This window comes from Flavobacteriales bacterium, from assembly GCA_029248105.1.
Lineage (GTDB): Bacteria > Bacteroidota > Bacteroidia > Flavobacteriales > UBA7312 > UBA8444.
The window spans coordinates 115,343-172,320 of sequence record JAQWJZ010000030.1 but is presented as its reverse complement, the minus strand read 5'-3'; the positions used below and the strand labels follow the sequence as shown (position 1 = coordinate 172,320).

The 56,978-nt window shown below is 34.1% G+C and carries 62 protein-coding genes and 1 riboswitch (2 of these 63 running past the window's edge); of the genes, 25 read left to right on the top strand and 37 right to left on the bottom strand.

Annotated features, from left to right (window positions below; genetic code table 11):
* The 3 genes in view from P8I29_05905 to P8I29_05895 are tightly spaced (each overlapping or abutting the next) and all read left to right on the top strand, a layout consistent with a single transcriptional unit that may run on beyond the window.
* Positions 1-38, top strand: partial view of a toxin-antitoxin system YwqK family antitoxin gene (locus P8I29_05905; protein MDG1917337.1) — the end only. Its footprint begins 637 nt before the window's first position; only the last 38 of its 675 coding nucleotides appear in the window; the start codon falls outside the window, past its left edge; the stop codon is at positions 36-38.
* Positions 7-1,122 carry a tRNA 2-thiouridine(34) synthase MnmA gene (gene mnmA / locus P8I29_05900; protein MDG1917336.1) on the top strand — a complete coding sequence of 372 codons (1,116 nt, stop codon included), beginning with the start codon at positions 7-9 and terminating at the stop codon, positions 1,120-1,122. The genes P8I29_05905 and mnmA overlap by 32 nt, the downstream gene beginning before the upstream one ends.
* Positions 1,119-2,726: a S8 family serine peptidase gene (locus P8I29_05895; GenBank protein MDG1917335.1), complete on the top strand. Its 1,608-nt coding sequence runs from the start codon at positions 1,119-1,121 to the stop codon at positions 2,724-2,726. The genes mnmA and P8I29_05895 overlap by 4 nt, the downstream gene beginning before the upstream one ends.
* Here the strand turns inward: P8I29_05895 and P8I29_05890 are convergent.
* Genes P8I29_05890 through P8I29_05865 form a run of 6 tightly spaced genes read right to left on the bottom strand, consistent with a single transcriptional unit; the run spans position 2,723 to position 7,273 of the window.
* Positions 2,723-3,283 (bottom strand): adenylosuccinate lyase, encoded by a 561-nt coding sequence (locus P8I29_05890; GenBank protein MDG1917334.1) that lies wholly within the window; start codon positions 3,281-3,283, stop codon positions 2,723-2,725. The genes P8I29_05895 and P8I29_05890 overlap by 4 nt on opposite strands.
* A complete protein-coding gene (locus P8I29_05885) occupies positions 3,280-3,891 on the bottom strand; it encodes a fumarylacetoacetate hydrolase family protein (protein MDG1917333.1) in 612 nt (203 codons plus the stop codon). The genes P8I29_05890 and P8I29_05885 overlap by 4 nt, the downstream gene beginning before the upstream one ends.
* Positions 3,888-4,256 (bottom strand): SdpI family protein, encoded by a 369-nt coding sequence (locus P8I29_05880; GenBank protein ID MDG1917332.1) that lies wholly within the window; start codon positions 4,254-4,256, stop codon positions 3,888-3,890. The genes P8I29_05885 and P8I29_05880 overlap by 4 nt, the downstream gene beginning before the upstream one ends.
* Before the next feature lies 1 nt (position 4,257).
* Positions 4,258-5,022: an exonuclease domain-containing protein gene (locus P8I29_05875; protein ID MDG1917331.1), complete on the bottom strand. Its 765-nt coding sequence runs from the start codon at positions 5,020-5,022 to the stop codon at positions 4,258-4,260.
* A gap of 8 nt (positions 5,023-5,030) precedes the next feature.
* On the bottom strand, positions 5,031-6,356 hold the full coding sequence (locus P8I29_05870) for a dihydrolipoamide acetyltransferase family protein (protein ID MDG1917330.1): 1,326 nt from the start codon (positions 6,354-6,356) through the stop codon (positions 5,031-5,033).
* A gap of 53 nt (positions 6,357-6,409) precedes the next feature.
* The gene (locus P8I29_05865; GenBank protein ID MDG1917329.1) at positions 6,410-7,273 is read right to left on the bottom strand and encodes a glycosyltransferase family 2 protein; all 864 of its coding nucleotides are present in this window, start codon (positions 7,271-7,273) and stop codon (positions 6,410-6,412) included.
* A 103-nt stretch (positions 7,274-7,376) separates the two neighbouring features.
* On the opposite strand from P8I29_05865, the gene recR reads away from it, so the two are divergent.
* Both recR and P8I29_05855 read left to right on the top strand, forming a co-directional pair.
* A complete protein-coding gene (gene recR, locus P8I29_05860) occupies positions 7,377-7,991 on the top strand; it encodes a recombination mediator RecR (GenBank protein ID MDG1917328.1) in 615 nt (204 codons plus the stop codon).
* 4 nt (positions 7,992-7,995) lie between these two features.
* Positions 7,996-9,408 (top strand): sodium:solute symporter, encoded by a 1,413-nt coding sequence (locus P8I29_05855; protein MDG1917327.1) that lies wholly within the window; start codon positions 7,996-7,998, stop codon positions 9,406-9,408.
* Here P8I29_05855 and P8I29_05850 read toward each other — a convergent pair.
* Genes P8I29_05850 through mtaB form a run of 5 tightly spaced genes read right to left on the bottom strand, consistent with a single transcriptional unit; the run spans position 9,405 to position 14,078 of the window.
* Entirely contained in the window at positions 9,405-9,953 is a 549-nt protein-coding gene (locus P8I29_05850) for a hypothetical protein (GenBank protein MDG1917326.1), read from the bottom strand. The genes P8I29_05855 and P8I29_05850 overlap by 4 nt on opposite strands.
* Positions 9,954-9,979: 26 nt before the next feature.
* The gene (locus P8I29_05845) at positions 9,980-10,552 is read right to left on the bottom strand and encodes a hypothetical protein (protein ID MDG1917325.1); all 573 of its coding nucleotides are present in this window, start codon (positions 10,550-10,552) and stop codon (positions 9,980-9,982) included.
* 34 nt (positions 10,553-10,586) lie between these two features.
* Positions 10,587-11,579: a patatin-like phospholipase family protein gene (locus P8I29_05840; protein ID MDG1917324.1), complete on the bottom strand. Its 993-nt coding sequence runs from the start codon at positions 11,577-11,579 to the stop codon at positions 10,587-10,589.
* Between the two features lie 14 nt (positions 11,580-11,593).
* Entirely contained in the window at positions 11,594-12,751 is a 1,158-nt protein-coding gene (locus P8I29_05835; protein MDG1917323.1) for a prolipoprotein diacylglyceryl transferase, read from the bottom strand.
* Between the two features lie 10 nt (positions 12,752-12,761).
* Complete coding sequence (gene mtaB, locus P8I29_05830; GenBank protein ID MDG1917322.1) at positions 12,762-14,078, bottom strand: tRNA (N(6)-L-threonylcarbamoyladenosine(37)-C(2))-methylthiotransferase MtaB; 1,317 nt, start codon at positions 14,076-14,078, stop codon at positions 12,762-12,764.
* Between the two features lie 327 nt (positions 14,079-14,405).
* Here mtaB and P8I29_05825 point away from each other — a divergent pair, with 327 nt between their 5' ends.
* A complete protein-coding gene (locus P8I29_05825; protein ID MDG1917321.1) occupies positions 14,406-15,992 on the top strand; it encodes an ABC transporter substrate-binding protein in 1,587 nt (528 codons plus the stop codon).
* On the opposite strand, the gene P8I29_05820 is transcribed toward P8I29_05825, so the two are convergent.
* The 5 genes from P8I29_05820 to P8I29_05800 are packed head-to-tail and all read right to left on the bottom strand — an operon-like array spanning position 15,989 to position 20,691.
* Positions 15,989-17,008 carry an endonuclease/exonuclease/phosphatase family protein gene (locus P8I29_05820; GenBank protein ID MDG1917320.1) on the bottom strand — a complete coding sequence of 340 codons (1,020 nt, stop codon included), beginning with the start codon at positions 17,006-17,008 and terminating at the stop codon, positions 15,989-15,991. The genes P8I29_05825 and P8I29_05820 overlap by 4 nt on opposite strands.
* A gap of 4 nt (positions 17,009-17,012) precedes the next feature.
* Positions 17,013-17,885 carry a rhomboid family intramembrane serine protease gene (locus tag P8I29_05815; GenBank protein MDG1917319.1) on the bottom strand — a complete coding sequence of 291 codons (873 nt, stop codon included), beginning with the start codon at positions 17,883-17,885 and terminating at the stop codon, positions 17,013-17,015.
* 2 nt (positions 17,886-17,887) lie between these two features.
* Positions 17,888-18,631 (bottom strand): rhomboid family intramembrane serine protease, encoded by a 744-nt coding sequence (locus P8I29_05810; GenBank protein ID MDG1917318.1) that lies wholly within the window; start codon positions 18,629-18,631, stop codon positions 17,888-17,890.
* 1 nt (position 18,632) lies between these two features.
* Positions 18,633-20,432, bottom strand: coding sequence for a DNA mismatch repair endonuclease MutL (gene mutL, locus P8I29_05805; GenBank protein MDG1917317.1), 1,800 nt, complete (start codon positions 20,430-20,432; stop codon positions 18,633-18,635).
* A gap of 1 nt (position 20,433) precedes the next feature.
* The gene (locus tag P8I29_05800) at positions 20,434-20,691 is read right to left on the bottom strand and encodes a hypothetical protein (GenBank protein MDG1917316.1); all 258 of its coding nucleotides are present in this window, start codon (positions 20,689-20,691) and stop codon (positions 20,434-20,436) included.
* Positions 20,692-21,031: 340 nt separating this feature from the next.
* On the opposite strand from P8I29_05800, the gene P8I29_05795 reads away from it, so the two are divergent.
* From P8I29_05795 to P8I29_05785, 3 genes are read left to right on the top strand one after another with little or no spacing between them, the layout of a single operon-like run.
* Entirely contained in the window at positions 21,032-21,364 is a 333-nt protein-coding gene (locus P8I29_05795) for a helix-turn-helix transcriptional regulator (GenBank protein MDG1917315.1), read from the top strand.
* 34 nt (positions 21,365-21,398) lie between these two features.
* Positions 21,399-22,451: a quinone-dependent dihydroorotate dehydrogenase gene (locus P8I29_05790; GenBank protein MDG1917314.1), complete on the top strand. Its 1,053-nt coding sequence runs from the start codon at positions 21,399-21,401 to the stop codon at positions 22,449-22,451.
* Complete coding sequence (locus P8I29_05785) at positions 22,429-23,265, top strand: hydroxymethylglutaryl-CoA lyase (GenBank protein ID MDG1917313.1); 837 nt, start codon at positions 22,429-22,431, stop codon at positions 23,263-23,265. The genes P8I29_05790 and P8I29_05785 overlap by 23 nt, the downstream gene beginning before the upstream one ends.
* Positions 23,266-23,478: 213 nt before the next feature.
* Here P8I29_05785 and P8I29_05780 read toward each other — a convergent pair whose 3' ends face one another.
* Entirely contained in the window at positions 23,479-23,667 is a 189-nt protein-coding gene (locus tag P8I29_05780) for a hypothetical protein (GenBank protein MDG1917312.1), read from the bottom strand.
* Positions 23,668-23,744: 77 nt separating this feature from the next.
* Positions 23,745-23,924, top strand: a riboswitch (cobalamin riboswitch).
* Positions 23,925-23,975: 51 nt separating this feature from the next.
* Between P8I29_05780 and P8I29_05775 the strand changes: the two genes are divergently transcribed.
* The 6 genes from P8I29_05775 to P8I29_05750 all read left to right on the top strand — a co-directional run bounded on the left by P8I29_05775 (position 23,976) and on the right by P8I29_05750 (position 29,768).
* Positions 23,976-25,163, top strand: coding sequence for a hypothetical protein (locus P8I29_05775; GenBank protein MDG1917311.1), 1,188 nt, complete (start codon positions 23,976-23,978; stop codon positions 25,161-25,163).
* 72 nt (positions 25,164-25,235) lie between these two features.
* A complete protein-coding gene (locus P8I29_05770) occupies positions 25,236-26,855 on the top strand; it encodes a sodium:proton antiporter (protein ID MDG1917310.1) in 1,620 nt (539 codons plus the stop codon).
* Positions 26,856-27,080: 225 nt separating this feature from the next.
* Positions 27,081-28,163: a glycine cleavage system aminomethyltransferase GcvT gene (gene gcvT / locus P8I29_05765; GenBank protein MDG1917309.1), complete on the top strand. Its 1,083-nt coding sequence runs from the start codon at positions 27,081-27,083 to the stop codon at positions 28,161-28,163.
* Positions 28,164-28,168: 5 nt separating this feature from the next.
* A complete protein-coding gene (locus P8I29_05760) occupies positions 28,169-28,885 on the top strand; it encodes a 2-phosphosulfolactate phosphatase (GenBank protein ID MDG1917308.1) in 717 nt (238 codons plus the stop codon).
* Entirely contained in the window at positions 28,882-29,367 is a 486-nt protein-coding gene (locus P8I29_05755; GenBank protein ID MDG1917307.1) for a hypothetical protein, read from the top strand. Before P8I29_05760 ends, P8I29_05755 begins: the two co-directional genes overlap by 4 nt.
* Positions 29,334-29,768, top strand: a complete 435-nt coding sequence (locus tag P8I29_05750; protein ID MDG1917306.1) for a hypothetical protein — start codon at positions 29,334-29,336, stop codon at positions 29,766-29,768. Before P8I29_05755 ends, P8I29_05750 begins: the two co-directional genes overlap by 34 nt.
* Before the next feature lie 61 nt (positions 29,769-29,829).
* Here P8I29_05750 and P8I29_05745 read toward each other — a convergent pair whose 3' ends face one another.
* The 7 genes from P8I29_05745 to P8I29_05715 form a co-directional block, all read right to left on the bottom strand.
* Entirely contained in the window at positions 29,830-30,714 is an 885-nt protein-coding gene (locus tag P8I29_05745) for a hypothetical protein (GenBank protein ID MDG1917305.1), read from the bottom strand.
* 50 nt (positions 30,715-30,764) lie between these two features.
* Positions 30,765-31,886 carry a DNA polymerase III subunit beta gene (gene dnaN / locus P8I29_05740; protein ID MDG1917304.1) on the bottom strand — a complete coding sequence of 374 codons (1,122 nt, stop codon included), beginning with the start codon at positions 31,884-31,886 and terminating at the stop codon, positions 30,765-30,767.
* A gap of 72 nt (positions 31,887-31,958) precedes the next feature.
* Complete coding sequence (locus P8I29_05735; protein ID MDG1917303.1) at positions 31,959-32,960, bottom strand: DUF4340 domain-containing protein; 1,002 nt, start codon at positions 32,958-32,960, stop codon at positions 31,959-31,961.
* Positions 32,957-34,684, bottom strand: coding sequence for a gliding motility-associated ABC transporter substrate-binding protein GldG (gldG, locus tag P8I29_05730; protein MDG1917302.1), 1,728 nt, complete (start codon positions 34,682-34,684; stop codon positions 32,957-32,959). The genes P8I29_05735 and gldG overlap by 4 nt, the downstream gene beginning before the upstream one ends.
* Entirely contained in the window at positions 34,681-35,409 is a 729-nt protein-coding gene (locus tag P8I29_05725) for an ABC transporter permease subunit (GenBank protein MDG1917301.1), read from the bottom strand. Before P8I29_05725 ends, gldG begins: the two co-directional genes overlap by 4 nt.
* Positions 35,410-35,424: 15 nt before the next feature.
* Complete coding sequence (locus P8I29_05720) at positions 35,425-35,709, bottom strand: antibiotic biosynthesis monooxygenase (protein MDG1917300.1); 285 nt, start codon at positions 35,707-35,709, stop codon at positions 35,425-35,427.
* Positions 35,706-36,491: an SAM-dependent chlorinase/fluorinase gene (locus tag P8I29_05715; GenBank protein MDG1917299.1), complete on the bottom strand. Its 786-nt coding sequence runs from the start codon at positions 36,489-36,491 to the stop codon at positions 35,706-35,708. The genes P8I29_05720 and P8I29_05715 overlap by 4 nt, the downstream gene beginning before the upstream one ends.
* A gap of 108 nt (positions 36,492-36,599) precedes the next feature.
* Between P8I29_05715 and P8I29_05710 the strand changes: the two genes are divergently transcribed.
* Together P8I29_05710 and P8I29_05705 are read left to right on the top strand one after the other, a co-directional pair.
* Positions 36,600-37,544, top strand: coding sequence for a PhoH family protein (locus P8I29_05710; GenBank protein MDG1917298.1), 945 nt, complete (start codon positions 36,600-36,602; stop codon positions 37,542-37,544).
* Positions 37,537-38,487 (top strand): phosphoribosylaminoimidazolesuccinocarboxamide synthase, encoded by a 951-nt coding sequence (locus tag P8I29_05705; protein ID MDG1917297.1) that lies wholly within the window; start codon positions 37,537-37,539, stop codon positions 38,485-38,487. Before P8I29_05710 ends, P8I29_05705 begins: the two co-directional genes overlap by 8 nt.
* A 30-nt stretch (positions 38,488-38,517) precedes the next feature.
* Here P8I29_05705 and P8I29_05700 read toward each other — a convergent pair whose 3' ends face one another.
* Positions 38,518-39,237, bottom strand: a complete 720-nt coding sequence (locus P8I29_05700) for a pirin family protein (GenBank protein MDG1917296.1) — start codon at positions 39,235-39,237, stop codon at positions 38,518-38,520.
* A gap of 60 nt (positions 39,238-39,297) precedes the next feature.
* Between P8I29_05700 and P8I29_05695 the strand changes: the two genes are divergently transcribed.
* Together P8I29_05695 and P8I29_05690 are read left to right on the top strand one after the other, a co-directional pair.
* Positions 39,298-39,765 carry a MarR family transcriptional regulator gene (locus tag P8I29_05695; protein ID MDG1917295.1) on the top strand — a complete coding sequence of 156 codons (468 nt, stop codon included), beginning with the start codon at positions 39,298-39,300 and terminating at the stop codon, positions 39,763-39,765.
* Between the two features lie 4 nt (positions 39,766-39,769).
* A complete protein-coding gene (locus P8I29_05690; protein ID MDG1917294.1) occupies positions 39,770-39,955 on the top strand; it encodes a hypothetical protein in 186 nt (61 codons plus the stop codon).
* A 1-nt stretch (position 39,956) separates the two neighbouring features.
* On the opposite strand, the gene P8I29_05685 is transcribed toward P8I29_05690, so the two are convergent.
* Genes P8I29_05685 through P8I29_05660 form a run of 6 tightly spaced genes read right to left on the bottom strand, consistent with a single transcriptional unit; the run spans position 39,957 to position 45,153 of the window.
* Entirely contained in the window at positions 39,957-40,595 is a 639-nt protein-coding gene (locus P8I29_05685; GenBank protein MDG1917293.1) for a YggS family pyridoxal phosphate-dependent enzyme, read from the bottom strand.
* On the bottom strand, positions 40,596-41,825 hold the full coding sequence (locus tag P8I29_05680; GenBank protein MDG1917292.1) for a DUF1015 domain-containing protein: 1,230 nt from the start codon (positions 41,823-41,825) through the stop codon (positions 40,596-40,598). It abuts the gene before it with no gap.
* Positions 41,826-41,862: 37 nt separating this feature from the next.
* Complete coding sequence (locus tag P8I29_05675) at positions 41,863-42,819, bottom strand: D-2-hydroxyacid dehydrogenase (protein ID MDG1917291.1); 957 nt, start codon at positions 42,817-42,819, stop codon at positions 41,863-41,865.
* A complete protein-coding gene (gene serC / locus P8I29_05670) occupies positions 42,819-43,886 on the bottom strand; it encodes a 3-phosphoserine/phosphohydroxythreonine transaminase (protein MDG1917290.1) in 1,068 nt (355 codons plus the stop codon). Before serC ends, P8I29_05675 begins: the two co-directional genes overlap by 1 nt.
* 38 nt (positions 43,887-43,924) lie before the next feature.
* Positions 43,925-44,806 carry a hypothetical protein gene (locus P8I29_05665; protein MDG1917289.1) on the bottom strand — a complete coding sequence of 294 codons (882 nt, stop codon included), beginning with the start codon at positions 44,804-44,806 and terminating at the stop codon, positions 43,925-43,927.
* Positions 44,806-45,153 carry a 4Fe-4S dicluster domain-containing protein gene (locus tag P8I29_05660; GenBank protein MDG1917288.1) on the bottom strand — a complete coding sequence of 116 codons (348 nt, stop codon included), beginning with the start codon at positions 45,151-45,153 and terminating at the stop codon, positions 44,806-44,808. The genes P8I29_05665 and P8I29_05660 overlap by 1 nt, the downstream gene beginning before the upstream one ends.
* A gap of 55 nt (positions 45,154-45,208) precedes the next feature.
* Here P8I29_05660 and P8I29_05655 point away from each other — a divergent pair, with 55 nt between their 5' ends.
* Positions 45,209-46,222 carry an acyl-CoA reductase gene (locus P8I29_05655; protein ID MDG1917287.1) on the top strand — a complete coding sequence of 338 codons (1,014 nt, stop codon included), beginning with the start codon at positions 45,209-45,211 and terminating at the stop codon, positions 46,220-46,222.
* Here P8I29_05655 and P8I29_05650 read toward each other — a convergent pair.
* Entirely contained in the window at positions 46,219-47,697 is a 1,479-nt protein-coding gene (locus tag P8I29_05650) for a hypothetical protein (GenBank protein MDG1917286.1), read from the bottom strand. The two genes, P8I29_05655 and P8I29_05650, sit on opposite strands and share 4 nt — an antisense overlap.
* Positions 47,698-47,814: 117 nt before the next feature.
* On the opposite strand from P8I29_05650, the gene P8I29_05645 reads away from it, so the two are divergent.
* Positions 47,815-48,069, top strand: a complete 255-nt coding sequence (locus P8I29_05645) for a type B 50S ribosomal protein L31 (protein MDG1917285.1) — start codon at positions 47,815-47,817, stop codon at positions 48,067-48,069.
* Positions 48,070-48,134: 65 nt separating this feature from the next.
* Here the strand turns inward: P8I29_05645 and pckA are convergent, their stop codons facing one another.
* Together pckA and P8I29_05635 are read right to left on the bottom strand one after the other, a co-directional pair.
* Positions 48,135-49,721: a phosphoenolpyruvate carboxykinase (ATP) gene (gene pckA, locus P8I29_05640; GenBank protein MDG1917284.1), complete on the bottom strand. Its 1,587-nt coding sequence runs from the start codon at positions 49,719-49,721 to the stop codon at positions 48,135-48,137.
* A gap of 328 nt (positions 49,722-50,049) precedes the next feature.
* Positions 50,050-50,427: a DUF423 domain-containing protein gene (locus P8I29_05635; protein ID MDG1917283.1), complete on the bottom strand. Its 378-nt coding sequence runs from the start codon at positions 50,425-50,427 to the stop codon at positions 50,050-50,052.
* Positions 50,428-50,478: 51 nt separating this feature from the next.
* On the opposite strand from P8I29_05635, the gene P8I29_05630 reads away from it, so the two are divergent.
* On the top strand, positions 50,479-51,807 hold the full coding sequence (locus tag P8I29_05630) for a saccharopine dehydrogenase NADP-binding domain-containing protein (GenBank protein MDG1917282.1): 1,329 nt from the start codon (positions 50,479-50,481) through the stop codon (positions 51,805-51,807).
* Here P8I29_05630 and P8I29_05625 read toward each other — a convergent pair.
* From P8I29_05625 to P8I29_05615, 3 genes are read right to left on the bottom strand one after another with little or no spacing between them, the layout of a single operon-like run.
* A complete protein-coding gene (locus tag P8I29_05625; GenBank protein ID MDG1917281.1) occupies positions 51,797-52,498 on the bottom strand; it encodes a methyltransferase in 702 nt (233 codons plus the stop codon). The two genes, P8I29_05630 and P8I29_05625, sit on opposite strands and share 11 nt — an antisense overlap.
* A complete protein-coding gene (locus tag P8I29_05620; protein ID MDG1917280.1) occupies positions 52,499-53,077 on the bottom strand; it encodes a hypothetical protein in 579 nt (192 codons plus the stop codon).
* Positions 53,078-53,080: 3 nt separating this feature from the next.
* Positions 53,081-54,523: a glyceraldehyde-3-phosphate dehydrogenase gene (locus P8I29_05615; protein ID MDG1917279.1), complete on the bottom strand. Its 1,443-nt coding sequence runs from the start codon at positions 54,521-54,523 to the stop codon at positions 53,081-53,083.
* 126 nt (positions 54,524-54,649) lie between these two features.
* Between P8I29_05615 and dapF the strand changes: the two genes are divergently transcribed.
* The 3 genes in view from dapF to P8I29_05600 are tightly spaced (at most 5 nt apart) and all read left to right on the top strand, a layout consistent with a single transcriptional unit that may run on beyond the window.
* The gene (gene dapF, locus P8I29_05610) at positions 54,650-55,423 is read left to right on the top strand and encodes a diaminopimelate epimerase (GenBank protein MDG1917278.1); all 774 of its coding nucleotides are present in this window, start codon (positions 54,650-54,652) and stop codon (positions 55,421-55,423) included.
* Entirely contained in the window at positions 55,417-55,932 is a 516-nt protein-coding gene (locus P8I29_05605; protein MDG1917277.1) for a GNAT family N-acetyltransferase, read from the top strand. The genes dapF and P8I29_05605 overlap by 7 nt, the downstream gene beginning before the upstream one ends.
* Positions 55,933-55,937: 5 nt before the next feature.
* Positions 55,938-56,978, top strand: the 5' portion of a protein-coding gene (locus P8I29_05600) for a tetratricopeptide repeat protein (protein ID MDG1917276.1). 792 nt of this gene lie beyond the right edge of the window; only the first 1,041 of its 1,833 coding nucleotides appear in the window; the start codon lies at positions 55,938-55,940; its stop codon lies beyond the right edge, outside the window.

Here is a 56,978-nt window from a genome sequence, read left to right as displayed (position 1 = left end):
ACATTGATGGAATCTCTCAAGGAAGGCAAGATGGATAAGAAAGAAAAAGTGTTAGTCGCCATGAGTGGTGGTATTGATAGTACCGTTACTGCTTTGATGCTACATGAGCAAGGTTATGAGGTGGTTGGTATAACAATGAAGACATGGGATTATGTCAATTCTGGTGGCTCGAACAAGGAAACAGGCTGTTGCAGTTTGGACTCCATAAACGATGCTCGTCAGTTGGCGGTAGATTGCGGTTTTCCCCATATAATACTCGATATTCGTAATGAATTTGGTGATTATATCATTGATAACTTCGTGGACGAATACATTGCAGGTAGAACACCTAACCCTTGCGTATTGTGCAATACACACATCAAGTGGGAAGCTCTTTTAAAACGTGCCGATCAATTGGGTTGTAAATACATTGCTACTGGACATTATGCACAGGTAAGGGAGGAAAATGGTCGTTATGTGGTATCTAAGGGTATTGACGAATGGAAAGACCAATCTTATGTCCTTTGGGGGCTTTCTCAAGAGTGTTTGAGCAGAACCATTTTTCCTATGGGGCAATACCATAAAGACGATATCAAGCAGATGGCTATTGATAGAGGTTATGAGGAATTGGCAAAGAAACCTGAGAGTTATGAAATTTGCTTTATTCCAGATAACGACTATAGAGGCTTTTTAAAGCGTAAAGTTGAGGGTTTAGAAGAGCAGGTTAAAGGAGGAAACTTCATCAATACCAAGGGAGAGGTGATAGGTACTCACGACGGTTATCCTTTTTACACCATTGGTCAGCGTAAACTGGGTGTTTCATTCGGATTAGAAGCCTCTTATGTTGTAGAAATAAAGCCAGAAACGAATGAAGTAGTGGTTGGTACAAAAGAAGATTTGAACAAGCAAGAAATGATTGTTAAAGGCTTAAACTTTATCAAGTACGACCGTATTCCTAATGACTTTGAAAGTTTAACCAAAGTACGCTACAAGCATAAAGGGGAGCAGTCCACCTTGACCAATCTTGATAACGAAATAAAAGTACTGTTTCATAAGAAAGTAGAAGGTATTGCACCGGGACAATCGGCAGTGTTTTACGAAGGTAATGATGTATTGGGAGGAGGTTTCATAGCTAAAAAATGAGACTTTTAACTTTCCTCATATTATTTCCAATACTAGCCTTTTCACAAGATAGTCTCTCTGTAAAACTATGGATTGCTTTCGAAGACAAAGGCAGTCACTTAGTAAGTGACTTTTCACCTTTAGATTTATTTTCTCAAAGAGCTATTGACCGCCGAGAAAAACAAAATATACCTTTACATTATTCCGATTTGCCCATACCTACGAGTTACCTTTTGACCTTACAAGATTTGGGATTTACAATCCTCAACAAAAGCAAATGGTTTAATGGTGTAACAGCCTTATATTCAGGTAATAATGCAGACGCTTTGCTTGCGTTAGATTTTGTGAAACAAGTGGATACATTACAAATTTTCTTTGATTTATTAGGCGGCAGACAATCGTCAAAATTCGATGATATCGTTTTTGAAAATGATTATGGTGATGCAAGAAATCAGATAGAAATGATTGAGGGTGTTAGCCTGCATGAGCAAGGCTATCAAGGTCAAGGGATGCATATAGCAGTTTTAGATGCTGGTTTTAGAAATACGGATTGGATAGATGCTTTTGAGCATTTGTTTGCTAATAATCAGATTCTTGGTACATGGGATTATGTAGATGGAGAAAGTTCTGTTTACGAGGATAATTATCACGGTATGTCTGTTCTTTCAGTTATGGGAGGCTATATACAAGATGAATTTAGGGGTACTGCTCCAAAAGCCAGTTATTGGCTTTTAAGAACTGAAGACGCTGGTAGTGAAACGCTTATTGAAGAATACAATTGGGCAGTAGCTGCCGAATTTGCCGACAGTGTAGGGGTAGATATCATCAATTCTTCCCTAGGTTATACGACCTTTGATATAGAATCTCAAAACCATACCTATGCTGATTTGGATGGAAAGACTACGGTCATTACTCGTGCTGCTACTATGGCGAGTAGAAAGGGAATGATTGTATGCAATTCGGCGGGTAATTCGGGCAATAACCCTTGGTATTATATTGGTGCCCCTGCCGATGCAGATAGTATTCTGAGTGTGGGTTCGGTCTATGGGGACAGACAAGTATCCTCTTTTTCTTCTTATGGTCCATCTTCAGACGGTAGAGTCAAGCCATCTGTTTCAGCTCAAGGGGGTAACACTACGGTTATTACATCTAGTAATGCTATATCTACTAGCAATGGCACTTCTTTCTCATCGCCTATTATTGCAGGAATGACGGCTTGTTTGTGGCAATCGCACTACGATAAGAGTAATATGCAAATTATAGATGCTATTATACAGAGTGCCCACCTTTATCAGAATCCTGACGAGCAATTGGGTTACGGTATTCCCAACTATGCTTTAGCGAATGCTTTATTACTAGCTCTTGAAGATGTAGAAGAAGTGGCTTTAGATATTTATCCTAATCCAGTACAATGCAATGCTGTCGCTTATCTTTATACAGCTAATAATACGGATATATCTTATCGTTTAATAGATATGCAAGGGCGAGTAATTATGGAAGATAATATCGCTTGGTCTTATACTATGATGCCTATTGAAATCCCTTCTTTACAATCAGGTATTTATTTGCTTGAGGCTACTGTAGGAAATGAGGTGCGTGTGGAAAGACTAAACATTGTGGATTAAGTCTTCATTAGCTTTAAAAGTTTCAAACCTCGTGCTCTATATCCAGCACTTTTATTAGCCATATTATTCTCTAAAATACTGCTTAATTCTTGATGAATCCAATCTATTTCTTTTCCAAAAATGTATAAAATCATCATAGCATAGGCGTCAACAGCTAGTTTTTCATTGCTTATCATCCAGTCAAAACAACAACTTATCAATTGTTCTTTATGTTTTGGTGTGAGCTTAGTTTTTATGATGCCGTCATTTTCGTAATCCAAAGCGATGAGTTCGCCTATTTTGGCGCACGGGCGTTTGGCACTATCAAATTTTACTTTATCCATATTTTGAATAAAGGTATCTAGGTAAGGAATGATGTGATTTAAGGATTCTTTACAGACGAGTTCTAAAATCCAAGCGGCTCGAATAGATAATTTGACCTTTATTTCAAAGGTAAGTTCAATAAGTAAAGGAATATTGGATTTGTCATTTAAGACATATTGACAAGCCTTATTTCTATGAACTAAAGCCGCATTTTGCATAACAGTTAATTCATGGATAAGAGCTTCTTTTTTCATCTCACCTTAACAACAAACATCTTTTGAGTGCTGATAAAACCTTCTAGCACATCGCCATTTGCTACTTGTCCAACACCAGCAGGTGTTCCTGTATAGATAAGGTCACCAATCTTAAGGGTGTAAAACTGCGAGATATAAGCAATGATTTTATCGAAATTAAAGAGCATATCTTTAGAATTGCCTTCTTGAACGTTATCCCCATTTTTACTTAATGAAAAACCGATGTTGTTTATATCCAATTCTTCTTTGTTTATGAATGTACGGCTGATAACTGCCGAGCCATCAAAACCTTTGGCTCTTTCCCATGGTAAACCCTTAGCTTTAACCTCTTCTTGAATGTCCCTTGCAGTAAAGTCTATTCCTAGACCAATCTCACTGTAGTACTTATGAGCAAATTGCTCTTCGATGTGTTTGCCTAGACGATTGATTTTAATTACTAATTCTACCTCGTAATGCACATTGTTTGTGAAATCAGGAATAAAAAAAGGGTGACCTTTGGGCGAAATAGCAGTATCTGGCTTGAGAAAGAATACGGGTTCACTAGGGATAGCATTGCCCAATTCTTTGGCGTGATTGACATAATTTCTTCCTATACAAATGATTTTCATACCTGCTTTTTTCTATTGCCGTCTTTATCAAAAATGGTTTTCAATTGTTGTTCTATCAATATTCCTCCAATAATTAATCCAGCGACTAAAAAAATAGTAGCGTAAAGAATTGTTTTATCAAATGCTATATTAAAAACAATTCCTATCAATTGAAAGATACAAGTAATAGCCGAAACTAAAAGCATCATATAAGGACTTCTTTTATTGGCTTCGTTCCAAGTATCTTGATTCTTCATAGATAATGTGGTCCTGTGTCCATAAATCAAATTAATTTTTTTAGGAGGGAAATAGAAGAAAATAAGACTTAATACTAACAGTAATGGACCTATTAAAAGATGTAGAAAAATATTAGAACTTTCTTCCATTTTAGAAATCTCTGAGTTTAATTTGAGTCAGTACTTTCTTGGTGTATAGGGGGAAATCGGCTTGTTGAATCCAAGAGAAATAGCCCGGATTGGTTTGCAATACACTAACAACGGTTTGTCCTTTGTATTTGCCAAATGAAAAACATTCTTCGTTGTCCTCATTAAAGACAATGAATCCTGCCATATCAGCAAAAGGTTTTCCTCGAGTAGAAAATTCAGATAGAAAATCAATATCGTTTTCTAATTCATCATATCTATCGAGTTGAGCCGTTAGAATTTCATAAGTCGCTTGTGTATCGGCTTCAGCGCTATGGGCGTTTTCTAGGTCTTTTTCACAATAGAATTTGTAGGCAGCCGAAAGGGTACGCTGTTCCATTTTGTGGAAAATGTTTTGCACATCTACTGCCTTGCGTTTTTTCATGTCAAAATCCAAGTCAGCTCTCAGGAATTCTTCAGCCAACAAGGGGATATCAAAACGGTTAGAATTGTAACCAGCTAGGTCGCATCCTTCCATCATGTTTTTAATGTCATGAGCTAATTCTTTAAAAGTAGGCTCGTTGGCAACTTTAGCATCGTCAATTCCATGAACGGCAGTAGTTTCTGCAGGAATGGGTATGGTAGGATTTACCAACCATGTTTTACTTTCTTTGTTGCCGTTAGGGTGTACTTTATAGATAGATATCTCTACAATTCTGTCTTTGGCAACAGCCACACCTGTTGTTTCTAAATCGAAAAATACAATTGGCTTTTTAAGTGTTAATTCCATAAGATATTTTAAATGCTAGTGTTATCGTCAAATTGTTCAAGGTAATCGGCTACTTTTCTAAGAAAACTGCCACCTAGTGCACCATCAACTACTCTATGGTCGTAAGATAGGGATAAGAACATCATATGACGTATTCCTATTAAATCGCCGTGAGGTGTTTCTATAACTGCTGGTTTCTTCTTTATTGCACCAACCGCCATAATGGCTACTTGAGGCTGATTAATAATTGGCGTACCCATAACATTACCAAAAGAACCGACATTAGTCAGGGTAAAAGTACCGCCTTGTATTTCATCAGGTTTCAGTTGGTTGTTACGTGCTCTGTTTGCCAAATCGTTAACCGTTTTGGTAATGCCCATTAAATTCATCTGGTCAGCACCTTTGACCACAGGGACAATCAAATTACCTGAGGGTAGGGCTGCCGCCATACCAATATTGATATCTTTATGAACTACGATATTTGTACCATCTACCGATACGTTTATCATAGGAAAATCTTTAATGGCTTTGGCTACTGCTTCTATAAAGATAGGTGTAAAGGTAATGTTCTGTCCTTCACGTTTTTTGAAGTCGTCTTTGATTCTGTTTCTCCAATTTACAAGAGTTGTAACGTCAGCTTCTACAAAGGAAGTAACGTGTGGAGAGGTTTGCTTGGACATAATCATATGGTCTGCAATGAGCTTTCTCATACGGTCCATTTCAACAATTTCTTTATCGCCACTCATACTCACTTTGGGTGGTGTGCTTGTTGCTGCTTTTGGTGTTGGAGTAGGGGATGGTGTTGGTACTTTTGGAGCTTCAACAGTAGGTGCTGACGTGCCTTTGTTTTGTAGGTAGTCCAACAAATCGGTTTTAGTAACTCTTCCATCTTTCCCGCTACCAGTAATTTGATCAAGATCAGCAATGCTTAACCCTTCCTCACTAGCAATAGAACGTACCAGTGGAGAATAAAAACGTTCACCTTTATTTTCTATTTTTTGTACACTTTCTTTGACTTGGGCAATCTCTTCTTCTATCTTCTGGGCTACTTCTGGAGTAGAAGCAGGGCTTTCTGGCATTTTTTCTTGAGTGGCTGGTTCATTACTTTCCTCAGCAGAAGTTTCAATAATAGCAAAAGGCTCACCAACTTTCACGACAGCATCGACATCAAAAAGTTTTTCTACCAACACACCTTCTAGAGAAGATGGCACTTCTGAATCGACTTTGTCGGTTGCAATCTCAACAATGGTTTCATCCATTTCAATGGTTTCGCCTACTTCTTTATGCCAACTGATGATAGTAGCTTCTGCTACACTTTCGCCCATTTTCGGCATTATTAACTCGATTTTTGCCATTTAAAAGTGTGTTAGTTTGTGTGGCTAAATTAGTAAAATATATCACTTAATCATCACCCTTTTTTAAGAAGTAATCTTCTAAAATAATTAAAAACACCGTGTAGAATTATTAAGGTATTGATTCCCAAATGATAAAGTGGATAAGAATAGGGGTAATGCTTTTTAGAGAAAATTTTCATAGCACCATAAAAGCGTTCGATATATTTAAAACTGTAAGTATCGGTGCTTTCTCCTTTGTAATGTAAAATAGAAATAGTCCCTAGATAATAATTGTCATATCCAGCTTGTTGTATGCGGTAAGAGAAGTCGATGTCTTCGCCGTACATAAAGAATTGCTCATCTAAGCCATTTACTTCATCAACTATGGATTTCTTAATCCAGATGAAAGCCCCAGCCAACACATCGACTTTATGATTTTCATCTTTATTCAAATGACCAAGATAATAACCATTGAAATAGGCTGATTTGGGAAATAAGCGATTGAGAAAGCTCAACCTTAACAAAGAATCTTTAGGGGTAGGAAAGCCTCGTTTGGATTCTTTGAGGAAATTAGAATTTGCATCTAGCATCTGAACACCAATACCGCCACAGTTGGTGTTTTCAGAGCAGAATTTCATGCAATCGTTAAAAGTCTGTTCGTAAACTAGGGTGTCAGGGTTGAGGATTAAAATATATTGTCCTTTAGCTTGAGCAATACCTTGATTGTTGGCAGTAGAAAAACCAACATTTTTAGAGTTAGCAATGAGTTTAACGCCTTTAAATTCTTCTTGAAGCATTTTTACAGACCCATCACTAGAAGCATTGTCTACCACAATTATTTCTGTGTCTAGCTTGAGTGCTGCCTTTTGCACACTTAACAAACAATCTCTGAGGAGATTTTTGACATTATAATTAACAATGATAACCGACAATTGCATAGTCGCAAAGATAGAATTTAAGTTGAATTACAAGGATTGCTCTTTGTCAATAACTCTAAATCAATATCATTATTTTTTACATTGTTTCTCTTATTTTTGTTTTATGAACTTTTCCTCTAAACTGATACAAGATGCAGTAGAACAGTTTGCCAAGTTACCAGGCATAGGCCGTAAATCGGCTATGCGTTTGGCTTTACATCTTTTGAAAATGGATAAAGATGAAGTACGTGATTTTGGTGAGGCTTTTATCGATCTGAGAAGTAAAATTTCTTATTGTAAATCTTGCCATAACATTTCAGATATAGAGTTGTGTGAGTTGTGTTCCAATCCCAATCGTGAAGATAGTATTTTGTGTGTTGTTGAAGATATACGTGACGTAATGGCTATTGAAAACACACATCAGTTTAAGGGTAAATACCATGTTTTGGGAGGAATCATTTCTCCTATGGACGGCATAGGACCAGCCGACCTCAATATAGAAACTTTGATTACTAAAGTGGCTAGTGGCAAGGTCAAAGAGGTTATAATGGCATTGAGTACAACTATGGAAGGGGATACTACTAATTTTTACCTCTTTAAACGATTGAAGGAATACGATGTCAAAATGAGTGTTATTGCTCGTGGTATTTCAGTAGGAGACGAGCTTGAATATGCCGATGAAGTGACTCTTGGTCGTTCCATAGTCAATAGAACACCTTACGAAAACTCTCTAGCTTAAAGATATGACACCTATTCTTATACTTTCTATCGTTGCAGCTTATTTTATTGTGCTTATTCTCATTTCCTATTTTACAGGTAAAAGCGATAGCAACGATGCTTTTTTCTTAGGCAACAAACAGTCGCCTTGGTACATTGTTTCTTTCGGAATGATAGGGGCAACACTCTCTGGGGTGACCTTTATTTCTGTTCCGGGCTGGGTGGCCGACAGTCAATTCAGTTATATGCAGATGATTTTGGGTATGACGGCAGGATATTTTGTCATAGCCAACGTTTTAATGCCCATTTATTACCGCATGAACTTAACCTCTATTTATGCTTATCTGGGCGATAGGTTTGGTGCAAGTACGCATAAGACAGGGGCTTTTTTCTTCTTACTTTCTAGAACTATAGGTGCATCTTTTCGTTTGTATTTGGTGGCTAACGTTATGCAAATAGCCATTTTTGATGCTTGGAATGTGCCTTTTTGGCTGACGGTATCATTAACTATTGTACTTATCTGGATTTACACTTTTAGAAGTGGTATCAAAACCATTATATGGACAGACACTCTACAGACTCTATTTATGCTTTTGGCAGTAGGGGTGAGTATATGGCTGATTTCTGATAAAATGGATTTAGGTTTGTTGGATTTGACTCAAACGATTAGACAGAGCGATTACTCTCAGATATTCTTTTGGGAGGGCAAACAGCACTTTTTAAAACAATTCCTTTCGGGTGCTTTTTTGGCTATTGTAATGACGGGCTTAGATCAAGATATGATGCAAAAGAACCTATCTTGTAGGAGTTTGTCGGACGCTAAAAAGAATATGTATTCCTTTAGTGTGGTGCTAATCGTTGCGAATATTTTTTTCTTGGCTTTAGGGGCTTTATTGTATCTCTATGCCGAACAAATAGGTATGGACATTAGCAAAGGCGATGATTTATTCCCTCTAGTCGCTTTAAAAGCCGATTTAGGTTTAGGGGTTGGTATCTTCTTTATACTGGGCTTAATAGCTGCCGCTTATTCTAGTGCCGACTCTGCGTTAACTTCTTTGACAACCTCCTTTTGTATTGATTTCTTAAATATTGAGCAGAAAGAAGACAGACAACAAGTGCAAACTAGGAAATGGGTACATGTGGGCTTTTCTTTATTGTTGGTAGTGGCTATACTCATTTTTAAAGCTATTAACGACGATAGTGTTATTTCGGCTCTCTTTAAGGTTGCAGGTTATACCTATGGACCTTTGTTGGGACTGTTTGCTTTTGGTATTTTCACAAAATGGAATATTAAAGATAGGGCAGTGCCTATTGTGGCTGTTTTATCTCCTGTAATAGCCTATGTCTTACAGTTGTATATTCCTTTTGGCTTCGAATTACTGATGGTCAATGGAGGGATTACGTTCTTAGGGTTGTGTCTATTAATTAAAAGAGCTTAAAAACGTTTGCCGATAGTAATACCTCCAATGAAGTCGATACTCATAGGATAGCCTAAATTACCTTGAAAATTTTCATAAACATCTTTATTGTTAAAGTCTTTTGATAGACCACTCATAATTTGGATAAAATAGTTTTTACTGTTTAGATATTTATAGCCAAAGGCTACGCCTAATCCTGTTTTACGAAATTTTTTACGAAATTGAAGAGGTAGATAAATTTCATCTTTGTATATATAAAAAAGGTCGAAATTTAGATGTGTTTCAATATAAAAAGTTGAATGGGTTTTTCCAAAATACACTCTATGATAAGGTCGAATAATTTGTTTATAATAGTATTGTGGACTTACAAGTGTATATTCATATTTTTCATTTCCAAAATAATTGCCAATATTTATACCAACAGAATGATTATTATTTAAAAGCCTTTCGTAGCTTATAACAGGTCTTTTATATAGTATGTTAAGTGGGTTTATTGAAATCTCATTTTTTTGAGAGTATGCCGAAATACTAGATAATATAAGGCTTATTAATAATATTTTTTTCATAATCAAATGGCTTTAATGTTATTGGTTTAGAAACGTTTTCCTATAGAAAGTAATGCTGTGAATCGATAGCTTAGGTTAACTGAATGAAATCCAGATGAATATTTATTTTTAAAATCTTTTGAAACTCCAGTTTTCAATTGAAAAACAAAGTTTTTAGTAGAAACTTTTTTGTATCCAATATTAAACCCTAATCCGATTTTATTGAATGCTGAATCTAATCTTATTGGATCATCATAAAAGTTGTAGTGATAAGGGTTGTGGTAGTAAAGCTTATCAAAACTGAGATGACTTTCAAAATAAATTTTGTTGTAATTCTCGCCAAAATACAAGCGGTAAAATGGTCTAATAATATTTTTTTCAAAAATATCATGATCCATAATTTTTATTCTATTCTTATCAGTATTTTCTCCAAAATGCATTCCTAAATCTATTCCAACAGAATGAACACCATCTTTAAAAAGCCTTTCATAAGTTATTGTCGGTTTCACAAAAAAAATAGACACCGGACTTATAGTAACTTCATTTTTAGCCTCTTTTTTCTGTTGAGCGAAGCATATAATAGCAGAAAATAATAGGACGATTAGGAATAGTTTTTTCATAGTAGTTTGCTTTAAGATGATTCAAATATAGAAACTAATGAAAACTATTCAAATAGTTTTGGCTATAATGTCTGCCGCTGTCTATTAGTTTTTGTTTTTCTTCCTTTTTAAGTTCTTTAATCTTGGGCGAAATGCCTTCAGAAGATATAAATACTGTACGATTCCAATCTTCTTGCTTGAGCCCTTTATTATTTAGGTTTTCAATAACATAGTTATTCAAAGCCGATACATAATCATCGAGTTGATGTATTGCCATTGGAGCAAGCACTTGGTGCTTGTTGTCGTATTGTATTTGTTCGGCTCTTTCTATTTTGAAACCCAAGGTATTTGGGTTAATAATTCGTTTACCCTCAGAGATGCTATCGAATATTGTAATGGGGTAGTTTAAGACTATTCCTCCATCGACCATAATATCTAGTTCTTGGTTTTCTTTTGGCTTCTCGTAAACATTTACTAGACTATCTATAAATACCGCTTCAAAATAAAGAGGTATAGACATAGAAATACGTACAGCATCTTTTATTTTCATAGCTGGGTAGGTTTCTTTACTAAGTAGTAGAGATTTTTGTTTGTTTAGGCAAGTTGCCGTTACGTATAAATCGATGTACCCTTGTTGGCTAAGTTCTGAAAAAGTAATGTTCGGATTGGCGGTTTTGTTCTCTATAATTGTTGTTAGCCATTTATCAAATCGTTTGGCTTTATACCAGCCAAATTGTTTTTTCATTCTATATATGCCTCCAAAAAATAAGTATTTACCATTATTAAATTTATTCAATTTAGTTTGTGATATAATTTCACCGATTTCATCTGAAGAATATCCTAGAGCTAACATCATAGCCGTAATAGCTTCTGCCGAAGTACCACCTACTTTTTCTATTTGACTAATTAGCTTGTTGTTTTCCAATTCCTTAATAGCTCCTGCATAAGCTATACCACGCACTCCTGCACCTTCAAAAACTAAATTTTTAATGGTGTTTTGTGCATACAGTTGTTGACAAAAAAGAAGAATTAATAAGATGTTTTTCATGGCAAAACTAATTTTTAAGTTGCCGTTTTTTTATGTTGTGTATATAGCCTGTACACTATTGCTAGACCACTTATCATCATAGCCAAGGAAATCAGTTCAGCTTGAGTAATTTCTTGTCCGAATAGTATGTAGTTGGTATTGACTCTTATCTTTTCAATAAAGAAACGTTCTAGACCATTTACTATCATATATATACCGAATAACATTCCCGGAATATTAATGCGTTTGCGTAAGTACCACAGCAGAGTAAATAAGCCCAATGCCATTATAATTTCATAGATAGGAGTAGGGAAGACTGGATAAAGCAGTTCGTTACAATAATTACCAACACAACCTTCGATAGGAACACCAGCATTAATCACATTATTAGGGTAGGTATATGCCCACGCCCAATCGGGTAAAAAGCTTAGCCAATCGGGTTTTGGTGCTAGGTTAGTAATGCCCCAATCACCATCGCCAGAAAAGTGACATCCCATACGTCCAATACCATAGGCCAACATCAGCCCTGGTGCTGCTGCATCACTAATAACTTTATAGTGGATGCCGTATTTTTTAACGTAATAGATAACAGCTATTGCTCCACAAATTAAGCCTCCATAAAAGGTTAAGCCACTAAAGGATAACAATTGACCAACAGGGTCAGCCATAAAATCTCCAAAATTCTCAAGGTTATGGAAAATTTTAGCACCTAAAATACCAGCAATAGCCGCTATCATCGTTATGTTTCCTACCAATTGATAGGGGTGTACTGTTTCACTGATGGTTTTTGGGGTGTCTAACTCTTGTTTTTTAACTTCTTTGTACTTAGAATATGCGTTGAGTACAGCCCCTAAAATACCCCCTAAAATATGTCCGTCAGTAGATAAGATGATGGCTTGAGGATTAGCTACAAAATCCGAGTAATTGAGTGCGGCATAAATCAATTTATATGCGATAATAAACCCTACTGTAGCAGCAGAAAGGAGTTGTGTATTGCTTATTTTTTTTCCGATGACTTTGGAGCGTTGAATAGCTTTTATCAAGCCTATTTTTTCTTTACGTTTCAGTTCTAAAGATAAAGTCCAGCTAGAGAAAATAAAAGCTAGGGCAACAAAAAATCCAAAGGTCTGAATAGGTAGTGGAATGTATATACCAAAAAGGTCGTTGAGTAAGTAGCTGATGTTTGGATACATAAGGGTTTATTTAATTAGATTCAAAGATAAAAATTCCATTTTCATCTATAGTGTTTAGTTTTGTAGGCATCAGTTGGTTTATCCATTTTTCATTAAAAGGGGCTTTTACTCGAATGTAATTTTCAGTAAAGCCATACATAAAACCATCTTTATTTTCACTTTCAAAAAGTACAGTTCGTACACTGCCTTGTTGTTGCTCATAAAAGTGTCTTTTCTTCTTTGCAGAAAGGACTCTTAACATTTTACTTCTCTTGTGTCGAACACCTTTATCTACTGAATTTTCCATCTCTGCTGCTTCGGTATTGGCTCGTTCAGAATAGCTAAAAACGTGTAAGTAAGAAACGTCCAGTTCGTTGAGAAAGTTATAGGTTTTTAAAAAATGCTCTTCCGTTTCACCGGGAAAACCTACAATAACATCTACTCCAATACAGCAATGAGGCATCAAGGACTTGATAGTATTCACTCTATCCACATACAAATCGGTGAGGTAACGTCTTTTCATCTTCTTTAATATATGGTCAGATCCTGACTGTAAAGGAATATGAAAGTGGGGGACAAAGGCCTTAGAATTGGCTACAAATTCAATGGTTTCATTCTTTAAAAGGTTAGGTTCAATAGAAGAAATTCGAAGTCTATTTATACCTTCTACCTCATCTAAGTCTTTAACTAAATCAAGAAAGGTATGTTCGTGCTTTTTATTGCCAAATTCTCCTTTGCCATAATCGCCAATATTAACACCAGTAAGTACTATTTCTTGAATACCTTTTTCAGAAATGGATTGGGCATTATTAAGCACATTTTCTAGTTTATCGCTTCGGCTAATTCCTCTAGCCAATGGAATAGTACAATAAGTGCATTTGTAGTCACAACCATCTTGCACCTTTAAAAAGGCTCGAGTTCTGTCACCAATAGAATAGGCATCAACAAAGAAATTGGCATCGTCAATTTCACAAGAATGAATTTCAGTCTGCTGTTTTTTAGTTAAATCATTAAGGTAATGATTGAGTTTGAATTTTTCCGTTGCACCAAGAACCAAATCTACACCATCGATTTCAGATATTTGTTCTGGCTTAAGTTGGGCATAGCAGCCAACGATTACAATAAAAGCCTCAGGAGAAGTCTTTAAAGCGGTACGAACTAGGCGTTTACATTCTTTATCGGCATTTTCAGTTACCGAGCATGTGTTAATAACATAGATGTCAGCAACTTCCTTGAAATCAACCTTGTGATAGCCTTCTTGGGCTAATTGCCTAGAAATGGTAGAGGTTTCTGAAAAGTTAAGTTTACAACCTTGGGTATAATATGCTACTGTAGACTGATTATCCATTTGCTGCAAAATTAACTTTTTCTATTGTTTATAGGGGATAAGTTTACTTAGAATGCAAAAAAAATACAAATAGTGTAACCTTTACAATATGTTAGCCGTAAAATAAAATGCTGACCAAAGCATAATGTTGTTTTTTTAAGTTTTTTGAAAATTCATTTTCCAGTCTTGTTAGAAAATTACATCTTAACAAATGCAGAAATAGCAAATCGTTTATCACGCAATGACGCTAACCAAAAGATGTAATTCAATAAATTCGATAGCCGACATTTCGATTTATATTCCAACAGACTGGATTTTGAATTTTTTATTTGTGTATTTTTATGGCCGATGACACGCCATATTATTCGATATTTTTTCCTCTTAACACTAGCTCTAGTATTCTTTTCTTGTAATGAACATACTTCTGACGAGAGCTTATCTATTTTTAGGTATAACGAATCGGCAGGTATTAGTAGTTTAGACCCTGCTTTTGCTAAAGATCAAGCCAGTATATGGGTGGCTAATCAAATATTTGACGGCTTAGTCCAATTGGATTCTTCCTTGAATGTTCAACCTTGTATTGCTCATTCTTGGCAAATATCCGAAGACGCTAAGGGTTATACTTTTTTGTTGAGAGATGATGTATATTTTCATTCTCACGAATATTTTAATGGATTGGGTGATAGAAAGGTAAAAGCCTCTGATTTCGTTTATAGCTTTGACCGTTTGACTGATAAAAACGTAGCCTCGCCCGGAGCTTGGGTAATGAACAATGTTGACTATTATGAAGCCCTTAATGATAGCACACTGTCAATTCATTTAAAAGAAGCTTTTCCACCATTTTTAGGTCTATTGACTATGCCTTATTGTTCGGTTGTACCAAGAAAAATAGTTGAGAACACCAATTTTAGAGATGCACCTGTTGGTACAGGTCCTTTTCATTTTCAATATTGGAAAGAAAACGTAAAGCTCGTTTTGAGAAAAAATAATGCCTATCATGAGAATGGGTTTCCTTTGTTGGATGCCGTAGCTATAACATTCATTAAAGACAAACAAACTGCCTTCCTAGAGTTTATAAAGGGTAATTTGGATTTTATATCTGGGTTAGATGCTTCTTACAAAGACGAAGTATTAACGCCACAAGGGGAGTTGCAAAATGACTATAAGTGTAAAATTCAATTACAGACCTTACCTTATTTAAATACCGAGTATTTAGGCTTTTTGATGGACGAAAACAATTTGTCTCCCACTCAACATTTAGCAGTTAGAAAGGCTATCAATTACGGTTTTGATAGACAAAAGATGATGACCTATTTGCGTAATAATATAGGTAGTCCAGCAACGGAAGGTTTTGTTCCTAAAGGATTGCCCTCGTTTACCGATAGTTTGAATGGTTTTGATTATAATCCTGATTTATCTAGAAAACTATTAGCCGGTGCAGCTATTAGCAGCCCTATATCTATTGAATTAAACACTACTAGCTCATATTTGGATTTGTGTGAGTTTATTCAAAATCAATTGTCTGATGTGGGTATTAGCGTAGAAATTAATATCAATCCGCCATCTACACACAGACAGATGGTAGCCACCTCAAAATTGGATTTCTTTAGAGGTTCGTGGATAGCAGACTATGCCGATGCAGAAAACTATCTGGCCTTGTTTTACTCTAAGAATTTTTGTCCGAATGGTCCAAATTACACCCATTTTTCTAACCCTGTATACGATGAGTATTACGAATTAGCCTTGAAGGAAGTGTCATTGGAAAAAAGACAATACTATTACCAACTAATGGATCAGATGATATTGGATAATGCGGCAATTGTACCCTTGTATTATGATCAAGTTATTCGATTCGTCCAGAACGACATTGTGGGTTTCGAATCCAATGCTATGAATTTGTTACAGTTAAAGAGAGTTGAAAAACAAAACGATTAGTTAAAAGCACTTATTATTGGATAATGATCAGAAAGACTTACTTCACTGGTTTTGAAATTTACAATCTCTAGCTCTGGACTATACAAAATGTAGTCTATTCGAAGTGCAGGAAATTTACCATTATAAGTTTGTCCTATACCTAGCCCAGCATTAGCAAAACTGTCGTTTAAACCTTCTGAGAGTTGCTTATATGTAAATGAAGTGGGGGTGTCGTTAAAATCACCGCAGAGAATAATTGGGTAGGGCGAGGTATTCATATGAGCTTTAATGGCTTTTACTTGTTTAGCTCTTTTGAAAAAAGATACTTTGAGTCTTTCAATAATACTTTCAGCACCTTCAACAGTTGGCCTGTCTAAAAATTCATAATCTTCTTTTTGAAACCAATTGGATGCCAAGTGAGCATTATACACTCTAATACTGTCTTCACCTATCACTATGTCGCTATAAATACAGACGTTATTGGTTCTTTCTCCAGAAATACTAACTGTTCCTTTGTTGAAAACAGGAAATTTGGAATAGGTTGCCATTCTCCAACTCTTACGTTCGTTTTGCAAACCGATATGACTAAAAGGGTAATTGAATTTTGGTAATTCTTTAGGGGCATAAAATTCTTGTAGGCAAAGGACACTAGGCGATTCGTTATTTACATATTCAATAATATCTTCCTTTACATTATCTTTATTAATCCAGTCGTAAGCATTAAATAATCTAACATTATAGCTCATGATAGTAAATTGACTATCGGTTGATGTTTGATTTTTTTGAATAATAATTAGGTTTTTGATATGTGCATAACCTAGCAATATAATGATGATGTTAGTCCAAACATATTTTTTAAAACGTATTATCCAATAAAGAGCAAACAAGCAATTTATGAGCAAAAGAAAAGGATATATTAATCCTAATAAGGCAATAGGCCACAAAAAGGTGTCCGGGCTAATGTAAGGCGAAGCATAGGAAAGGAAAAGCGCAAAAAGCAATAGCATATTAAGAATATATAGAATGCCGTTTAGCATAGCTTTATTTTTTACTGGCTTTAAATAAGGTTTCTTTTTCTTCTTTGTTTAAACTATCGTATCCTGATTTGGCGATTTTATCAAGAATCCTATTGATTTGCTGTTGTTCGTTGGATTTGTTTTCTCGCCATTGGTCATCGGTTTTTGGTCGTTTGTAGGCCGTTTTCAATGGTGTTGATGGCTTGAAAAGATTAACCAAATAATCCATTAAATGATTAAACCAACGACTAGTATCTTTACCTTTCAATAATTGTCGGCTATAATAAAATCCATAAAACGCACCGCCTAGATGGGCTATGTGTCCTCCAGCATTTCCATTAGGAATAAGAATTAAATCCAATACGATGGACACTATAGCTATATGCTTTAGTTTTACTCTACCAATAAAGGTGAGATTAACGATATAATTAGGGACGTATGTGGCAATAGCTACTAATACTGCTAATACTGATGCAGATGAGCCTACCGCCATAGATTGAGCAAGAACACTATCGAAAACAGGGAAATAATTAAAAGCTAAAATGTAAAATAAACCACCTGTTAAACCGCCTAAAACATAGGTGCTTACAATTTGTTTATTGCTAAGGTATTTTAAGAATATAGTGCCACCAAAATAAAGCCATAGTAGATTGAATATCAGATGGATAAATCCATCGTGAACAAACATATATGTTATGAGTGTCCAGGGTTTGGAAAGTAATTCGCTTCCATTGGCTGGAAGAGCTACTAGGTTAATAAGTTCATAACTGGGTTGATTGAATAGAAAGAAGAAGACACTAAGAACCTCAATAAATACAAAAACAGCAAGGTTGATGTAGATAATACGACTTAATAAGCTGCCTTTTTTAAAGCTATGTTTTAATTCGTTAAATATCATAATTAGTAAAAATGTTGGCTATTCTTACGCCAATATTTAATGAGTAAATATCCAAATAACATTCCGCCAAGATGAGCAAAGTGTGCTACATTATCACCAGGATTGTTTTGTAGCCCAAGCCACAATTCTAATAATCCATATCCAGCAACAAAGTATTTGGCTTTAATAGGTATTGCGAAATAAAGGTAAATAAGAGTGTTTGGAAATAACATGCCAAAAGCTAAAAGTAATCCAAATACTGCACCAGAAGCTCCAACAGTAGGAGTGTGGTAAAGTATGTTTAATTTTCCCATCAGAGGATTAACAAAATTCTGCCCATTCTGTAGAGCGTTATAGCCGTCAGCAAGAACGGTACTGATTTGCTCGGCAGACATTTGAGCTTCTACCATTGAAATTTGAAATTGACTTACGCCTAAATGTAAAAGTGCTGCACCAAAGCCGGTAATCATATAGTAAATCAGAAAGCGTTTAGAACCCCAAATGTTTTCTAGTTGATTACCAAACATCCATAAGGCAAACATATTGAAAAGTATATGCGAGAGGTTGCCATGCATGAATAAATGAGTAACGAACTGATGGGGTCTGAAATCTGGAGATTGCCAATTGTGAAGTCCAAAAATTTGATCTAGATTAATACCGAAATTACCGCCTAAAACAAATTTGGCCAAAAAGAATAAGGCATTTATAATCAAAAGATTTTTTACAACCTCAGGTAAATAACTGAATTTAGCTGGTCCGATGTTCATATTAAAACTTTTTAACTAATTCCTCTAGTGTTAATGTGATAAGTGTAGGTTTTCCTTTAGCTGTAGTGTTGGGTATCTGACAGGCGAATAGATTGTCAATAATAGAACGCATTTCTTCTTGATTTAGCTTGCGTCCGGATTGGATAGACATACTCTTTGCTAGTGATCGAGATAGGTTGTCATGTTTTTCTATTGAAGATTCATTCTTAAACTGTTCAACCAATTCCTCAATAACTTTATCTAGGTTATCCATTTCTACATCGGTTGGGGTTCCTAGTACCACAATACTGTTTTTGTTCAAATAATCAAATCTAAAGCCCATATTCAAAAGCTCATCGCTTATGGTTTTTACAATTTCAATATCAGAAGGTGCCAGTTCAATTGTCTTAGGGAATAAAAGCTGTTGAGAAGGCCCTTCGTTATGCTGCATTTTCAAATAATACTCATATAATATTCTTTCGTGAGCCCTTTGTTGGTGTATAATCATAAGGCCTGACTTTATGCTAGAAACTATATATTGCCTATTGAGTTGAAAAATAGTCTTATCTGTTTCTTCCGTGTTTTCGCTCCAACTTTTTCCCAGTACTTCGGTAGTATTATTGCTTGGGGTTGGAAGTTCTTCAAAAAGCTGTTCCCAATTTTCAGTTTTTACTTTTGGTGTTGGGGAGTAGGTATTGTCAGATTTTGTTTTTTGTTCAAATGGATTATAGCTCGAATCTACTTTTATACTAGGTTCTTTAAGATTTACTTTCTTCGAAGTAGGGATATTATCAAAAGCGGGGTCTTTTTCAAAATCCAATGAGGGTACGATATTATGTACGCCTAGAGCTCTTTTTACACAGGAACGTACAATAGCGTAAATGGATTTTTCATCTTCAAATTTTATCTCTGTTTTAGTAGGGTGAATATTGACGTCAATAAATTTTGGGTCAATGTCAAAAAACAAAAAATAAGAGGGGTGGTGTTTTTCTGGAATAAGTTCTTGAAAAGCATTGGCAACAGCATGGTGTAAATAACCGCTTTTTATAAAGCGTTGATTAACAAAGAAAAACTGTTCTCCTCTAGTTTTTCTTGAAAATTCTGGCTTACCAACAAATCCGTTGACCGCAACTAAAGATGTTTCTTCTTTGACAGGTACGAGTTTCTCGTTGTACTTATTTCCAAATATCCCTACAATACGTTGTTTTAAAGATGATGAAGGTAGATTGAAAACTTCCTTATCGTTTTGAAAAAAGCTCATTGCACAATCGGGGTGAGCTAAAGCCATACGCTGAAATTCATCGATAATATGTTTCAGCTCAACGTTGTCTGACTTTAAGAAATTTCTTCTAGCAGGGACATTAAAAAATAAATTTTTGATGGATATAGATGTGCCGTTATTAGTGGCGCAACTTTCTTGCGATTTTAACTCACTTCCTTCAACTAATATCTTAGTGCCTAAATCGTTAGAATGTAATTTGGTTTTTATCTCTAGGTGAGATATAGCCGCCATAGATGCCATTGCCTCACCTCTAAACCCCATTGTTCTGATTGAGAATAAATCATCTGCCTTTTTGATTTTTGAAGTGGCGTGCCTTTCTAGTGACATTCTAGCATCAGTATCGCTCATTCCAGAGCCATTATCCACAACTTGAATGAGGGTTCTGCCAGCATCTTTTATGATGAGTTTAATATTTGAAGCACCTGCATCTATTGCGTTCTCTATTAATTCCTTTACGGCAGATGAAGGTCTTTGTATAACTTCTCCAGCAGCTATTTGGTTGGCAACATGATCGGGTAAAAGTTGAATAAGGTCTGACATATTAGATTTTCAATAAAGCAAAGCTAATTAATAGTAATATGATAACGATAAGAATAATGCGTTTATTTGATACTGCCACTTCTTTTGAGCGTTTTGATTGTTGCCAGTCTTTATTAAACCTTAAAGACGATTTGCCGCTTTCAGCATTTTTGATTCTTTTTTCTAAATCTTCTTTTTGGGCATCGTAGTATCTCGTCTTCAAATCGAACTGACGATGTCTCGATGTTTTAAAAAAGCTTGGAAGTTTGGGTGCTTGCATACAGCAAAAATACATAAATCTGTAGCAATAGAGTAGGGCAGTAGAATTGAATTTTTGAGTCCATTTTATGTTATTTGATGAGGACTATTTTTTAAAGCTAAAGCTGTTTGTTTTGTACTGATGTAAACATAAATTAGTTGTTTTTTGATCTATTTTTGTTATAAAATCAAACACTTTGGATTAAAAATACATAACTATTGTAATTTCAGTATATTACAATATTTATATGAATTAAAATATTAATAAAAATAGACGATTATAGCTATTTAATGTGAATATATAGTGGTGTTTTTATGTTGATTCAAATAAATAATGTTTACATTTGTAACAGGATAAAATAATGGAAAATCGTATTCAAAATATCATCGAAAATTATGAGTTAAGCTCTAACGCATTTGCTAAAGAAATTGATGTAAATCGTTCAACAGTGTCGCACATTTTGTCAGGACGTAATAAGCCAAGTATTGAAGTTTTGCAAAAGATTCTTAAACGCTTTCCAGATGTTTCGGCTAATTGGCTTTTATTGGGTCAAGGTGGTATGTTTGAGCTTCAAACTAAAACATCTGAACAAGGTAATGAATCTAAATCACCGGAAAGTGATAGCAAAACGATTGATAAAATTGTTGTTTTTTATAATGATAATAGTTTTGAAGAATACCATCCGAACAAATAAACTTATTATTTTTGCCTAACCAACACTTCTAAAGATGTATAAACTGTTAGTCAAGCCCATCCTATTTTTATTTCAAGCCGAATTTATACACCATCTTATCTTTAAATTAATCAAATTAGCCTCATATATTCCTTTCAAATTAAAAGCTTGGGATAGTATTTTCAGAGTTAAAGACGATAGACTCAAAATAGAGGTCTTTGGTTTAACATTTGATAACCCTGTAGGGCTTGCTGCAGGATTTGATAAAGATGCTAAGCTTTTTAACGAACTTGCTTCTTTCGGATTTGGATTTATTGAGATAGGAACTCTTACTCCTGTAGCTCAAGCTGGAAACCCAAAGCCTCGATTGTTTAGGCTACCTCAAGACAACTCATTGATTAATAGAATGGGATTTAATAATGGTGGAGTAGAAGATGCTGTTAAACGTCTAAAAAACAGAAAAACGAATATTATTATTGGCGGAAACATTGGGAAAAATAAAGTGACTTCTAATGACGATGCGGTTAAAGATTATGAGATTTCTTTTGAGTCACTTTTTGATTATGTAGATTATTTTGTAGTTAATGTAAGCTCACCTAACACACCAGGATTAAGGGAGTTACAAGAAAAAGAACCTCTTACTAAGTTGCTTCTTCGATTACAAGAATTAAACGATTTAAAGATTAAAAGGAAACCTATACTTTTAAAGATTGCTCCAGATTTAACCAATGAACAATTGGATGATATCGTTCAGATAGTCACAGATACACGCTTAGATGGTTTAATAGCCACAAACACTACGATTGATAGAAATGGTCTTAAAACCTCTAAAAACAACCTTGATTTGATAGGAAATGGCGGTGTAAGTGGTCAGGCTGTTAAGAATCGTTCAACCGATGTTATTCGCTATATCTCTGAAAAGTCTAAAAAGAGTTTTCCAATTATTGGTGTTGGGGGTATTCACTCTGCTGAAGATGCTATTGAAAAATTAAATGCAGGGGCGACCTTAGTTCAGATATATACAGGTTTTGTTTATGAAGGGCCTGGTATTGTGAGAATGATTAACAAAGGAATAATAGATGCTTATGAAGATCATAGAATGTCCTAGAGATGCGATGCAGGGAATAAGCGATTTTATTCCTACAGAGAAAAAAGTAGCTTATCTTAATGCATTATTGAAGGTAGGGTTTGATACCTTGGATTTTGGAAGTTTTGTTTCTCCTAAGGCCATACCTCAAATGAAAGATACAGCCGATGTGCTTTCGCAACTAAATGATTCTAAAACAAAATTATTAGCAATTGTTGCTAATCAAAGAGGTGCTGATGATGCTTGTGCCTTTGAGCGTATTGATTATTTAGGCTATCCTTTTTCTGTTTCTGAAACCTTTCAACAGCGCAATACAAACAAAAGTATTGGACAGTCTTTGTCCTTAGTTGAAGATTTGCAAAGTAGTTGTCAAAAACACGGTAAACAGCTTGTAGTTTACTTATCTATGGCCTTTGGCAATCCTTACGGAGAGCATTGGCACGAAGATATTGTAGCCAAATGGGGAGAGAAATTGTCCGAATTAGATGTTAAAACGTTAGCCTTATCCGATACTATTGGAGTTTCAAACCCTTCTAATATCGAACGTTTATTTTCTTTGTTGATCTCAGAATATCCAAAAGTAGAGTGGGGCGCACACCTTCATACTCATCCTGAAAGTTGGAGAGAAAAGGTAGAAACGGCCTACAATAGTGGTTGTCGTCGTTTTGATGGTGCAATAAAAGGCTTTGGGGGTTGTCCTATGGCAAAAGACGATTTGGTAGGTAATATGCCGACTGAAAAATTAGTGTCTTTTACTCAAGAAAAGAAAATAGAAACGGGAGTAAATACCTTGGCTTTTGAAAGCGCATACAATAAAGCGATTGATACCTTTTAAACCTGTTAGTTTTTGATAATTCTATGTATTTCTTGAGAATAATCCTTATTCAATACTTTTAAAATGTAATTCCCCTTGGAAATAGCTTTTAAATTAATTCTTTCAATATAATCGCTTTCCATTACTTTTTTCGCATCTATTGAATAAAGACTTAGCTGTATTATTTCTTGTCGCTACTAACATTAAGGAAGTCATAAGTAGGGTTAGGGTAAACTAAGGTGTACCAACAACAGGGCAGTTATAGCCATTGTTCATGGAGGACAAAGAAGTACTGAATTCCCAACCATCTTGTCCAGTAATATCTCCTAGGGATAAATTTTCAAAATCATAGACGGCAATCTGTTGAGAAAAGGACGAGAAAAAGAAAAAAGTAAAAAGGATGAAAAATAAGCGTTTTGTCATCTTAGAAGGGCTTTAAGAGTTGTTGATAATACCTATCAAATATAAGTTATTTTTTAAAAAGTGTAAAGAAAATAGGACTAACTTTGTACCGTTACGGTTTCTTAAAAGAATTAATAGGGAAGGAGGTGTAAGTCCTCAACTGTTCCCGCAGCTGTAAGCTCAACAATAACCTAAGATCTACAGTCCACTGTTTTAACGAATGGGAAGGCCACTTAGGAGAGTAAGTCAGAAGACCTGCCGTCACAAGCGAACGGAAAACCTCGGGATAAGGTAATCTTAGTATTTATCTTTTTTAAACCTAAATTAAAATGAAAAAAACAATTTTGCTAATGTGCATTGCATTTCAATGTGTATTTGCCCAAAACGATGTTGTAAACCAAGTATTGGTTCTCAACGAAGGACGTTATGATTACGAAACTGGTGAAATAACCACTCCAGTAACAATCGGAAGTTATGATCCGATTACAACGGATTATTCAGTAGTAGATACCATTGATGGTGCTCGTTTTGCATCCGATATGCTAATCGATGGCGATTATCTTTACGTAGCTGCTGACACTCAATTGTTAAAGTACGATTTGAATACGTATGAATTATTAGCAACTCAAGCTGTAAGTGGAGTTAGGAATTTGGCAATATTTGATGGTAAGATTTTTGCTTCTAGAGGTGATTATGATAGTCAAACATATTTGCCAATATTATTCAACTCCTACCTTCAAATATTCAACACCTCGGATTTAAGTTTTTATATGGAGTTAGATACAATTACTGGTCCAAAATGGTCTACTCAGAATATGGTAATTAATGACAACAATCTTTTTGTTGCTATCAATAATGGGTTTGAATGGGGTAATGAAAAATCTCTAATAGGTGTTATTGATTTATCTACACTTAACTATCAGGAAGAAATTGACCTTGGTGCAGATGGTACAAATCCTGATAATATGATGATTGATGACGATTATATTTACACCGTTAACAACAAGAATTGGTCGGGTGCATCCTTTTCTAAAATTGATCTTAGCACATTAACAGCTTCAACTATTAATGTTTCTAACATGAGTACCGGCTGCGGTACATCTTGCTTGAGAGGGGATAAAATTAACTTTCAGATTTCAATGGATTCTGTTTTATTAGAGTGGGATCCTATAACTTTCACATCTGAAGGCAATGCATTGGGAGTTAATCAGAATTTTTATGAGTTAGCACATGATGAAGTCAATGACCTTTTATATACTAGCTCAACAGATTATGTTTCATATGGTAAAGTACATATTTACGATGCTGATAATAATCTTGTTTCTGAATTCGATTGTGGTGTTTCGCCAGGCACAATAGTGTTTGATGTCAGAAGCACAACTTCAATTCACGATTATGAAATGGGGCAAAACACAGATAATATGCTGTTTGATATATTTGGTAGAAAATTAATAACACTAGATAGTCAGCCTAAAGGAATTTATATCGATTCAGGTAAAAAAGTATTTAGGCAATAATTTTTTAAAATAATTTTAAAAGGAGCTTCGGCTCCTTTTTTTATTTTTTATATTTATCAAAATTGAAAGAATATGTTAGAACTCGCTGCAATTATTGTTTTTGGTTTACTTGCTCAGTGGATAGCTTGGAGAATGAAAATACCCGCTATATTTCCTCTTATACTATTGGGTTTAGCTATGGGGCCATTATCTACTTTAGTTTTAGACTATCAATGGATTAATCCTGAAAATATTTTTGCGGGTAAAACCATGTATTATTTTGTTTCCCTTTCGGTTGGTGTAATACTATTTGAAGGAGGATTAACCTTAAAATTCAAAGAAGTAAGACAGTTAGCTGGTGTGGTTAGAAATTTGCTCATTTTTGGACCTATTGTGATGGGTATAGGAGGAGCCTTAGCGGCTCATTATTTCTTAGGAATGGATTATAGAGTAGGTCTTCTCTTTGGTTCTTTAATCATAGTAACAGGGCCTACTGTAATTGCACCTATTCTTAGAAGTGTCCGCCCAAAGAAAAACATAAGTACTATTTTGAAATGGGAAGGTATAGCAATTGACCCAATTGGTGCTTTAGTAGCTGTATTGGTTTATGAATTGCTATTTGTATCGACAATGGGAGTAGGAGGCGATCACTCTATGGGATTAACTCAAGTGGCTTTAAAAACCTTTTTCCTAACTCTTTGTGTAGGAACATTTTTCGGACTTCTTTCAGGATGGACTTTACATTCACTATTGAAAAGAAATTTAATTCCTCATTTTTTGATTAATGTACTTTCCCTAGGGTTTGTCATTTTTGCTTTTGCTGGTGCAGATACATTACAGGCTGAGTCAGGTTTATTATCAGTTACTGTAATGGGAATACTATTGGCAAATATCAAAACACCAAACCTTGATAAAATCCTCGATTTCAAAGAAAGTCTAACTGTTATTTTGATTTCAGTTTTGTTCATCATTTTATCGGCCAAAATATCAATGGAAGATTTGAGGCTATTAGAGATAAACTCATTGTATATCTTCTTAATTGTTGTTTTTGTTTTACGACCTATTGTGGTATGGATTAGTTCATGGAGGTCTGATTTGAATTGGCGTGAAAAGGCTTTTATTGCTTGGGTAGGGCCAAAAGGTATTGTGGCTGCTGCTGTAGCATCATTGTTTTCATTATATCTGATGTCTGATAAAATTAGTTTACCAGCTTCACTTAGAGCAGACGTAGAGTTATTAGTACCATTAACATTCATGATAATTTTAGGGACAGTAACTTTAAATGGACTTACTGCCAAAGCTGTTGCTCGTGTTTTAGGTCTAATTCAAGATGTTAAAAATGGGGTGGTTATTGTTGGTGCAAATGAAGGATCAATTAGCATAGCGAAGTATTTAGAAAAACACAATATTTCTAACACTCTTGTTGATCTTTCAAGGGAAAATATCCGTCAAGCAAGAGCAGCAAAGTTAAATGTTCTTGAGAAAAACATCTTATCTGATGATGACGATTTAGAGTTAGATAATGTAGGTCATTTATTGGCATTAACATCCAGTAATGATGTAAATATATTTGCGTGTAGGAAGCTTAAAACTACATTTGGAGAATCTAATGTACATAGACTGATTACTGTAAATGAAATAAAATTTGATGCTTTATCACGTCCAAATAATATTTTATTCTCTGATGATACGGATTATATTAAACTTATATAATTAGTAAGAAAGCATCCTCAAGTCAAAGAATTAGATATAACATCGGAGGAGGAATTAAAATCTCTACTATCAAGTGATAAAAACACATATATACCTATGCTTGTTCGTAGAGGAGATAAGATCGAATTCATTACTGTTGATTATGAATATCAGTATTTAGAGGGAGATAAACTAGCATATATCGGGGAGTTAAATTAGTTATATTTGCCCCCAAAATATCTTCTAATGAAAAACACTGCACTCACACAAAAGCATACGGATTTAGGTGCTAAAATGGTTCCCTTTGCTGGATATAATATGCCTGTTCAATATGAAGGTGTAACTGCTGAACACTTGAATGTAAGAGATAATGTAGGAGTTTTTGATGTATCTCACATGGGAGAATTTTTTGTTGAAGGTCCTAATGCATTAGATTTAATACAAAAAGTTACTTCTAATGATGTATCCGTTTTGGTTGATGGTCAAGTCCAATATTCTTGTATGCCTAACTTGAGTGGAGGTATAGTTGATGATTTACTAGTTTACAGATTTAATGCTCAAAAATATATGTTGGTGGTTAACGCTTCAAATATTGAAAAAGATTGGAACTGGATTCATCAATTTAACACAAATAATGTTAAAATAAGTAATCTATCAGATGATTACTCTCTATTAGCTGTTCAAGGGCCTAAGGCTGCTCAGGCTCTTCAATCTCTTACCCCTGTGGATTTGTCTTCAATGAAATACTATTCTTTTGAAGAAGGTGATTTTTGTGGACTTAAAGATGTAATTGTTTCTGCTACGGGTTATACTGGTGCTGGTGGTTTTGAAATATACTTTCCTAATGAACACGCTGAAATTATTTGGGATTCGATTTTTGATTCTGGTCAAGCCTATGGCATTCAGCCTATAGGTTTAGCCGCTAGAGATACTCTAAGGTTAGAAATGGGTTTTTGTCTTTACGGGAATGATATTAATGATGAAACTTCTCCATTAGAAGCTGGCTTGGGATGGATTACGAAGTTTACTAATGATTTTAATTATTCCAGAGAATTATTGGCTGAAAAAGAGAACGGTATTCAGCGTAAAAGAATTGGATTTGAAATGTTAGAGAGAGGTATTGCTAGAAATGGTTATGCAATTTTAAATGAAAACGATGAACAAATAGGTTTTGTAACCTCTGGAACTATGTCGCCTTCATTACAAAAATCTATTGGTATGGGATATGTAAATACAGCTTACGCAAAACTGGATAATGATTTGTTTATTCAAATAAGAAATAAAAAGCTAAAAGCTAAAGTCGTTAAGTTACCTTTCTTCAAAGATTAGTTTATATGAATAATATAAAAGTTTGTTTAACACCATCACTTTTCCCTATTTATTGCGATAGAAAAAGTATAGTAGTTGTGGTAGATGTTTTACGTGCTACATCAGCAATATGTACGGCTTTAGATTTAGGGGTTCAATCCATTAGACCTGTATCTACTTTAGAAGATGCTTTGGATTTTAAAGATAAAGAGGATTATGTTTTGGCAGCAGAGCGTAACGGAAAAATTGTTAGAGGTTTTGATTTAGGTAATTCCCCAACAGAATACAGCAGACAATGTTTAGAGGGTAAAAAGATGGTATTAACGACTACCAATGGTACCAGAGCCATCAATATTGCCAAACGTGACCATCCTGTTGTTGTGGGTTCTTTTTTAAATTTAGCCGTACTCACTAACTACCTTATTGAACAAGATAAAAACATTATTATTTTGTGTGCTGGATGGAAAGGTGACTTTTGTTTAGAAGACACCTTATTTGCTGGAGCTTTGACCGAAAAACTTGTTAAAAATGAACGTTTTTTCTTTGAAAATGACTCAACTGCTAATAGCCTAATGCTTTATCAAAAAGCTAAAGGCAATATGTTTGATTTCTTAAAAGACTCTCAACACAGAAAACGTCTAGAGCATCTGGGCATAGAAAATGATATACGTTATTGTTTAGAGCAGAATAAAATAAATGTTGTACCTATCTTAAAAGATAATGTATTGACTCCATACTCATGAAAAAAGTATTATTAAGCTTTATTGTTTTCTTCTTAGTTAATGATACAGTTTATACATGGGGCTTTTTTGCTCATCATAAAATCAATAAAATGGCTGTTTATACTTTGCCTGAGAGTATGAACACCTTTTTTTTAAATCACATAAAACATCTGGAAGACAAGGCTGTAAACGCTGATAAGCGAAAATTCACTATAAAGGGTGAAGCTCCAAGACATTTTATCGATATAGATGCTTATAGTGTAGATTCACCTTTTGCAGTAATGCCGCAAAAGTGGGACGATGCCGTTATAAAATTTTCTGAAGATACTTTAATAAAATACGGCATTTTACCTTGGCATATCAATAAACAATATTATGTGTTGGTTAAATCTTTGAGAGATCATAATATAGAGCGTTCTATTAACCTGTTGTCAGATTTGGGACATTATATTGCCGATGCTCATGTTCCTTGCATACTACTCTTAATTACGATGGTCAGTTAACTAATCAGAAAGGTATACACGCTTTTTGGGAATCACGATTACCAGAATTGTTTGCCGATAATTACGATTTTTTTCTTCCTAAAGTTAGTTATCAAGAAAATATGCTTTCTTATGTATGGTCTATTATAGAAAATAGTTACGCAGCCAAAGATTCTGTGTTACTTTTTGAGGCTAAATTAAACCAACAGTTTGCATCCGATTCTAAATATAGCATAGAAGAAAAAGGGCAGGGGGACAAGAAAGCATATTCAGTAGAGTATTCAGAAGCGTATCATAAGATGTTAGATAATATGGTAGAAAGACAGATGCGTTCTTCAATTTTAGCTATTGGTTGCGTATGGTATTCTGCTTGGATTGATGCCGGTCAGCCTAATATGGATGAGTGGTCGCACAAAGATTAATAACAAAAAAAAGACTTAGTATCCGATACTAAGTCTTTTTATGTTTTGGAATAAATTTCTATTAGAAGTAATAAGATAAACCAACCGAGAAATTAATACCCGATCCTTTAACGGTTCTCTCTGTAGCTTTCTCTCCCATATCTACAACACTTAGAATAGGGTGTATAGCATCTTCTTTCATAGAAGAAGTAGAGTTGTACATGTAATAGTTAAATTGTGGTTCAACACTAAATTTGTTAGATAAAAATGCACTAAAACCTAAACCTAAATTTATTGTAGATGATGATAAGTCAGTTGTTGTACTTAAAGAGCTTATAGCATCTTTAACTTCTTCCTTTCCAGAAGTAATACGGTATGAACCATCTATGAAAAAAGAATTGCCTTTTCTTAATTGAAAGTTATATCTAACGAAAGGAGCTATGTTCATCATAGTTTTAGAATAAGTTATGTCATTATTTACGGATGCAGCAACTAGGCTGTACAGTTCAAAATAGTGGTCAGCATACGTTGTGCCATTTGTAATGACGTCTGGTAAGCCAGTAAACCAAACATTTGTTAGACTGTCAGAAAGACTAGCACTTGCAATTTTAGAATCCGCATTAGTTTTGAAGATACTGGTTTCAGTATCATAGCCAAAGCCCACACCTATCATTAATTTGTTAGCTATGAAGTGACCAACTTTAAAGTTTACATTGAATTCACTTTGCTTATCTTGATCTAATAGGTAGGTGTAAGGAAATAGAAATCCTAGATTTAAACTATCCGTTTCATTTACTAGAGTATCCCTAAAGCCTGTAAATGTTACGTCAATGGTGTTTTCAGAGTTTGTGGATGAGCTAAAATTGATATTGCTACTTGATGCGCCTAGAAACCAATTTCCCTTTTCAAATTGAGCATTTACATGAGAAGAAATGATTACTAATATGACTAGAAGAATATTTTTCATAATAGTGTTTTAAAGTTGAATTAATTGTTTGCTAATATAAGCTATTTGAATTATTGATTTAACATTACCGGCATTACTAACATCAAAACTTCTTCATTTTCAGAAACACCATCCTGTGGAATGATAATCCCTGCTCGATTAGGAGCACTCATTTCTAAGTTAATTTGTTCTGAAGTAAGATTATTTATCATTTCCAAAAGGTAACGAGAATTGAAGCCAATTTCTAGGTCTTCTCCTGTATATTGACAGCTTAATCTTTCGAATGCCTCATTAGAGAAGTCCAAGTCTTCTGACGATATATTGAGCTCAGAACCAGCGATTTTAAGTCTTATCTGATGAGTAGATTTACTTGCAAATATGGCAACTCGACGAATAGAATTGTAAAATTCTAATCGATCAATAGTAAGAACGTTAGGATTCTCTTTAGGAATTACAGCTTCATAATTCGGATATTTTCCATCTATCAATCGGCATATTAACTCTACATCATCAAAAACAAAAAAGGCATTTGTTTCGTTATATTCTATAGTGACTTCACTATCATTTACCAAGGAATTTTTGAGTAGAGTAAGTGGCTTTTTAGGAAGGATATATGAAACTGTATTTTCTGCAGTAGTGTCAGTCCTTCTGTATTTCACAAGTTTATGTGCGTCAGTAGCTACAAAAGTACAGCCATCAGAAGATAATTCGCAAAACACACCAGACATTATTGGTCTGAGTTCATCATTGCCGGTAGCAAATAATGTTTTGTTTATTGCTGACGCTAATACCGAAGCTGGCATGCTTGTTTTAGATGCAGACTCCATTGATGGGGTTTTGGGAAATTCATCACCATTTTGTCCTGCCAATTTAAATTTTCCATTTTCAGAGCCAATTTCTATTCCAAAAGTAGATTCATCTATCAAGAATGTTAATGGTTGATCTGAAAACGTTTTTAAGGTATCTATCAAAAGTTTTGCTGGAATAGCAATATTACCGTCTTCATCGGCTTCTGCATTTTTCACTTTAGTTTTCATGGTAGTTTCTAAATCAGAGGCTGAAATAGAAAGTGTATTTGCAGATATTTCAAATAAAAAGTTATCTAAAATGGGTAGGGTATTACTCGAGTTTAATACACCACTAATCGTTTGGAGTTGCTTTAATAATTGCGCACTAGAAACTATAAATTTCATATTCGTTTTTTCTGAATGTGTTAACAAACAAATATATAAGATTTACCCTTCTTAGAGTAAGATATTTTTCAACTATTTTTCAACACTAAATTGAGGCGATCTTAAAAGTATTTTATCAAACACATAAAATTGGATAAGTATTAAGTCAGAATTAAGTTTTGCATACATTCTATCGACATCATACTCTAGTTTTTCGCCATTATCTTGCATGTATTCTTCTCTTTTTGGTTCTTTGTGGTAGGCGACAAGAGAATCTGTTTTTCCATTTTGATCAGTTATACTAATGGTGTAAAAAGGTTTACTTTTGAAAATAGAGTCTTTTTTCGAATAGTCATTCATAAAACCTTCACTATTAACAGATTTGAATAAATCCATATAAGTATCGCCTTGACTCTCAGGAATAACCTTTGTAATTTTATTCTTTGTAAAGCTGTAATACTCCTTTTGACGATGCATTTTAAAGGACTGAGTAGAATCATCATGATTGGTAACGCTAACAGTTTTTATATCTTTAGGATTATACCTAAAGATGTTTCTATCCCTCCAAAGGTCACTGCCCACAGTGGTTCCATCAATTGTGTATCTAGGGCTAAGAAAGCCGTTAAAACCAGGTATATATACAACAAAAGCACGACTTGAATTTTCTAAAAGCATAAAACTACCAATGAGGTCTTTCGCTTCACCACCAATAAAATAAGTTTTGTGTGATTCGTCCGGGTTTTCTGTGAATATTTCAACTTTTACGGCTGAACTAGCAAGATTCTTAATAATTCTATCATGCATGCTATTACTCACTGGGTGTTTTACTTCTATGTCTTTAATGGTTTTTAGTAAAAAATCTACCGCTTCGGAACGTGCTATAAATTCGTTATTGACTAACCAAATGTTTTTTTCTTTTTTGGATAGTGTAACGGTATTACCATGCTTATCAGCAAAAAATACCTTTTGAATTCTTGAAGTATCTTCAACCGCAAAATCACTCAATTCTTCACTTATGGTATTGTTTTCTTTGTTCAAGAAAAATAAAACTAGAGAAGATATTATAAGAGCAGCAAGTAAAATTATTTTTTTCATTTGTATTTCTTTTTTCTATAATAACCAAAAGTTAAGATGATAAGAACTATAAATTGCAGAGGCAACACCGTGTTTATGATTTGCCATTTTAGTCTATTGTTTTTTGTTTCGGACTTATTTAGAAGTCTTAGGTTTACCTCTTTAGCTCTAATATTAATTAGTTTTTCATTACCTAATAGATAGTTCAGAGCATTAACTATCAATTGCTTATTGCCATTAAATTGAGATTTACTAAATTGATTATAACCTAGAGGGAAGGCGTTTCCTGATGAAGAAACATGATTTTTTATGATATCACCATCACCAAACACCATCATACTATTATCAGGGCTTTCTAGCTTAGGGGCTAAACTTTCGTTATTAGGTGCAAGACGGTTTTTGAATGCCGATTGAAATTCTCCTTCTAGAAGGTATGCTAGCACTGTTTCACCAGATTTAAATTGTTCAATAGCAGGTTCTTGCTCTAATATTTGTAAACTAACTCTGTGTGGTGCTTTTACAATTTTTGAATAGGGCGATGAAAACAGAAGTGGAGTTTTCTTGATGTTGGGCACTTTGATAGTGTCTAAAGTACTTACGAAAGCACTTTTTATTCCATCTAAATTTTTGACAATAGACTGTTTATTTTTTGGAATGATAATAGGGTGGTATAGCCAAGGTAATAATTGCTGTTGTGGTACATTACCTTGATAGCCAACTATTATAGGGATTTGATCGGCTTGAAAATCCATAATCAAATCATAATTTATTCTTATACCATATTTAAACAGTAAATCTGTTAAATTCAAATCAAGAGGTGTAGCCATCGAGAAAGGTACATTTCCTTTTAAACTATCCATATCCATAGCCACTCCATCTAAAAACCAAAGTGTCTTTCCACCGTTCATAATATATTGATCTATCAGAAACTTATCTACTTCTGAGAAGGCTAATGATGGTTTTGCAATGATCAATGCTTTATATTGACTTAGGCGATTAATCTGATTACTTAAGCTTGGCAAATTGTTGCTATCTACTTCAAATTCTTTTATGTTGATTCTTTCAACCTTAAAATATTCTGATAACGACCCTTTAATATTTCCTAGCGAGTGGCTGATGTCGGCAGTTTCTAATTCGTTCAACTCATTGTGACCTTCTAGAAAAGCAATTTTAGGTTTGTAATTGGTTAGGAGTTTGTGAATAGCATTGGTGAGTTCATACTCTATGTTCTCTACAGAATTATTGAGAACATTTTCAGGATTAGTACCGATTTGATTTTGCAATAGGTTCAATGATTCACTTCTTCCTTTGTAGTAGATAATAGCACCAGGAAATATAATTTGCTCACTGTTGCCATTACTTTCCTGTACTTGAAGATTAGTTGGCTCTAAGCCGTTTTCAGATAACTCTTTGTAGATTTTATTTCTTTCATCGACGCTTTCAGTTTCATTCGGATCAATAAATTGATACTCTATCAATGAATTGTGGTATCTAAACTCATCCAATGTTTCTTTACAAGAGTTTTTTAACCTTATGAAGCCAGCAGGTAGGTTGCCGTTTAGATAAACTTTTACAAAAACAATATCATCAATTGAGTTTAGTGTTTCCTTTGTAGCCTCGTTTAAAGAATATTTCTTTTCTTCGGTTAAATCTAGCCTAAAGTAAAGGTTGCTAGCAAAAACATTTACTACCAGAAGAAGTAGTATATTTATTATTAAAGATTTGTCTTTTAAAAACGCTTTCATCTTCTTTTGCTAATTGAGTGGCTAGTAAGTTGAATAAAAATAATATTAAGACTTAAAAAGTAGATTATATCTCTACTATCAATAACTCCTCTGCTTAGACTATTATAGTGTGAATCAATACCTATGTAGCTGATTGCTAATTGTATTTTACCATTAGACAACTCATTTGCTATTAAATCCCAACCAAGGTAAAAGAATGCACTAATAAAAATGGCTGTTACAAAAGATGTAATTTGATTTTTGCTAGTAGAAGATGCATACACGCCTATTGACACAAATACACTAGACAATAAAAATAGACCTATATACGATCCAATTATTCCAGCGGTATCAATATTGCCAATGGTTTCAGAAAGATTATATAAACTGTAGTAGTATACTAGTGTTGGAATGATAGCAAGCCAGACAATTATTAAACCCGAAAAATATTTAGATAATACAAGTTTGGTATTCGAAATAGGGGAGGTTTGTAAAATTTCAATAGTCCCCTCCTTGTATTCATCAGAGAATAAGCGCATTGTTAAAGCAGGAATAAAGAGTAGGAATAAAAACGGAGAAAGTGAAAACAAACCATTCATTTGAGTGAACCCAGAATCTAGTATGTTAAAATCACTAGAGAATACCCAAAGAAAAGCACCATTAGTTAATAAATAGCTTATGACTATAATTATACCAGAAGTGTGGCTAAAGAAGGTATTTATTTCTTTTTTAAAAAGTGCATACATAAGATTGCAAAAATATTAAATCTCTTCAACGCTCCAAGCTTTTGCTTTATTGCAAAATAGCGGTTTTGTTTTAGACCAAATTTCTTTAAATGTTACTGATTTTCTGTATTGGTTGAGATGAGCTTCAGAATCCCAAATGCTATAGGTGAAAAAGACATTTTGAGCATTCACATCTCTTAATAGTTCAACGGAATGACAGCCTTTAAAAGTGAGAATCATCTTTTTACTGCTGTTGAATATTGTGATAAAGCTTTCCACTTTATCGTCTATAAACTCCATTTTAACAATGCGTTTTATCATTTAAATTCTATTCTAACCGTGTCGTTAATATGTAATCCCATTAATGCTGCAGCTGAACCATTGTTTAGAGATATTGTTAATAAACCAGTAGAAATAAAAAGCGCTATTGCATCGCCCGCTGCTACTTCGTTGTATTTTCTTTTAATGCTATTTATTGAATAGTGTTCTTTACTTCCTAGATTAATAGAATATGCTCTTTCTTTAGCTACATCTTTAAACAGTCGTTGGCTAATATTAGTGATAGCATTTCCGTAATGATCTATATGTATAATTGAGCCTCGAATATTGTTCTTATCATGTAATGCTTCAAGTTTAGCACTTTCTTTAGAGAATTGACTTATTGGAGTTCCAATGACTTCTAATTTGCCACCTCTAGCTATGTGACATGCAGTTTTAGCAAAAACATCTTTAATTGGAAAGTTTTCATTGTCAGAATCTCTTGTTGCTGTTATTTCTACAATTTTGTCTGGTTTAACATCTAATAGTAATGAGAAAATACCATTGTCTGTTCCAATAAAATAGTGTCCATTGGCATAAACAGCAATATGGTTTGTATCCTCATTGGATTCAGCATTAACCCCTATTATATGAATACTTCCTTGAGGAAATTCCTGATAAACATTTTTAAGAACAAAGGCAGCGTGAATGATGTTAAATGGAGGTATGTCGTGGCTGATGTCTACAATATTAGCGTTATCCAACTGTCTTAAAATAGTTGCTTTAACTGCACTCACATAATGATCTACTGTTCCTAAGTCTGTGGTTAGTGTAATTAGTGGCATAATATTGAGCAATTAATCCAATTAATTGTCTTAAAAAGTTGTTATTTTGTTCCCTCAAAAGTAAGTATAATTTTTACTGATTCGTCAATTAATAGTATAGCTTAGTATATGGGTGAAAAAATAATAGATTTAGGAGGCATCAATCCTCTTGATATTTATGGAACTAACAATAAGACTTTAACCTTTATTCTTGATTTTTTTCCTAAAGTCAAATGTGTTGCTAGAGGTAATACCTTAAAGCTCATTGGAGATGACGAATCCATAGAAGAGTTTGAAAAAAAATTCAGCTTGATGTTGGAGCATTTCATCAAGTATCAAAGATTAACCCATAGTAACATAGAACGAATAATACTAGAAGATAGTGCCGTTCTTCTTGGTGATAACGATACTTTAGTTCATGGACCACATGGTAAAATTATTAAAGCAAGGACTGCTAATCAACGTAAGATGGTTAAAGAGTCGCAAAAAAACGATATGGTTTTTGCGGTTGGTCCAGCAGGAACAGGAAAAACATATACAGCTGTTGCTATTGCAGTAAGAGCATTGAAGAATAAGGAAGTAAAACGCATAGTACTTTCAAGACCTGCTGTTGAAGCAGGAGAGAACCTTGGATTTTTGCCAGGTGACTTAAAAGAAAAACTAGATCCATATTTGCAACCGCTTTATGATGCTCTTAGAGATATGATTCCGTCAGAAAAGTTAAATGAGTATATAGAATATAGAATTATTGAAATAGCACCTCTAGCCTTTATGAGGGGTAGAACATTGGATAATGCTTTTGTAATTTTGGACGAAGCCCAAAATTCAACACATCAACAAATGAAAATGTTCTTAACAAGAATGGGCAAATCGGCAAAGTTTATAATAACAGGTGATGAAACACAAATAGACTTGCCCGCAAAACAGCCTTCGGGCCTTTTAGAAGCTCTAAAAGTCATAAAAAACATAAAAGGCATTAGTGTCATTAAACTCGATGATAAAGATGTCATTCGCCATGAATTAGTGAAAAAAATTATTAAAGCGTATAAATCAAATCAAGACAAAAATGAGTAAGAATGTAATTATTAAAACGGATTTTAATTTTCCAAATCAAAAGAACCTATACAAGGGTAAAGTAAGAGATGTTTATAGTATTGGGAGCGAGCAGTTGGTAATGATCGCATCTGATAGGATATCAGCATTTGACCATGTTCTTCCTGAAGGAATTCCTTACAAAGGTCAGGTATTGAATCAAATAGCGTCTAAGTTTTTAGATGCAACATCTGATATTGTTCAGAATTGGAAAGAATCTACACCTGATCCATCTGTAACTATTGGTAAACGATGTGAGCCATTTATGGTAGAAATGGTAATTATAGGATACCTTACTGGTCATGCTTGGAGAGAATATCGTGATGGAAAACGTATGTTATGTGGCGTTCCAATGCCTGACGGAATGGTAGAAAATCAAAAATTTGACCAACCTTTAATTACTCCTACAACCAAAGCAGAAGTAGGGCATGATGAAGATATTTCTAGAGAAGATATTCTATCACAAGGATTAGTTTCTGAAGCAGATTATGTTATGCTAGAGAAATATACTAGAGAGCTTTTTCAGCGAGGAACAGAATTAGCTCACGATAAAGGGCTTATCCTTGTCGATACCAAATATGAATTTGGTAAGGATTCTAATGGAGAAATAACTCTTATTGATGAAATTCATACCCCAGACTCTTCTCGGTACTTTTATATTGATGGCTATGAAGAGAATCTAGCGGCAGGAAAACCACAAAAACAACTCTCTAAAGAGTTTGTTAGACAGTGGCTTATCGAAAATGGTTTTCAAGGTAAAGATGGACAGAGTATTCCTCATATGAGTGCTGAATTTTGTCAATCAGTTTCTGAAAGATATATCGAACTATTCGAACATATTACAGGAGAAAAATTTGTCAGAGAAGATGTTTCAAATGTACTCAGTAGAGTAGAACAAAACATATCCCAATATTTAGATAAATAATTAAAAATGCCCCAGAACGGGGCTTTTTTTTTAATAAACTGGATAGGACACAGTTACAGGTGATTTGATGCATAGCATTCTTCCCTTGGCTAAAACTTCATAACTCAATGATTCTTCATCTTCTACAATAAAGAAATCATCTTTCTGAACACGGACTTGTTGTATTTTTAATCCCCCTTCAATAAGATAAAAGGAGTAATAATATTCTTTTTCTATGGGCAATTGAAAATTCCCAACTTCAAATGCAATTTCTGTTATTTCAATATTTTCACTATCTAGTTTAATAGTAGAATTTTCTCCAACTATGGTTGTGATATTATTCTCTTTAGGTAAATCTTTAGCTTTAACATCTAAATATTTTGCAGGAGCACTAAGTGTTTTTCTTAAATCTGGATTGAACCAAATTTGAAAAATCTTGGAGTCAGCTTGCATTGCTTCTGCATGTGAAATACCTGAACCGGATTGAATGAGTTGAACATCTCCTTTTTCTAATGGTATCCATTGCCTGAGTAGGGTGTCATAATGCTGAATATTTCCTTCCAAAACAATAGACATTATTTCAAAACCTCTATGAGGATGAAGCCCAATGACACTGTCTTTTTTAGCTACAGCGTGTGCCCAATAGAATAAATTGGAATAGGGTTTCAAATTTCCACCATCTTGTGGAAAGCCTAGAGGCTTGTTTTCAGTGATGTCTCCACCGTTGAATTCACCATATGCCTGATTAGAAGTTGGATAATGTTTAATCATACAATAAATATACAAAATTAAATGTATATACATATAATGTTTATACATATATTTGTGTTTATGAATTTAGAACAATCCATTTCACAAGCTAAATTTGATTCTGAACAAGAGAAGCTAATGATTAATGTTATTTATTCTGCAAATCTGTTGAATTTGATAACCACTCGATTATTCAAACCTTTTGACTTGTCACCACAGCAGTACAACGTTTTAAGTATCCTAAGAGGTCAGAAGGGTAGCTCTATAGCTTTGATGGAGATAGAAAATAGAATGTTAGATAAATCTTCTAATGTATCTCGATTAGTTGATAAATTAATTTCTAAGGACTTAGTGAACAGGAGTGTTTGTTCTGATGATAGAAGAAGAATAGAAATCCTTATTACTTCAAACGGGATATCTATTTTAAAAGAAATTGATGCAATTCTTAGTGAAATGAATTCAAAATTAAAAGAGCTCATTTCTGATGATGATGCTAATCAGACAAATCGTATTTTAGACCATTTAAGAGAAATACAACAATATTATTAGAATTATGAAAAAGACTAGATTAATAAACAATGTTGAGATTCAAGAGCTTGACCAAGCGGTAGAGTTAAAAGTGATTACTAAGTGTCCAACAAAATGGATTTTGATAGACGAAGAAACTGGACAAGTTTACAGGGGTTCTGAAAATAAAGAAATAGGTAAAATGTGGGAATTAATCACTAAACAAAAGTAATTCATCGACTACCAAATATTGACGAGCCAACCCTTATCATATTACTTCCTTCCTCAATAGCAATTTTATAGTCACCACTCATTCCCATCGATAATATAGAAAGGTTTTGATGATTGCTTCTAGCTTTATCAAAAACAGTTTTTAGGTATTTAAATTCCTTTCTTATTTGAAGAGTATCATCACTAAATGTAGCCATTCCCATTAATCCATCAATGGAAACGTGAGTTAATTCCATAGCTAATAATTCCATAGCTTCTTCTTGGTTTAAGCCAAACTTATTGGATTCTTGGGCAATGTGAATTTGTAAAAGGCAATGTATTACTCTATCGTTTTGTTTAGCTCTTTTATTAATTTCCTTCAAAAGTTTTTTAGAATCTACTGCGTGAATAAGTGAAACGAATGGAGCAATATATTTCACTTTATTGCTTTGCAAATGCCCAATCATATGCCATTGAATATCATCAGGAAGGGTGGCAGATTTTTCTACTAATTCTTGAACTTTATTTTCTCCAAAAATTCGTTGTCCAGATTCATATGCTTGGAGGATGAACTCATTAGGTTTAGTTTTAGAAACAGCTACTAACTGAATGTTTTTCTCTATTGAATTCTGTATAGATTCTATGTTTGCTTTGATGTTCATTTAATCTATAAGGTCATAAATAAGCATGCCGCTTCTTAGCTTAGGTTGAATGTATGTGCTTTTAGGTGGCATTGATTCTCCTTTGTTGGCTACTTCTTTAATCTGACCAACGCTAATGGGTTTTAGAATAAAAGCCGTTTTAAATTCTTTTGAATCTACTTTGCTTTCAATTTCTTCTAAACTGTGAGTGCCATCTATAAAAGCTAATCGTTTATCGTTTCTGGGGTCTACTATATCTAGTATAGGAGCTAATATATTCTTTGATAAAATTGCAGGATCTAATTTTTCAACACAATGTTTTCTATTGACGTATTGTTCTTTAGCAATTAGTGAATACCATTTTTGAGATATGTATAGCGCTATTTCATCTTTTTGACTGGGCTGAAAAGATGTGCTGACTTCTTTTAAATCGTATTTCTCACTGATGCGCTTTAAAAATTCATTATCAGAAAGACCATTTAAGTTTTTAATCAACCTATTGAAACTGATGATTTTAAGTTGGTCTTCAGCAATGAGATAACTCATACAATAGTCTGTTTTTGAGCTTTTTATATTCTTCACTTCTGTGTTTAAGAGGCTAGAGGATGCAAAACGATGATGGCCATCAGCGATATATAAATTCTCAATTTCAGAAAATGATTTTTTAATTAATTCTATATCATTCTCATTATCTACAAGCCATAACTTGTGTTGAGATTTGTTAGTTGTTGTAAATTCGTATTCGGCTCTTTCTTCAGTGTATTTTGCTATAATTGAGTCAATAGACTGATGATTAGGATAGGTCAAAAGAACTGGTTCGGCATTAAAACCTGTTGTTTCTAGATAAGTTTTAAATAGCTTCTCTCTTTTTTCTATGGTTTGTTCGTGAATTTTGATATTTCCTTTAATATAATCTAGTACCGATGCAGCGCCAATTAATCCGATGAATGAATTGTTATCAGCATTAATTTTTTGGTAAATGTAGAATAGATTTTTTTGATCTTTTTTAAAAATACCATCTTTAGTGAAGCGGTAAAACTTTTCTTTAACGAGTTTGAATTTTTCGTTATGATCTTTGACTTCTTTTCCAACAGAAAAATCGGGATTAATGATATGCAGAAAAGTGTATGGGTTGTTTTTTAATTTTTCAGTAAGAGTTTCTTTTGAATAACTAAGATAGGAACAGCTAGCCACAAGAGAAACTTTATCTCTAGTAGGGCGTATTGCAGAGAAAGGAACTATTTTAGCCATAGTGAAACCATTTTAAGACTTTTAAGGGAGCGTTAAGTTAGTTAAAATAAGAGATAATCTTATCAGCTAACTCTTGGCCTATTCTATCTTGAGCTTCATTTGTAGCAGCTCCAATATGCGGTGTCAAAGAAACTTTAGACTGCATTAATAATTTAATTTGAGGTTGTGGTTCATTGTCGAAAACATCAAGACCAGCTGAAGATACTTTACCGCTATCTAATGCATTCATCAACGATTCTTCATCTATCACGCCACCTCTGGCTGCGTTAACTATGCCCACACCGTTTTTCATCATTTCGAATTCCGCTTCACCAATAACAGCCTTATCTGAAATTTTAGGTATATGAAGGGTTATATAATCACTTTCTTTAAGAACTTCTTCAAATGTTATGGTTTTAATCTCGAAAGTTGCTTTCTGACCATCAAAAAATGATAATTCAACAGATGCATTTCTAATGAATTTGTCGTTTGCAATAACTTTCATACCTAGTCCAATAGCTCGTTTAGCTACTTCTTGACCAATTCTACCAAAGCCAATAATCCCTAGTGTTTTACCTTTCAATTCAGACCCTTTAGCATATGCCTTTTTCAATTCTTTAAATTTAGAATCGCCTTCAAGCGGCATTTGTCGGTTTGAGTCGTAAACAAAACGCACCATATTAAAAAGGTGAGAGAAGACTAATTCAGCTACTGATTCTGATGATGCTGCTGGAGTATTAACAACCTCTAATCCTTTGCTTTTAGCGTATTCAACGTCTATATTATCCATGCCAACGCCTCCACGTCCAATCATTTTTAAATTTGGACAGGCGTCTATGAGTTCTTTTCTAGCTGTAGTAGCAGAACGCACTAATAAAACACTAATATTTTTTTCATTGATAACATTAGCTAATTGTTCTTGCGCTACTTTTTGGGTTATTACTTCAAAACCAGCAGATTCTAAGGCGTCAATTCCTAATTGAGAGATGCCATCATTGGCGAGTACTTTTGTCATTATGCTTTTCTTTCTAATTCGTTCATTATTTCCACTAATACTTGTACGCTATCTAGTGGCATAGCGTTATACATTGATGCTCTGTAGCCTCCTACAGAACGGTGACCTTTTAATCCGTTTATACCACCATCGGCACACATCTTACTAAACTCATCTTTCAATGCATCATTGGTAAGAAGAAATGTAGCGTTCATGGTTGATCGGTCTTCAATACTAGCGCTTCCTTTAAATATGGAACTTTTGTCTATGGTGTTGTATAAAAGCTCGGCTTTTTGTTTGTTTATATTTTCTATCCATTCAATACCACCATTTTCTTTTAGCCAACGCATAGTTAACATACTTACATAAATTGGAAATACTGGGGGAGTGTTGAACATACTGTCTTTAGCGATATGCGTATTGTAATCCAACATTGTTGGAATTTCTCTACCTGTATGACCTAATATTTCATCTTTAACTATTACTAGTGTAGTTCCAGCTGGACCTAAGTTCTTTTGAGCTCCAGCATAAATCAGTCCAAATTTTGACACATCAATTTTTCTACTAAAAATATCCGATGACATATCGCATACTGTAATAACATCAGTATTTGGGAAATCTTTCATTTGTGTTCCAAATATGGTATTGTTGGAAGTACAATGAAAATAATCTAAATCACTAGGGATTTCATAGCCTTTGGGTATGTAACTGTAATTTTTATCTTTTGAACTAGCTAATACTTGGGTGTCGCCAAATAATTTAGCCTCTTTAATAGCTTTTGAAGACCAAGCACCTGTATCTAGATAGCCAGCCTTGCCATTGATCTTCATTAAATTGTTGGCTACCATCAAAAATTCCATACTAGCACCACCTTGCAAAAACAATACAGAGTAACCTGAAGGCACATCCAGTAACTCTTTTACACTTTGTATAGCTTCGTCCATAACAGCCACAAAATCTGCGCTCCTATGGGATATTTCTATTAAAGAAAGGTCAAGGTTATTGAAGTTTAAAATCGAAGAAGAGGCTTCTTTAAAAACTTGTTGAGGAAGGATACAGGGTCCAGCGCTAAAATTATGCTTTTTCATTATTTATTTATTATATCTGCAAAAATGCGGTATTATTTTTATTTAGGAAACAAACCACCATCAATTTTTTTGATTTTGGGAACATTAACTTTGTTAGGGTTTGTAATATTTTCTTTGAATTTAAAAGTGCCATTTTTTAACTCAAAGGCATCGACACTGCCATCGGGTATATAGAAATCATATAAACCAGTCAAATCATCGCTTATTGGTATAAGATGTGGAAATACTATACTTTGAATTTTTTCATTAAACCTTACCGATACAGCAGCATCTTCTTTGTATTCAAGGATAAAACGATGGTATCGCTTTTTTTGATGTCTAAAGATGGGGGCACCGAAAGTTAAGGATTTAGAAATGGACAGAACGTCTATGATTTTTTTGTTGCTTCTTTCATCATTTCCATCCCAGCCCAAAAGCAGGTAGTAATCTTTTTTACCTCTTTTAAAGTGTGTTAGGTTATAATAAAGAGCACCAATCCATTGGCTATTATTTAGTTTTAGAGTGTTGGCTAATTTAACTTCACCTTCTAGAGGTTTAAGGTATTCTACTCTATATTCTTTTTTACTGTTATAGTATTGTACAATTGCAAAATATTTATTGGTATTGTTAGAAAGGGGAATATACCAATTGATGATTCTTAGTTTTTTATCTTTTGATGTAAGTATGGGGAATGAAGTGAGTTGTTCAAAATCATATTTTAATGACTTGGGGTCGTCAAGAACATAATCCCATAATTCAATAAAATCGGCATTTGCTTTGAGCTTTTCTTGGTCAGAACTACCATTACGAAGTAGGGGAGCAACCTTTGATAATTCTGTTTCGTAATAGGTGAAATCAGTCTTTTGTGCTAAAGCAGAAAAAGTAAACAAGAGTAAAATCGATTGTGATAAAATGGCTTTATGTAGCAATCGATAAATCATCAAGAATGTAAAAAGTCTTTTTTAGAAAGAAGTTCTGTTTCTGTTTCAACGTTATCCTCGTCAGGAATACAACAATCAACAGGGCAAACTGCAGCGCACTGAGGCTCATCGTGAAAACCTTTACACTCTGTACATTTGTCGGTGACTATATAATAAACGTCATAATCTACAGGTTCTTGTGAAGCATCGGCATCATAGTCGCCACCACTTTTAGGTGTAATAGTACCAGATAAAGAAGTTCCGTCAGAAAAATGCCATTCCATACCGCCTTCATAAATAGCGTTATTAGGGCATTCAGGCTCACAAGCTCCGCAGTTGATACATTCGTCAGAAATTTTAATTGCCATTTGTTTAACTAAAAAGGTTAATAGTTTTAATTTTGTGGTACAAATATACTAAGAAATGATAATAGAAGATAGAATTAAAGCTTTCAAAAAATTAGGTGATTTTTTGATTGGTTTTAGTGATGGCAAATTGAACAAAGATCATCATTTAGATCATATAATTCAAGCTTCATCATCTTATAATGGTTGGTTTACTTCAGGCAACATAAGGTCTTCTATATCAGCGATATGTGAAAATTTAAGTACTGATAAATTAACGAACTGGGTGTCATCTTATTCTTTGCCCGTAAAGCAAAAAAAGAATGTATCTATCATTATGGCTGGAAATATTCCTTTGGTGGGTTTTAATGATTTTTTATGTGTTTTGATTAGTGGTCATAGAGCTATTATTAAACTATCCTCTAAAGATAATCGCTTATTTATTCCTATTGTTGATGAACTTATTAAGATAGAGCCTCGCTTCAAGAACGACATAAAATTAGTAGAAAAGGTTGAAGGTTTTGATGCAGTGATCGCTACTGGTAGCAATGAGTCTTTTAAGCATTTTGAATATTATTTTAAAGACTATCCTACTTTACTTCGTAAAAGCCGTACTTCAATAGCAATACTAACAGGAGAGGAGAGTTTAGAGGAAAGAAAAGCTTTAGCAAGTGATATATTTCTATATTTTGGTTTAGGGTGTAGAAATGTCACTAAATTATATATCCCTAAAGATTACGATTTAAATCTATTGTTTGAGGTATTTTATGATTATCAGGATGTTGTTTTGAATAATAAATACGCTAACAATTACGATTATTTTAGGGCTATTTACATGATGGGAAATCACAATATATTGGAAAATGGTTTCCTTATCCTTAAGGAGGACAAATCTTTACATTCTCCTGTGGCGGTATTAAATTATGAATATTATGATGAAAAGGATTCTTTAATGCTTCAATTAGAGGAATTAAAAGACGATATACAGTGTGTTGTGGGGAAGGGTTTCATTCCATTTGGTAAAGCACAACACCCACAATTAGAAGATTATGCTGATGGCGTCGATACTTTAGGTTTTCTTGAAAATATTTAATCTAATTTTTCATAAGCTCCAATATCAGGACTAATAGCTCTACTATTTCCTAAAATATCGATAAGAAACTCGTTACTTATACTCAATTTACCTGCATCAATTGCGATAGAGTTATCTCTCAATTGAAAGTCTTGCTCTTGAGGGTTTACAAAAATATATGATCCACTATTGATTTTAAGGCTGTTTATTTGAGTTAAATTATAGAGTGAAGAGTCGGGGTGGAGTTTAATCAAACAATGATCAAACAGATAGTTAAATTCGCTATTCGAATTATTCTGTAATTCTATTTCATGGGCAGCACTTCCATCAATGATACAATTAGTAAAATCAGCTTCGGTTAACGCTCTTGTCTGTATGTTTTCATTGATATCTTCGTAGTAGTTATTCATAAGTAGAACAGGTGTATTTCTACTACCATAACTGTAATAGTTGGCAAAAGTGCAGTGATTAAAGCGATAACGACCACCAATATTGAGTACTAGGTTATAACGTCCACAATTTTTAATAACATTATTGTATCCTGTTACATAGCTGCCTTGAGCAAAAAGACCAATATCACTCATGTTCTCTATGATGGTATTGTTTACTTTTAGAGTTGGTTCAGAAGATGGCCCAAGGGTATCTATTTTGATTCCTACAGTTCCATTTCTTATAATAGCATAATTGATATTATTATTGACACTTCCAGGAGCTAACCATATCTGGCTCCATTGACCGGGCGCATCCTGATACCATTGCTCTAATCTATCTCCTTGAAAAACAACTTCATTGCCTAATGTACCATTTACATTAAGAGTTCCACCATTGTTATTGGCTAGTATTGGATTGCCAATTATAAGAGCAGAATTGGCGTGGCAATAAATTTGAGCACCTTCTTCAATGCTAAGGGTTGCGTTGGGTTCAACAATGACATAGCCATAAATAACATGGGGCTTGTCGTTAGTCCATGTTGTATTTTGTGAGATAGAGTGGTAACGAAAATTAATAGTATCAGAATCACTAATAAATAGATTGTCATTGGGTGTATAAAAATTAGCATTTTGACCATAAGCTACTAGACTTATATTTTGCTTCTTACCATTTGTTGTAAATTCTAGATCATTAGTTACGATATAGGGTGTGTTTTCATTATTGGGGTTTACTGTCACTTCAATAAATACAAAAAGACTATCCTGGGCAGCGAGTTTAATGTTTTGGCTTTGATCTATGGGCATACCATCCACATTAATTCTATAAACATTAGAAGTATTATTTTGTGCTAGACGAATGCTCTCAATAGTAACAGGGTTAGAATTGTTATTATAAACGATGAATTTTTTCGTAGCACTTCCGATACTAGTAAAGACTGTATCAAAAAGAATGGAGTCATTAGAGAAAGATAATGATCCAGGACCACTATCTGCAAAAAAGTCTTTTCTACAAGCACTAAAGCCTAAGCAGATAAGAATAGCTATCAAAAGATTTCTTGTTGTCATAGAGATGCAAATATAGCATAAACGACTACTTGGAATTTATAGTATAGTAAATTAAATAATTGTGGGTTTGCTAGTTTGTGATAAGTGTTTATATTTGCACTCCAAATTATTAGAATAATGAAAAAAGGTATACACCCAGAAAATTATAGACACGTTGTATTGCAAGACATCTCAACGGGTTTCACTGTATTAACTAAATCTACAGCTAATACCAAAGAGACTATCAAGTGGGAAGATGGTAACGAATATCCATTAATTAAAATGGAAATCTCTTCAGATTCTCATCCTTATTATACTGGAAAAATGAAATTAGTTGATACGGCTGGTCGTATCGATAAGTTCAAGAATAAATACTCTAAGTTTTCTAAATAACGAGAGTTTATTCCACAAAAAAAACCCATTCATACGAATGGGTTTTTTTATGATTTGGTTTTTCTTTATGATAGAACTTTTAGCTTCGGAGCACTATCAAGCATCTCTTGACTAGCAAAGTCTGAATATTTATCAAAATTAGAATTAAAAGCTTGTGCTAACTCGTTGGCTTTTGAATCGTAAGCACTTTTATCTTCCCATGTATTCTTTGGGCTTAATATTTCTGATGGGACATTTTTACATTCAGTTGGCATTGCAAGTCCAAATATTTCATGTGTGGAGTATTCGACATTATTCAAATCACCCTCTAGAACAGCCGTTATTAGTGAACGGGTATATTTTAAGCTTAATCGTGCGCCCACTCCGTATGATCCGCCTGACCAACCTGTATTGACTAGCCATACATTGACATTACTACTTTCCATCTTTTCTCCTAGTAATTCAGCGTATCGGGTAGGGTGTAAGGGTAAAAAAGGAGCGCCAAAACAAGCAGAAAAAGTAGTGCTTGGCTCAGTAATACCTTCTTCAGTTCCTGCTACCTTAGCCGTATAGCCAGAAATAAAGTGGTACATGGCTTGCCCAGTACTAAGTTTAGCTATTGGAGGTAAAACACCAAAAGCATCACAAGTCAAAAAGAAAATATTTTTTGGAGCATTACCAACCGAAGGAGTTGCAGTATTTTTAATGTAATGAATAGGATAACTTACTCTTGTATTTTCAGTAATTGTACTGTCTTCAAAGTCCACTTCGTTAGTACCTTCTTTGAATATGATATTTTCTAATAATGCGCCCTCTTTAATAGCAGCAAAAATATCGGGTTCTTTTTCAGCAGTAAGGTCTATACATTTAGCGTAACAACCCCCTTCGAAGTTAAATACACTGTCATCACTCCAGCCGTGTTCATCATCACCAATCAATTTTCTGTTAGGGTCGGCAGAAAGGGTAGTTTTTCCTGTTCCAGAAAGTCCGAAAAAGACAGCAGTATCACCATCATTACCGACATTGGCAGAGCAGTGCATAGACAATACATTTTTCTCATGAGGTAAAATAAAATTCAATACGGAGAAAATGCCCTTTTTAATTTCACCTGTATATCCTGTGCCACCAATTAATATATTTTTTTCTGTAAAATTGATGATTGCAAAATTATGTTGACGAGTGCCATCTTCTTCAGCATTTGCCATAAATGACGGTACATTTAAGATTGTCCAATCTGCTTGGAAGTTACTTAACTCATCGTCGGTAGGTCTTAAGAACATATTGTAGGCAAACATATTCGACCATGGGTATTCATTAACTACTCTGATATTAAGTCTAAAATCATCGTCAGCGCATGCATACACATCCCTAACAAATACTTCTTTTCCTTTGAGGTAAGAAGTTACTTTATTATATAGTTTGTTATATTTTTCAGGACTAAAAGGAATATTTACTTCACCCCACCAGACCGAATTTTCGGTTATGCTATCCTTCACTACAAATCTATCTTTGGGTGAACGGCCTGTGAATTCTCCTGTATTGACAGATATAGCACCAGATTTAGCTAGTTTAGCTTGATTCTTGTCCAGTGATAGTTGAGCTAATTTTTGGGGTGAAAGATTCCAATGCGCAGTAACATCGAAAAGACCTAAACTTTTTAATTCATTATTCATAACAACGATATTAGTTAGGCTGACAAATATTAGAATTAATACTTAACTCACAAAAAATAGATGACTATATTTTGATATTTTTTAAAACCTAATTACTAGATAAGAATTTAATTTTCACATCAAAAACAAGGTGTATTTAATACACTTTGATAGCTATTAAAATGTCTATTGTTCGGCATTAAAAGTGTAATGTAGAAATTTAGAGTATTTACATTTTTTTGATAGGAAGTGTCACTATAAAATGTGAATGTTATATTAATCTTTCTCTCTAAGTTAAGTCTTTATAGATTTGATATTAATATTAACTCAAGTTTTATAGCAAGTGCATTTATGACTTTACAGTTCTGACTAAGAACATTAGCCACCCAATAATTAGTAAAACCCCTCCAATAGGAGTAATGGGTCCTAGAAAAGACAGATTCCAGTTTAACCATTCTTGTAAGCTTAAAAAGTAGATTGAAAAACTAAAACATATAATACCTATTATAATTAGGCTGATAATAAACGAATTCAATTTTAGTTTATCATAGTTAAAGCCGATAATGAGGAGTGCTAGGGCTTGATACATTTGGTATCTAACTCCAGTTTCGAAGCTAGATAGTTTATCAACACTAATTATATCTTTTAGTGTATGTGCACCAAAAGCTCCTAGTATAATAGCTAGTATTGCTAAAATAGCTGCTGTTGAAATAACCTTTTTGTTCATAATTTTATTTGCTGCTAATTTACATATATTAGCCATTCAATAAATAAAGATATGAAACGAATATTGGTTGTTGGTGCTGGATTGTCCGCTACATCTTTAATAGACTACCTTCTAGAAAAATCAGATATTAATAATTGGCAAATTACGGTTGCTGATTATGATTATAATCTAGCTTTACAAAAGGTAAATAACCACCATAATGGTAAAGCCTTAGAATTTGATGTCTTTGATGTCGAGCAACGTAATGATGCTATTCGTGATGCTGATATAGTCGTGTCTATGTTACCTGCAAGTATGCATGTATTATTAGCTGAAGATTGTGTTATTCAAGGTGTAAATATGATTACAGCATCTTATGTGTCTGAACAAATAAAGACTCTAGATGAAAAAGCTAAAGAAAAAGGGGTCTTATTACTTAATGAAATGGGTTTAGATCCTGGAATAGACCACCTATCTGCAAAAAAAATCATTGATGAGATTCAAGAACAAGGAGGTCAAATAACACTTTTCAAATCTTTCTGCGGTGGACTTGTAGCCCCTGAATACGACAACAACCCTTGGAATTATAAGTTTACTTGGAACCCTAGAAATGTGGTTTTAGCAGGGCAGGGCACAGCACAATTCATAAGAAATAAACAGCTTAAATACATTCCTTACGGTAAATTATTCAGTAGAACAGATTTGATTGAAGTTCTAGATGAGGGGCAATTTGAAGGTTACGCCAATAGAGATTCTCTTTCCTACAGAGAAACCTATAACCTCAAGGATATTCCAACTATGTTTAGAGGAACGCTAAGAAGACCTGGTTTTTCTGAAGCATGGGATGTTTTTGTGCAATTAGGCATGACTGATGATTCTTTCAAAATTTCTAATTTGTCAGAAATGACTTGGAGAGAGTTTACCAATTCATTTTTAGTGTATGATGATGTAAGGAGTGTAGAGGATAAATTACAATCTTATTTTTCTGTTGACCAAAACATACTTGATAAACTGGCTTGGCTAGGCTTGTTTGAGGATAAAATGATAGGATTAGAGGAGGGTAGTCCTGCTCAAGTTTTACAACATTTATTGGAAGACAAATGGGCTTTGCAGTCCGATGATAAGGATATGATTGTAATGCAGCATTTGTTCGATTATACCTTGAATGCGAAGAGCTACCATTTAAAATCATCCTTGGTTCTTAGAGGCAAAGACCAAGCCCATACCGCTATGAGTATGACAGTAGGTTTACCGGTAGCTATCGCTACAGAACTCATTCTAAATGGTAAGATTTCTCTAACGGGAGTAAGGATACCTATTGATAAAGAAATATACTTGCCTGTTCTCGAAAAATTAAAAGAATTTGGAATAGATTTTGTAGAGGAAAAATTTACAACTTAAGATAAAAATCTTCACACAGTTTGTTATAGTCCTCTGTATAGTTGTGTCGGCTGTTTTCTATGGTTAAATAGCATTCATTTAAGAGAACTTTTTTCTTACTTAGAGAAATTAGTAAGCGTTTTACTGGGCTAGTATGATTTCCTTTCACCCAACACATTTGAGTAATGTAAAAGCCTACATTTTTGGCTTTTGTTTTTATATTTTCATATTCATCGACTGGCACAATAATAGTAAGCTGTCCTTTTTCATTTAAAAGATTAAGACATGCCTCTATTAAATACTCTAAACTTAAACTATCGTTATTTCTGGCTGTTGCTCGAGCAAGGTCTTGAGATTGGGTAGTGTTTCTAAAATAGGGTGGGTTACATACAATCAAATCATAATTTGATGAATGAGTATAATCCTGTAGTGAACAATGTTTTACTGAAATTCTGTCTGACCATGGTGAGGACTGTGCGTTCAACTCAGCTTCCTGTGCTGCCAATTCATTAATTTCGATGGCTTGTATTTGGCTATCAGTAAAGCGTTGCGCTAACATTATAGCGATTAAGCCTGTTCCTGTGCCTATATCTAGTATTTTTTGTGGGTATGAAGTTGGATTTACCCAAGCACCAAGTAAAACTCCATCTGTTCCCACTTTCATAGCAGATTGCTCTTGAATAATGCTAAACGATTTGAAATGAAAAGTCATTTAGCGTTTATCATTAAAGGCTTTCCAGAGTAAAATAATAACCATTAGCTCAATAGCAACTAAAAGAAAGTGAATATAATAGACTTGTTCTTGTTTTTCAGACAATAGGTCAAAGTGCTCTACGCTTTTGTAAAAGGTATAAGAGGCAGCCATACCTACTAGGTAGCCAATTTGTTTAGCCATATCTATTTTGGTAAGCATACTATCTTCTTTGAATACTAAAGTTTCGGCACGTACCAAATAAGAGCCAAAGACAAAAGTTATCTGATAACCAATGTATATTAAAAGGGCTATTTGATAACTATAAGAAAAAATCAAAAAAGCGACTAGCATAGCCAATACGATAACTTCAACAGCTAGAGAAATTCTAAAAAAGTAATAGGCGTTTAAAATTTTGTAGTAATACTTAGCAACAATTATCATTGCAGCTGCTAAAACGATACCACCAAGCGAATATACCGATGGTTCTAAAGGTTCATAGATAGTAAACACACTACCTATAGAAAGGCCTAAAAACAGAGAGTTAAACCATTTGTATAGGATAAAAGCTTTCTGATTAAGGTTAATATTAGATAGCATATATTAATAATAACAATTTCTGCGCACCTTAGCGATATGTTTTGCTAGACGAAGCACTTGACGGGTATATCCGTATTCATTATCGTACCATATGTATAGTACAATAGATTTACCATCATTTGAAACTTGTGTTGCTGGACTATCATATATTGAAGGGCAACTATCACCAACGATATCCGATGATACGAGTTCATTATTTACTGAAAAGCGGATTTGCTCTACCAATTCAGAGTCAAAAGCGGCATTGTGGATTAAGTTGTTAACACCTTCTAAAGTCGTTTCTTTTTCTATTGTTAAGTTCAATATGGCTAATGAACCATTGGGAGTAGGAACACGAATTGCACTAGATGTTAATTTATTTTCTAATGATGGTATTGCTTTAGTAACAGCTTTTCCAGCGCCTGTTTCAGTGATAACCATATTCAAAGCTGCAGCACGACCTCTTCGGTATTTGCTGTGCATATTATCCACTAGGTTTTGGTCGTTGGTATAAGCGTGAATAGTTTCTAAATGCCCTTTTACGACACCTAAATTCTTTTCTACGACTTCTAATATTGGAGTAATAGCATTGGTGGTACACGATGCAGCAGAAAAAATATCTTGATGGTCAATATCTACATTATGATTGACGCCAAAGACAATATTAGGAACACCTTTTCCAGGAGCAGTCAATAAAACTTTAGCTACACCTTTTGATTTAAGATGTAGGCTCAAAGCCTCTTTATCTCTAAATACTCCCGTATTGTCAATTACTAAAGCGTCATTGATTCCATATTCGGTATAATCAATAGAATCAGGACTCTTTGCCGCTATCATTTTTACTGAACGACCATTAATAATCAAGGCTTTATTTTCAAAATCCTCCTTTACTGTTCCAGTAAATACACCATGAACAGAGTCTGTTCGTAGTAGTGAAGCTCTTTTGGTAATATCCTTTTCTGAATTACTTCGAGTAACAATGGCTCTCAGTCTCAATTGACCACCAGCATTATCTTGTAAGAACAGTTCTCTGGCTACTAATCGACCGATACGACCAAAACCGTAAAGAATAACATCTTTTGGTGATAAGTTATTATCAGTATTGCTATAAATAGATAGCTTATCTTTAATAAAGTTATTTAGTTCGTCATCGGATTTATTTTCTTTATTCCATTCATAGGCTAATTTCCCAAGATCTATTTTAGTGTTTTTGATGCCCATTTCTAAAATAGCTTTTGCTAATGGCAATGTTTGATGCACACTAATGTTTTGTTTAACAAATTTAGCGGCATAATCATGAAGATTCAATATTTCACTGATACTTAAGTGGGTCATCCTGTTTCTAAACATAACTAGTTCAGTAGAACACTCCAGAATTAAACGGCTAACAACATTAGATAATTCAGATGTTGTTTTTTCTTTCTCTATCCAGAGGGATAACTCGTTATCGTAATTTTCAGTTTTCATTTTAAGTAAGGTGTAAAGGTATGTTAGTTAGTTTCGGCAAATTTACAGTTTTGATATTCACAAACAATAAAATTTTAGAAAAATGAAAAGTGTACAAAATACGTTTGCTTTACTTAAATTTGAAGCATGAAAATAGAGTTTCACAAATATGAGGGTGCTGGAAACGACTTTATTATGATTGACAATCGGGCTAAGCGTTTCGATACTTCAAATCATAAACTTATCAAACACCTGTGTAACCGAAGAAAAGGAATTGGAGCTGATGGCTTAATTTTATTACAATCGGTAGAAAACTATGACTTTGAAATGATTTATTTCAATGCCGACGGTCAATTGGGTTCTATGTGTGGCAATGGTGGAAGGTGCATAGTGGACTTTGCTAAACAATTGAACCTATTTGACAAAGAATGTCATTTTTTAGCATGTGACGGTGCTCATCAAGCGATATGGAGTCAGTCAGAGGTTACTTTAAGAATGCAAGATGTTCATAACATTGAAGTTGGTGAAGGGTATTTCTTCTTAGATACAGGCTCACCGCATTATGTTAAATTTGTTGATTCAATAAACGATTTAGATGTAGTTAGTGAGGGCAAAAAGATACGTTATAATACACGTTTTAAGGATGATGGCACGAATGTCAATTTTGTAGAGTTTAATGATGACAAATTGTATATAAGAACTTATGAAAGGGGTGTGGAAGATGAAACTTTAGCTTGTGGTACAGGTATTGTTGCTTCAGCTCTTTCGGCTTTTGAGTCTGGATTAATAAGCACACAATCCATAGAAGTTAAGGCCTTTGGTGGTGATTTAAAAGTAACTTTTGATAAAGACAAAAATTATACAGCTATAAATTTAATGGGTCCATATCGCTGTGTTTTTAAAGGAGAAACGATATGCTAGAAGGAGAAAATATTAAGTTGAGGGCTTTAGAGCCAGAAGATTTAGATTTATTTTACCAATGGGAAAACGACTCTACTATTTGGAAAATAAGCCAAACATATGCTCCTTTTTCAAAGCATATTTTATCAAGATATCTAGAAAATGCACATCAAGATATATTTACAGCAAAGCAACTTCGATTAATGATTGAAAAAGATGGAGTTTCTATTGGCACCATAGAGCTTTTTGATTTTGAACCTATTCACATGAGAGCTGGTTTGGGTATATGGATTGTTCAAGAGTCAGATAGGAGAAAGGGTTATGCCAAAGAAGCTCTTAGACTGATGATAGAGTATGCTTTTTTCAAATTACAACTCAATCAGTTGTATTGCAATATATCAGCTAGTAATCAGCCTAGTATAAACCTATTCAGCTCATTAGACTTTATGTTGATTGGAGCAAAGAAAAAATGGAATAAATCTCCCAATGGTTGGGAAGATGAATTGATGTTTCAATTGTTGTGCGATTAGTTTATGTGTACATATTTTTTGCTTTAGTCAGTTGTACGAGCAAGGTTGAGCCCTATACCTCTTATCTCAATCATAATGATACGGTAGCCTATGTAGGGAAGGAAAGTTGTATGGCTTGTCATTACGATATTTATCAAACCTATATTCATACTGGAATGGGACAGTCTATGTCCTTAGCTACGCCATCAAATAGTGAAGCTATTTTTACGGATAAATCTATATTAAAAGACACCTTTCACAATTTTCATTATCAGCCATATTGGAAAGATAGTGTGTTGAAATTAAAGGAGTTACATGACTTCGGTGAACGTATAGAAGATGTGGATTTTATTGTTGGTTCAGGACATCATACTAATTCGCATTTGTGGGAAGAAAATGGATATGTTCATCAAATGCCTTTTACTTACTATACCCAAGATGGGCACTTGGATTTCCCACCCGGTTTTGAAGGTGGGTATAATAGCCGTTTCTCTAGAAAAATAGGCTTAGAATGCATGAGTTGTCATAATGCAATGCCTGACTTTGTTTTAGGTTCTGAAAACAAATACAATTCTATCCCTCAAGGTATAGATTGTGAACGCTGTCATGGTCCCGGTGAATTACACGTTCAGCGTATGATGAACGGAGAAATAGTAGATACTTCACAACATATAGATTACTCTATTGTAAACCCTAAAAAATTGTCATTAGAGGCTCAATTTCAAATTTGCATGCGCTGTCATCTTCAAGGAAATACGGTCTTAGAAGAAGGTAAAAGCTTTTTGGATTTTAAGCCAGGAATGGAATTGTCAGATGTAATGACCGTCTTTGTGCCTAGGTACAAAGACGATAACACTTTCATTATGGCTTCTCATGTGGATAGATTTAAGCAAAGTGCTTGTTTCACCAATTCCGAAATGAATTGTATTACTTGTCATAACCCACATCATTCGGTTAAGAAAGAAAGTCCAAACTTCTTTAACGACAAATGTTTGTCTTGTCATGACGATTGTAAAGATGAGTTTAGAGAAAATAATAATTGCGTTGAATGTCATATGCCGTCATCA

Excerpts from the sequence above, each read along its gene's own strand:
- dnaN (MDG1917304.1), bottom strand. The coding sequence starts at position 31,886 with ATGAAATTTATAGTTTCTAGTGCGCAATTATTAAAGCAACTCCAAACG.
- P8I29_05685 (MDG1917293.1), bottom strand. The coding sequence starts at position 40,595 with ATGAACATCAAAGCAAACATAGAATCTATACAGAATTCAATAGAGAAA.
- gcvT (MDG1917309.1), top strand. The coding sequence starts at position 27,081 with ATGAAAAACACTGCACTCACACAAAAGCATACGGATTTAGGTGCTAAA.
- P8I29_05660 (MDG1917288.1), bottom strand. The coding sequence starts at position 45,153 with ATGGCAATTAAAATTTCTGACGAATGTATCAACTGCGGAGCTTGTGAG.
- P8I29_05845 (MDG1917325.1), bottom strand. The coding sequence starts at position 10,552 with ATGAAAAAACTATTCCTAATCGTCCTATTATTTTCTGCTATTATATGC.
- P8I29_05725 (MDG1917301.1), bottom strand. The coding sequence starts at position 35,409 with ATGTATGCACTTTTTAAAAAAGAAATAAATACCTTCTTTAGCCACACT.
- pckA (MDG1917284.1), bottom strand. The coding sequence starts at position 49,721 with ATGAATAATGAATTAAAAAGTTTAGGTCTTTTCGATGTTACTGCGCAT.
- P8I29_05800 (MDG1917316.1), bottom strand. The coding sequence starts at position 20,691 with ATGCAAGCACCCAAACTTCCAAGCTTTTTTAAAACATCGAGACATCGT.
- recR (MDG1917328.1), top strand. The coding sequence starts at position 7,377 with ATGAACTTTTCCTCTAAACTGATACAAGATGCAGTAGAACAGTTTGCC.
- P8I29_05825 (MDG1917321.1), top strand. The coding sequence starts at position 14,406 with ATGACACGCCATATTATTCGATATTTTTTCCTCTTAACACTAGCTCTA.
- P8I29_05700 (MDG1917296.1), bottom strand. The coding sequence starts at position 39,237 with ATGATTAAACATTATCCAACTTCTAATCAGGCATATGGTGAATTCAAC.
- dapF (MDG1917278.1), top strand. The coding sequence starts at position 54,650 with ATGAAAATAGAGTTTCACAAATATGAGGGTGCTGGAAACGACTTTATT.
- P8I29_05865 (MDG1917329.1), bottom strand. The coding sequence starts at position 7,273 with ATGCAATTGTCGGTTATCATTGTTAATTATAATGTCAAAAATCTCCTC.
- P8I29_05615 (MDG1917279.1), bottom strand. The coding sequence starts at position 54,523 with ATGAAAACTGAAAATTACGATAACGAGTTATCCCTCTGGATAGAGAAA.
- gldG (MDG1917302.1), bottom strand. The coding sequence starts at position 34,684 with ATGAAAGCGTTTTTAAAAGACAAATCTTTAATAATAAATATACTACTT.
- P8I29_05705 (MDG1917297.1), top strand. The coding sequence starts at position 37,537 with ATGAGTAAGAATGTAATTATTAAAACGGATTTTAATTTTCCAAATCAA.
- P8I29_05745 (MDG1917305.1), bottom strand. The coding sequence starts at position 30,714 with ATGAAAAATATTCTTCTAGTCATATTAGTAATCATTTCTTCTCATGTA.
- P8I29_05780 (MDG1917312.1), bottom strand. The coding sequence starts at position 23,667 with ATGACAAAACGCTTATTTTTCATCCTTTTTACTTTTTTCTTTTTCTCG.
- P8I29_05650 (MDG1917286.1), bottom strand. The coding sequence starts at position 47,697 with ATGACAACAAGAAATCTTTTGATAGCTATTCTTATCTGCTTAGGCTTT.
- P8I29_05895 (MDG1917335.1), top strand. The coding sequence starts at position 1,119 with ATGAGACTTTTAACTTTCCTCATATTATTTCCAATACTAGCCTTTTCA.
- mtaB (MDG1917322.1), bottom strand. The coding sequence starts at position 14,078 with ATGGATAATCAGTCTACAGTAGCATATTATACCCAAGGTTGTAAACTT.
- P8I29_05620 (MDG1917280.1), bottom strand. The coding sequence starts at position 53,077 with ATGCTATCTAATATTAACCTTAATCAGAAAGCTTTTATCCTATACAAA.
- P8I29_05735 (MDG1917303.1), bottom strand. The coding sequence starts at position 32,960 with ATGAAAAAAATAATTTTACTTGCTGCTCTTATAATATCTTCTCTAGTT.
- mutL (MDG1917317.1), bottom strand. The coding sequence starts at position 20,432 with ATGTCAGACCTTATTCAACTTTTACCCGATCATGTTGCCAACCAAATA.
- P8I29_05695 (MDG1917295.1), top strand. The coding sequence starts at position 39,298 with ATGAATTTAGAACAATCCATTTCACAAGCTAAATTTGATTCTGAACAA.
- P8I29_05880 (MDG1917332.1), bottom strand. The coding sequence starts at position 4,256 with ATGGAAGAAAGTTCTAATATTTTTCTACATCTTTTAATAGGTCCATTA.
- P8I29_05710 (MDG1917298.1), top strand. The coding sequence starts at position 36,600 with ATGGGTGAAAAAATAATAGATTTAGGAGGCATCAATCCTCTTGATATT.
- P8I29_05820 (MDG1917320.1), bottom strand. The coding sequence starts at position 17,008 with ATGCTAAACGGCATTCTATATATTCTTAATATGCTATTGCTTTTTGCG.
- P8I29_05890 (MDG1917334.1), bottom strand. The coding sequence starts at position 3,283 with ATGAAAAAAGAAGCTCTTATCCATGAATTAACTGTTATGCAAAATGCG.
- P8I29_05855 (MDG1917327.1), top strand. The coding sequence starts at position 7,996 with ATGACACCTATTCTTATACTTTCTATCGTTGCAGCTTATTTTATTGTG.
- P8I29_05785 (MDG1917313.1), top strand. The coding sequence starts at position 22,429 with ATGAAGATCATAGAATGTCCTAGAGATGCGATGCAGGGAATAAGCGAT.
- P8I29_05775 (MDG1917311.1), top strand. The coding sequence starts at position 23,976 with ATGAAAAAAACAATTTTGCTAATGTGCATTGCATTTCAATGTGTATTT.
- P8I29_05665 (MDG1917289.1), bottom strand. The coding sequence starts at position 44,806 with ATGATTTATCGATTGCTACATAAAGCCATTTTATCACAATCGATTTTA.
- serC (MDG1917290.1), bottom strand. The coding sequence starts at position 43,886 with ATGAAAAAGCATAATTTTAGCGCTGGACCCTGTATCCTTCCTCAACAA.
- P8I29_05875 (MDG1917331.1), bottom strand. The coding sequence starts at position 5,022 with ATGGAATTAACACTTAAAAAGCCAATTGTATTTTTCGATTTAGAAACA.
- P8I29_05840 (MDG1917324.1), bottom strand. The coding sequence starts at position 11,579 with ATGAAAAACATCTTATTAATTCTTCTTTTTTGTCAACAACTGTATGCA.
- P8I29_05690 (MDG1917294.1), top strand. The coding sequence starts at position 39,770 with ATGAAAAAGACTAGATTAATAAACAATGTTGAGATTCAAGAGCTTGAC.
- P8I29_05675 (MDG1917291.1), bottom strand. The coding sequence starts at position 42,819 with ATGACAAAAGTACTCGCCAATGATGGCATCTCTCAATTAGGAATTGAC.
- P8I29_05605 (MDG1917277.1), top strand. The coding sequence starts at position 55,417 with ATGCTAGAAGGAGAAAATATTAAGTTGAGGGCTTTAGAGCCAGAAGAT.
- P8I29_05715 (MDG1917299.1), bottom strand. The coding sequence starts at position 36,491 with ATGCCACTAATTACACTAACCACAGACTTAGGAACAGTAGATCATTAT.
- P8I29_05720 (MDG1917300.1), bottom strand. The coding sequence starts at position 35,709 with ATGATAAAACGCATTGTTAAAATGGAGTTTATAGACGATAAAGTGGAA.
- P8I29_05655 (MDG1917287.1), top strand. The coding sequence starts at position 45,209 with ATGATAATAGAAGATAGAATTAAAGCTTTCAAAAAATTAGGTGATTTT.
- P8I29_05795 (MDG1917315.1), top strand. The coding sequence starts at position 21,032 with ATGGAAAATCGTATTCAAAATATCATCGAAAATTATGAGTTAAGCTCT.
- P8I29_05680 (MDG1917292.1), bottom strand. The coding sequence starts at position 41,825 with ATGGCTAAAATAGTTCCTTTCTCTGCAATACGCCCTACTAGAGATAAA.
- P8I29_05835 (MDG1917323.1), bottom strand. The coding sequence starts at position 12,751 with ATGTATCCAAACATCAGCTACTTACTCAACGACCTTTTTGGTATATAC.
- P8I29_05850 (MDG1917326.1), bottom strand. The coding sequence starts at position 9,953 with ATGAAAAAAATATTATTAATAAGCCTTATATTATCTAGTATTTCGGCA.
- P8I29_05625 (MDG1917281.1), bottom strand. The coding sequence starts at position 52,498 with ATGACTTTTCATTTCAAATCGTTTAGCATTATTCAAGAGCAATCTGCT.
- P8I29_05635 (MDG1917283.1), bottom strand. The coding sequence starts at position 50,427 with ATGAACAAAAAGGTTATTTCAACAGCAGCTATTTTAGCAATACTAGCT.
- mnmA (MDG1917336.1), top strand. The coding sequence starts at position 7 with ATGGAATCTCTCAAGGAAGGCAAGATGGATAAGAAAGAAAAAGTGTTA.
- P8I29_05760 (MDG1917308.1), top strand. The coding sequence starts at position 28,169 with ATGAATAATATAAAAGTTTGTTTAACACCATCACTTTTCCCTATTTAT.
- P8I29_05810 (MDG1917318.1), bottom strand. The coding sequence starts at position 18,631 with ATGAACATCGGACCAGCTAAATTCAGTTATTTACCTGAGGTTGTAAAA.
- P8I29_05770 (MDG1917310.1), top strand. The coding sequence starts at position 25,236 with ATGTTAGAACTCGCTGCAATTATTGTTTTTGGTTTACTTGCTCAGTGG.
- P8I29_05815 (MDG1917319.1), bottom strand. The coding sequence starts at position 17,885 with ATGATATTTAACGAATTAAAACATAGCTTTAAAAAAGGCAGCTTATTA.
- P8I29_05645 (MDG1917285.1), top strand. The coding sequence starts at position 47,815 with ATGAAAAAAGGTATACACCCAGAAAATTATAGACACGTTGTATTGCAA.
- P8I29_05885 (MDG1917333.1), bottom strand. The coding sequence starts at position 3,891 with ATGAAAATCATTTGTATAGGAAGAAATTATGTCAATCACGCCAAAGAA.
- P8I29_05870 (MDG1917330.1), bottom strand. The coding sequence starts at position 6,356 with ATGGCAAAAATCGAGTTAATAATGCCGAAAATGGGCGAAAGTGTAGCA.
- P8I29_05790 (MDG1917314.1), top strand. The coding sequence starts at position 21,399 with ATGTATAAACTGTTAGTCAAGCCCATCCTATTTTTATTTCAAGCCGAA.
- P8I29_05755 (MDG1917307.1), top strand. The coding sequence starts at position 28,882 with ATGAAAAAAGTATTATTAAGCTTTATTGTTTTCTTCTTAGTTAATGAT.
- P8I29_05630 (MDG1917282.1), top strand. The coding sequence starts at position 50,479 with ATGAAACGAATATTGGTTGTTGGTGCTGGATTGTCCGCTACATCTTTA.